The following is a 55,661-nucleotide window of genomic DNA, read 5'->3' on the forward strand; positions in this document are numbered from 1 at the left end:
GCGTTTGAGGCGCGGGGGTTCGGGGGCGGAGCCCCCGACCGCGGCGGGGCGGACTAGTAGGCCAGTAACAGGGTCAGCAAGAGGGAAGACGCGCAGGCCAGTTCGATGGCGCCTACCACGGGGACGCGGAGGGCTCGGCCCGGGAGGGTGGCGGCTCGGGTCAGGTAGGCCGTGAAGGGGAGGGCCAGCCACGGGGAGAGGCAGGCGGCCGCCACCAGGGCCAGGGCGTGGTAGGCCACCGAGCCGACCCGGTAGGCCCGGGAGTTCCGCTCGCGGATCATCGTCTTCACGTACGGGACCGTGCCCGCGAAGTACAGCAGGCAGGCCGCCGCCGGCTCCCAGGACCCCGCCGGGCCGAGGCCGCCCAGGCCGGCCGCCACCATCAGCATCCCGCAGGCCGGGACCACCGCCGCCAGGCCGTTGACCAGGGCCCGCTCCCGCCCGCGCCGGGCGTAGTACGTGTTCACCGCCACGAACGGCGCGGCGAGCAGCGCGGCCGCCACCAGCCAGGGGTGCAGCACCGCCAGCGGGACGCCGGCCGCCGCGAAGGCCGCGCCGAAGACCACCGCCGGCCGCGCGTGCCGGCGCGCCGACCGCAGCCCGCGCGTCCGCAGCCGCAGCCACTGCTGGGCGTGGAAGACCGCGGCGTACCCGAGCAGCCAGGCCGCGAACAGCACCGCGTGCGCCCAGCCGGGCCGGGGCGCCAGGAACGTCCCCGCGAGGAACGGGACCGCGAGCATCGCCCAGGCTCCGTGCTGGTCCGGTATCCATTTGCGCACCTGAGTCACCCGGGGCACCCGACCCTTAATTGGAATTCCATCGCGTAATTTCCGCCCTCTTCGCCGAAGTTGACGTCCTTCCAGCGTGGCAGACCCTCGGCCTGCGAAAGACCGGAAAGAGGTCATGCCCGCACGGGACCTTTGTCACCGCTTTCGCCTTTTCCACAGGCGTAGCGTCGATACGCACCATTCATTCCGGCCTGGAGGGTCGCTTTGCAGGAGCGTCAGGGACATCAGGACGCCGCCGATTCGCTCATCAGGGCGGGCAGCTTCTTCACCCGTGCCGAGGTGTCCGAGGACCTGCGTACCGTCCATCACACGGGCGGGCGCGCGGCGGAGGCCTTCTACCGGGACCGGTGGAGCCACGACAAGGTCGTGTACTCGACCCACGGCGTGAACTGCACCGGCTCGTGCCGGTGGAAGGTGTACGTCAAGGACGGGATCATCACCTGGGAGACCCAGGCCACCGACTACCCGTCCGTCGGCCCGGACCGGCCCGAGTACGAGCCCCGCGGCTGCCCCCGCGGCGCCTCCTTCTCCTGGTACTCCTACTCCCCCACCCGCGTGCGCTACCCGTACGTGCGCGGCGAACTGCTGAGCATGTACCGCGAGGCGAAGGAGCGGCTGGGCGACCCGGTCGAGGCCTGGGCGGACATCCAGGGCGACCCCGAGCGGCGCCGCGCCTACCAGCGGGCCCGCGGCAAGGGCGGTCTGGTGCGGGCGACGTGGGAGGAGGCCACGGAGATCGTGGCCGCCGCGCACGTGCACACGATCAAGGAGCACGGGCCGGACCGCGTCGCCGGCTTCTCCCCGATCCCGGCCATGTCGATGGCCTCGCACGCCTCCGGCGCCCGCTTCCACTCGCTCATCGGCGCGCCGATGCTGTCGTTCTACGACTGGTACGCGGACCTGCCGGTGGCCTCGCCGCAGGTATTCGGCGACCAGACGGACGTGCCGGAGTCGGGCGACTGGTGGGACGCCGCCTACCTGATGATGTGGGGCTCCAACGTCCCCGTCACCCGTACCCCGGACGCGCACTGGATGGCCGAGGCCCGCTACCGCGGGCAGAAGGTCGTCACCGTCTCCCCGGATTTCGCGGACAACACGAAATTCGCCGACGAATGGATGCACCCGCACCCCGGTACGGACGGCGCGCTCGCCCTCGCCATGGGGCACGTGATCCTCAAGGAATTCTTCGTCGACCGCGAGACCCCTTTCTTCGCCGACTACGTCCGCAAGTACACCGACCTTCCTTTCCTGGTCTCCCTGCGGGAAACGGAACAGGGCCTGGTCCCCGGAAAGTTCGTGACGGCCGCCGATCTGGGCCGGGACACGGAGAACGCCGACTGGAAGACCGTGCTCGTCGACGACGCCACCGGTGAGCCCGTCGTCCCGAACGGCACCCTCGGACACCGCTGGGGCAAGAACGAGACCCCCGAGTGGAACCTGGACCTCGGCGACACCGTGCCCCGGCTGTCCCTGATCGGGGAGGGCGAGAGCGCCGAGATCGTCCTCCCGCGCTTCGAGGACGACGAGCGCGGGGGCACGGTCCGCCGCGGGGTTCCGGTCCGCCGCCTCGGGGACAGGCTGGTCACCACCGTCTTCGACCTGATGCTCGCCCAGTACGGGGTCGGCCGCGCGGGCCTGCCCGGCGAGTGGCCCACGGGCTACGAGGACGCCAGCCAGCCCGGTACCCCCGGCTGGCAGGAGTCGCTGACCTCGGTGCCGGCGGCCCAGGCCGCCCGGGTGGCGCGGGAGTTCGCGCAGACCGCCGAGCAGTCGCAGGGCCGCTGCATGATCCTGATGGGCGCGGGCACGAACCACTGGTTCCACTCCGAGACCATCTACCGCTCCTTCCTCGCCCTGCTCACCCTCACCGGCTGCCAGGGCCGCAACGGCGGCGGCTGGGGCCACTACGTCGGCCAGGAGAAGTGCCGCCCGGTGACCGGCTGGGCCACCCTGGCCGCAGCCTCCGACTGGTCGCGCCCGCCGCGCCAGATGATCGGCGCCGCCTGGTTCTACCTGCACACCGACCAGTGGCGCTACGACACCCTGCCCGCCGAGGCGCTGGCCTCCCCGCTGGGCACGGGCAGCTTCGAGGGCATGACCGGCTCCGACTGCCTGGCCGCGAGCGCCCGGATGGGCTGGATGCCGTCCTACCCGACCTTCGACCGCAACCCCCTCGAGCTGGGCGAGGCCGCCGACCCCGTTGCCGAAACGATTCAGCAGCTCAAGGACGGCACCCTCGGCTTCGCCGGCGAGGACCCGGACGCCCCGCGCAACTGGCCGCGCGTGCTCAACGTGTGGCGGGCCAACCTGCTCGGATCCAGCTCCAAGGGCAACGAGTACTTCCTCAAGCACCTCCTCGGCACGCACTCCAACCTCCCCGAGGACGGCCCGCGCTGCACACCCAAGGACGTCACCTACCGCGCGGAGGACGTCGAGGGGAAGCTGGACCTCCTCATGACCATGGACTTCCGGATGACGTCCACGACGCTCCTGTCCGACGTGGTCTTCCCCGCGGCGACCTGGTACGAGAAGCACGACCTGTCCTCCACGGACATGCACCCCTTCCTGCACGCCTTCACCCCGGCCGTGGACCCGCCCTGGCAGGCCCGCTCCGACTACGACGCCTTCCGCGGCCTGGCCGAGCGCTTCGGCGAGCTCGCCCGGACCCACCTGGGCGTCCGCCGGGACCTGGTGGCGACCGCCCTCCAGCACGACACCCCGGGCGGCGAGATGGCCCAGCCCGGCGGGGTCGCGCTGGACTGGTCCAAGGGCGAGTGCGAACCCGTACCGGGCCGGACCATGTACAACCTGACCGTCGTCGAGCGCGACTACGGGGCGGTCGGCGAGAAGTTCGCCGCGCTCGGCCCGCTGGTCGACCGGCTCGGCGTGACCACGAAGGCGATCACCTTCGACGTGGCCGAGGAGGTCGCGTACCTCGGCGAGAAGAACGGCCTGGTCCGCGGCGGGGCCGCCGACGGCCGCCCGCGCCTGGACACCGCGCAGCGGGCCTGCGAGGCGATCCTCTCCCTCTCGGGCACCTCGAACGGGCGCCTGGCCACCCAGGGCTTCGAGACCCTGGAGAAGCAGGTCGGCACGCACATGGCCCACCTGGCCGCCGAGGCCGAGGGCAAGCGGATCACCTTCGCCGACACCCAGGCCCGGCCCGTCCCGGTGATCACCTCGCCCGAGTGGTCCGGGTCGGAGGCCGGCGGGCGCCGGTACACGGCCTTCACCGTCAACACCGAGCACCTCAAGCCCTGGCACACCCTCACCGGCCGCCAGCACTTCTTCATCGACCACGACTGGCTGCACGAGGTCGGCGAATCGCTGCCCGTCTACAAGCCGCCGCTGAACATGCACACCCTGTACGGGGAGCCCGAGCTCGGCACCGTCGACGAGAAGGCGAAGTCGGTGGCCGTGCGCTACCTGACCCCGCACAACAAGTGGGCGATCCACAGCCAGTACCAGGACAACCTCTACATGATGACGCTGGGCCGCGGCGGCCAGACGGTGTGGATGTCCCCGCAGGACGCCGAGGCGATCGGGGTCGCGGACAACGACTGGATCGAGGCGGTCAACCGCAACGGCGTGGTCACCGCCCGCGCGATCGTCTCCCACAAGATGCCGCCCGGCACCGTCTACATGAACCACGCGCAGGAGCGGACGGTCGGCGTCCCCAAGACCGAGAAGACCGGCCGACGCGGCGGCATCCACAACTCGCTGACCCGGGTGATGCTCAAGCCCACCCACCTCATCGGCGGCTACGCCCAGCTGACCTGGGCCTTCAACTACCTCGGCCCGACCGGCAACCAGCGTGACGAGGTGACGGTCATCCGCCGCCGCGACCAGAAGGTGGAGTACTGACAGATGCGCGTCATGGCACAGATCGCGATGGTCATGAACCTCGACAAGTGCATCGGCTGCCACACCTGCTCGGTCACCTGCAAGCAGGCGTGGACCAACCGGCAGGGCACCGAGTACGTCTGGTTCAACAACGTCGAGACCCTCCCCGGCCAGGGCTACCCGCGCCGCTGGGAGGACCAGGAGAAGTGGAAGGGCGGCTGGGAGCGCACCCTGTCCGGGCGGCTGCGCCTGAAGGCGGGCGGCCGGCTGCGCAAGCTCGGCGAGATCTTCGCCAACCCGCACCTGCCGGAGATCGACGACTACTACCAGCCCTGGACCTACGAGTACAAGAACCTCACCGAGGCCCCGGCGGGCGACGACCTGCCCACCGCGCGGCCCGTCTCCCAGGTCACCGGCGAGCCGATCGACACGATCCAGTGGGGCCCGAACTGGGACGACAACCTCGGCGGCGCCCCCGCGCACGCGCCGAAGGACCCGATCGTGGAGAAGATCCGCGACGAGGTGGGCGAGAAGATCCGCTTCGAGTTCGAGCAGAGCTTCATGTTCTACCTCCCCCGGGTCTGCGAGCACTGCCTGAACCCGGCCTGCGTCTCGTCCTGCCCGTCCGGCGCCATGTACAAGCGCGAGGAGGACGGCATCGTCCTCGTCGACCAGGACCGGTGCCGCGGCTGGCGCATGTGCGTGACCGGATGCCCGTACAAGAAGGTGTACTTCAACCACCAGACCGGCAAGGCCGAGAAGTGCACCTTCTGCTTCCCGCGCATCGAGGTCGGCATGCCGACGGTGTGCTCGGAGACCTGCGTGGGCCGCATGCGCTACCTCGGCGTGATGCTGTACGACGCCGACAAGGTCGCCGAGGCCGCGGCCGTGGAGGACGAGCACGACCTCTACCCCGCGCAGGTGGAGTGCTTCCTCGACCCGCACGACCCGGCCGTGGTCGCCGCCGCGAAGAGCGCCGGCCTCACCCACGAGTGGATCGAGGCCGCGCAGAACTCCCCCGTCTACGACCTGATCGCCACCTACCAGGTCGCCCTGCCCCTGCACCCGGAGTACCGGACCATGCCGATGGTCTGGTACGTGCCCCCGCTCTCGCCCGTCGTCGAGGCGGTGGCCGCGACCGGCAGCGACGGCGAGGACGCGGGCAACCTGTTCGGCGCCATCGACGCCCTGCGCATCCCCGTGGAGTACCTCGCGGCGATCCTCACGGCCGGCGACACCTACGCCGTCGAGGCGGTGCTGCGCCGGATGGCCGCGATGCGCGCCTACATGCGCGGGATCAACCTCGGCGGGCAGCGGGACGAGTCGATCGCCACGGCGGTCGGGCTGACCGGCGTCGAGATGGAGGACATGTTCCGGCTGCTCGCGATCGCCAAGATCGAGGACCGGTTCGTGGTCCCCAGCGCCGCCCGCGCCGATGCCGAGGCGCTCGCCGACACGCATCCGCTGGACGCCGAATGCCCCGTCGGGGCGGTGGGCGAGCCGCGCGTGATGCTCAACCTCAGCCCCACCAGGAGGAGTTCGTGAGCACCCGGTCCCCCCAGTCCTCCGATGCCCTGGTGCGCCTGGTCGCGGGCTGCGCGCTGCAGTACCCCGGCGACCACTTCCACGACGAACTCCCGCGGCTCCGTGCGGCCCTCGCCGGGGCGGCCGCCGAACCGGCCGCGCTGCTCGGCTCGTTCCTCGACCACGCCGCGTCCCTGGGCCCGATCGAGCTGTGCGCCGAATACACCTCGACCTTCGACACCCGCAACCGGCGCTGCCTCTACCTCACCTGGTGGGTGGACGGCGACACCCGCCGCCGCGGCCTGTCGCTGGTCCGGCTGAAGCGGATCTACCGGGACTTCGGGCTGGAGTTCGCGGGCGAGGAGCTGCCCGACTTCCTGCCGGTGGCCCTGGAGTTCGCCGCGCTGCGCGAGCAGGCCGGGACCGAGCTGCTCCAGGAGCACCGGGCCGGGCTGGAGCTGCTGCGGCTCGCGCTGGCCGAGTCCCGGTCCCCGTACGCCCGGGTCCTGGAGGCGGTCTGCGCGACCCTGCCGGGCCCGTCCCCCGAGACCAAGGCCGAGGCGAAGGCGCTCGCGAGGAACGGGCCGCCGCAGGAGCTGGTGGGCGCGGGCTCCCCGCTCGAACCCTTCGGCCCTGGCATCGACATGCCCGCCGACCTGCCCGTGGGCGTGCCCGCGGGCCGGCCCACCGACCTCCCCTGGCCCACCACCGCGGAAAGGCAGACGGCCTGATGGACCTCCTCCTGTGGGGCGTGCTCCCGTACGTCTGCGTCGCCGTGCTGATCGCGGGCACGGTCTGGCGGGCCCGGTACGACCGGTTCGGCTGGACCACCCGCTCCTCGCAGCTGCACGAGTCGCGGCTGCTGCGCATCGGCTCGCCGCTGTTCCACTTCGGCATGCTGTTCGTGGTGCTGGGCCACGTCGTGGGTCTGCTGATCCCGATGAGCTGGACCGACGCGGTGGGCCTGAGCGACCACGCCTACCACCTGCTGGCCGTCTCCACCGGAGCGGTCGCGGGTGTCGCGGCGGCCGCCGGCATCGGGATCCTGGTCTACCGGCGCTTCACGGTCCCGGCCGTGCGCAAGGCGACGCTCAAGGGCGACCACCTGATGTACACGGTCCTGCTCGGCGCGATGGTCCTCGGCCTGACGGCCACGATCCTCAACTCCACCGGGCAGACGGACGGCTACAACTACCGCGAGGGCATCTCGGTCTGGTTCCGCAGCCTGTTCGCCCTCAGCCCGGACTACCACCTGATGGCGGGCGCCCCGCTCGCCTTCAAGCTGCACATCGTGTTCGGCTTCACGCTGTTCGCACTGATCCCCTACTCGCGCCTGGTGCACATGTTCTCGGCTCCGCTGGCGTACCTGGTGCGGCCGTACGTGGTCTACCGGCGGCGGGATCCGAAGCAGCTGGCCAACCGCCCGAGCAAGCGCGGCTGGGAGCGGGTGTCGTGAAGCCGCCCAGCGTCGTGCGCCGGCCCCGGCACGCCGTCTCCGAACGGCCGTTCATCGTCATCTGGGAGGCCACCCGGGCCTGCCCGCTGGCCTGTCTGCACTGCCGGGCCGAGGCGCAGACCGCCCGCCACCCGCAGGAGCTCGACGGGGACGGCGCCCGCCGCGTGATGGACCAGATCGCCGCCTTCGGCCGGCCGAGCCCGCTGTTCGTGATCACCGGCGGGGACCCCTTCCAGCGCGCCGACCTCACCGGACTGATCGCGTACGGGACCTCCCTGGGCCTGCGCGTCGCGGTCTCCCCCTCCGGTACTCCGACGCTCACCCGCGAGAACCTCGTCGCGGTGCGCGACGCGGGAGCCGTGGCCCTGTCCCTGTCCCTGGACGGCTCGACCGCCGAACGGCACGACGCCTTCCGCGGGGTGCCCGGGGTCTACGACTGGACCCTGGACGGCTGGCGGGCGGCCCGCGAGCTCGGGCTCAAGGTGCAGATCAACACCACGGTCTCCCGCGACAGCCTGGAGGACCTGGCCGACATCGCGGCGCTGGTGCGGCGCGAGGGCGCGATGCTCTGGTCCGGCTTCGTCCTGGTCCCGACGGGCCGCGGCGAGCAGCTGGACTCCCTGACGCCCGGGGAGATCGAGGACGTCCTGCACTTCCTCTACGACTGCGGCGCCGTGATGGCCACCAAGACCACCGAGGGCCACCACTTCCGGCGGGTCGCGCTCCAGCGCACCGTCCTCGACGCGCGCGGGGAGCGGCCGGAACTGGGGCCGCTGTACGAGCGCCTGTCGGCCCGCGCCGCCGCGCTGGGGCTGGGCGGCGGGGAGCGGCGGGCGGTGCGGCGCCCGCCGATGGACGTGTCCTCGGGGCGCGGTTTCGTCTTCATCTCGCACACCGGCGAGGTGCACCCGAGCGGCTTCCTGCCGGTGTCGGGCGGCAACGTGAAGACGCGGCCGCTGACGGAGATCTACCGGGAGTCGGAGCTGTTCACGCGGCTGCGGGACCCGTCGCTGCTGCGCGGGAAGTGCGGGGCGTGCGAGTACAAGACGGTGTGCGGGGGTTCGCGCTCGCGGGCGTACGGCTTCACGCGGGACGTGCTGGAGGCGGACCCGTACTGCGCGTACGAGCCGGGCAGCTTCCCGTACCAGGACGAGGTGAGGGCTCTGGCCGAAAGCATGAGGCGCTGACACCCGAAAGCCCCATATGTTTCATAGGGGAACATACCGTTCGCGGGAGAAGACAATGCGTTCAGTGATCGTCATCGGTGGCGGCATCAGCGGGCTGGCCGCCGCGTGGCAGCTGCGCGGCCAGGCGGATGTCACCGTGCTGGAGAGCCACACCAAGGTCGGCGGCAAGCTGCGCACCGGCACCATCGCCGGAATCACCGTGGACGAGGGCGCGGAGTCCCTGATGGCGCTGCGGCCGGAGGCTGTGGAGCTGGCCGCGGCCGTCGGGCTGGGCGACGCGCTGTGCGACCCGGCGACGGCGCCGACCACCGTCTGGACCAACGGCGCGCTGCGCCCGCTGCCCGCCGGACACGTCATGGGCGTCCCCACCGACCCCGCGGCACTGACCGGGACCGGGCTGCTCTCCGCCGAGGGCGTGGCGCGGATGTGCGCGGAGGAGACCCTCGCGGCGGCCCCGCTGACCGAGGACTGCTCGGTGACCGACTACCTCGCGGCCCGCTTCGGCCAGGAGGCCGTGGACCGGCTCGTCGAGCCCGTACTGGGCGGGGTCTACGCCGGGCGCGCCGAACGGCTCTCGCTGCGCGCGGCGATGCCGCGGATCGCGGCGCTGGCGGCGCAGGGCGGGCCGCTGCTGCCCGCGCTGCGCCGGATGAAGGCGGCGGGCGCGCCGCGGTCGGCGGCCGTGGCCGTCCAGGGCGTGGCCGGCGGCACGGGCCGCTTCCCGCAGGCCGTCGCGGAGGCCTGCGGGGCGCGGATCCTCACGGGTACGACGGCCCGCTCGCTCCACCGGATCGCGGGCGACCGGTGGCGGGTGCAGGCCATGACGGGCGACGGCCCGCTGACCATGGAGGCCGACGCGGTGATCCTGGCCCTGCCGGCCTTCGCGGCGGCGGAGCTGCTGCGGCCGCACTCGCCGCTGGCGGAGGCCGACCTCTCGGCGATCCCGCACGCGTCGACGGCGGTGATCACGATGGCGTTCTCCCGCTCCCAGGCGCACTTCCTCCCGGAGGGCAACGGCTTCCTGGTCCCGGCGGTGGACGGGCACACCCTGAAGGCGGCGTCCTTCCTGTCGAACAAGTGGGCCTGGCTGGCCGCGACCGCCCCGGACACGTTCGTCCTGCGGGCGTCCGTCGGCCGGATCGGCGAGGACCAGCTGCTGGCCCGCCCGGACCGGCACCTGATCCGCTCCGCGATCACCGAACTCCACCACGCGGTCGGGGCGATGGGCGAGCCGCTGGCGGCGCGGGTGACGCGCTGGGACCGGGGGCTGCCGCAGTACGGCGTGGGCCACCGCGAGCGGGTCGCACGCATCCGCGAGGCCGCCGCGAAGCTGCCCGGCCTGGCGTTGTGCGGAGCCGCGTACGAGGGCGTCGGCGTGGCCGCCTGCGTAGCCACGGGCCGCTCCGCCGCCCAACAACTCCTGTCCACCACCTGACGCTCCCGGCTGCACCGGAGGGACCCGTTTGGGTCAGCGCGGGGGCGGGGGTGGCGGGGGGCGCCGAGGATGGGGGCATGCCGAGAAACGTCTGGCGGGTCACCGCCGCCGCCGCACTGGCCACCACGCTCTTCGCCACCACCGGCTGCTCCGACGACGGCGACGGGAAGAAGGCGCAGGCCGACGGCGCCAAGGAGGCCAAGCCCCTCGAGTGGGGCGAGTGCCCGGCCCCCACCCCCCTGGAGGGCGGCGGCCAGGCCCCGCCCAAGGACTGGCAGTGCGCCACCCTCGACGTCCCCCTCGACTACGCGAAGCCCGAGGGCGAGACCATCCCGATCGCCCTCATCCGCGCCAAGGCCCGCGACCAGAAGAACCGCATCGGCTCGCTCGTCTTCAACTTCGGCGGCCCCGGCGGCTCCGGCATCACCACCCTGCCCGGCGCCGCCAAGGAGTACGAGGCCCTGCGCGCCCGGTACGACCTGGTCAGCTTCGACCCCCGCGGAGTCGGCCGCAGCGCCCCCGTCCGCTGCGAGGACGACAAGCAGCTCGACGCCTACTACGCCCAGGACTCCTCGCCCGCGACCCCGCAGGAGGAGAAGGGCTTCGTCGACAACATCAAGGCCTACCAGAAGGCCTGCGAGAAGAACTCCGCCAAGCTCCTGCCCCACGTCGGCACCGAGAACGCCGCCCGCGACCTGGACCGCATCCGCCAGGCCCTCGGCGACGAGAAGCTGCACTACTTCGGCATCTCGTACGGGACCGAGCTCGGCGGGGTCTACGCCCACCTCTTCCCGAAGAACGTCGGGCGGGCCGTCTTCGACGCCGTCGTGGACCCGACCAAGACCTCCGAGGAGGGCGCGCTCGGCCAGGCGCAGGGCTTCCAGCTCGCCCTCGGCAACTTCGCCCAGGACTGCGTGGACCGCGGCGACGAGTGCAAGCTCCAGGGCAGCACCGCCAAGGAGATCGAGGCCAACATCATCAAGCTCCAGAAGGACCTGGCGGCCAAGCCCATCGCGGGCATCGGCGACCGGCAGCTCACCGAGAGCCAGGCGACCAACGGCATCGCGCAGGCCCTGTACTCGCAGGAGCTGTGGCCGCTGCTGGAGCAGGGCCTCGACGAGGCCGACGGCGGGCAGGGCCAGCTGCTGCTCGCCCTGTCCGACGCGCTCAACGGCCGCGACCAGCAAGGGCACTACAGCAACATCGGCGCCGCGAACACCGCCATCAACTGCGCCGACTCCAAGGACCGGTACACGCTGGCGCAGACCAAGGCCAAGCTGCCGGACTTCCGCGCGGCCTCGCCCGTCTTCGGCGACTTCCTCGGCTGGGCGATGCTGAGCTGCACCGACTGGCCCGTCGCGGGCGCCTCGGAGACACCAGATGTGTCCGCTCCCGGATCCGCTCCGATCCTCGTGATCGGCAACACCGGCGACCCGGCCACCCCGTACGAGGGCGCCCGCCGCATGGTCGAGCGGCTCGGCCCCGGCGTCGGCATCGAGCTCACGTACAAGGGCGAGGGGCACGGCGCGTACAACAGCGGCGACACCTGTGTGCAGGACGCGGTGAACGCGTACCTGCTGGACGGGAAGAAGCCCGCCGCCGGGACCGTCTGCACCGCGAAGCCGAACCCGACCGCGCCCCCGACCACCTCCCCCGTCTGACCTGCCGGCCGACTCCCGCCCCGCCCCGCCCGGGCATGCCGAAGGGGCCGCACTCCCTGCGGAGTGCGGCCCCTTCGGTGACTGCTAGTAGATCGGCTTGTCCGGCTCGATCTGGTGGACCCAGCCGATTACGCCGCCGCCGACGTGGACCGCGTCCGCGAAGCCGGCCGCCTTCAGGACCGCGAGGACTTCCGCACTGCGGACACCCGTCTTGCAGTGCAAGACGATCCGCTTGTCCTGCGGGAGGTCCTGGAGGGCGGTGCCCATCAGGAACTCGCCCTTGGGGATCAGCTTCGCGCCGGGGATCGAGACGATCTCGTACTCGTTGATCTCGCGGACGTCGATGATCTCGATGTTCTCGCCGTCGTCGATCCACTCCTTGAGCTGCTTGGGAGTGATCGTCGAGCCGGCGGCCGCCTCCTGGGCCTCCTCCGACACGACGCCGCAGAAGGCCTCGTAGTCGATGAGCTCCGTGACGGTCGGGTTCTCGCCGCAGACCGCGCAGTCGGGGTCCTTGCGGACCTTGACCTGGCGGTACTGCATCTCCAGGGCGTCGTAGATCATCAGGCGGCCGACCAGCGGCTCGCCGATGCCCGCGAGGAGCTTGATCGCCTCGTTGACCTGGATGGACCCGATGGACGCGCAGAGCACGCCCAGTACGCCGCCCTCGGCGCAGCTCGGGACCATGCCCGGCGGCGGGGGCTCCGGGTACAGGCAGCGGTAGCACGGCCCGTGCTCGGACCAGAAGACCGAGGCCTGGCCGTCGAAGCGGTAGATCGAGCCCCACACGTACGGCTTGTTCAGCAGTACGCAGGCGTCGTTGACGAGGTAGCGCGTGGCGAAGTTGTCCGTGCCGTCGACAATGAGGTCGTACTGGCTGAAGATCTCCATCACGTTCTCGGCTTCGAGCCGCTCTTCGTGGAGGACCACGTTCACGTACGGGTTGATGCCCAGCACGCTGTCGCGGGCCGACTCGGCCTTGGAACGGCCGATGTCCGCCTGGCTGTGGATGATCTGACGCTGCAGGTTCGACTCGTCGACCTCGTCGAACTCCACGATGCCCAGCGTGCCGACGCCGGCCGCGGCCAGGTACATGAGGGCGGGCGAGCCGAGGCCGCCCGCGCCCACGGCCAGCACCTTGGCGTTCTTCAGGCGCTTCTGGCCGTCCATCCCGACATCGGGGATGATCAGGTGGCGGGAGTACCGACGAACCTCGTCAACGGTGAGCTCAGCAGCTGGCTCGACCAGGGGTGGCAGCGACACGGGGACTCCGTAGATGGTGACGTTCTCAACGGTGGTTCTTCCCGTAACACTGCCACGCCCGTCTTCATTCCAAGACACCCGTCCCGATCCGCGAGACGATTTCGTCCCAGTACGCGGGCATGGACGCCCACGGGTCGCGATCGGCAGCGCCGCGCCGGTCGGTGAACCAGATGGTGCCCGCCCCCTGCCAGCGGGCGATCCGCATCGCCTCCTCGAGATGGGTGCGCGGCACCCCGTGCACCAGGTGGCAGAACCGCTCCGGCGGATGGTCGGCGGTCCACTCGGCCACCTGCGACCAGCGGTAGTCGGCCCACGCCCCGGAGAAGGTGACCAGCTGGTCGGCGGCCTCCAGGTAGCCCTCGTACGGGTGCGTGCCGTGCCCGAGCACGATCCGCACCTCCTCGCCGAGGCCGCGCAGGGTGTCCGCGACCCGGCGCACCGAGGCGAGTTCGGCCTTGCCGGCCGGAGCCCCGGCGAGGTAGAAGCCGCCCACCCCGTACCAGTCGAGGAAGCGGTGGGCGTCGGAGACCAGCTCCCCGAAGGACCGCTCGCCGTCCCGCATCGCGAGATGGCCGAGGAGCCGCGGGCCGCCGCCCGCGCCGCGGAGCTTCGCGGCGGCTTCCGTGCAGTGCGGGTCAGGCCGCCCGCCGGGGCCTTCCGTGACATTGAGCACCGCCCAGTGCAGCGGGGTTCCGGGGCGGGTCAGCTCGGCCCATTCGACGGGGGCGAGCAGCGGGTGCGCATAGCCGGGGATGCCCAGGCCGAGGCGGCCGGCCTCGGTCGCGGGCGCCGTCGCAGCACCCGGCGGGGTGGTCAGATGCGGCACGCCGCCTCCATCCAGATGTCCGCGAGGGACTCCTCCAGGTTGATCCGCGGCCGCCAGCCGAGCCGGTCGCGGGCGGTGCGGACATCGGCCTGCTGCCAGGCGCCGCAGCCGTCGGGGTACGGGTACGGCTGCGGGGCCGCGCCGGCGAGCTGCTCGGCGGTCGCCTCGGAGCGGGGGGAGCCGATGGCGGCGAGACCGGCCGGCCGGCCGGGGTGCGCGTGCTGCTGGGGCCCGCCGTGCGGGACGTCCAGCTCGTGCAGCGCGCCCCCGTACCCGGCGACCCGGGCCAGGACGGCGGCCGCGTCGCGCAGCCGGACCGCGCGGCCGGTGCCGATGTTCACGACGCCCTGGGCCGCCGAGAGCGAGGCCGCGTGCACGGCCCGGGCCACGTCCCGTACGTCCACGAAGTCGCGCTGCACGCCGAGCCCGCTGAGCTTGAGCTCCCCGTCCCCGGACTGCATGGCCCGCCGCATGGCCTCGGCGAGGCGGCCGAGCGGGGAGCCGGCGGGGGTGCCGGGGCCGACGGGCGAGAAGACGCGGAGCACGACGGCGTCCAGACCGGAGCCGAGCACCAGCTCGGTGGCGGCCAGTTTGCTGACGCCGTACGGCCCGCCGGGTCTCGGCACGGCGTCCTCGGCCGTGGAGGAGCCGGGCTGGCTGGGCCCGTACTCGGCGGCGCAGCCGAGCTGGACGAGGCGGGCCCCGCAGCCGCTGCGGCGCAGGGATTCGCAGATCGTCGCGACGGCCACCGTGTTGTGCCGGGTGAGCTCGCGGGCTCCGCCGCGGGTGGCGCCGGCGCAGTTGATCACGACGCCCGGGTGGACGGCGTCGAGGAACCGGGTCAGCGCACCGGGGCTGCCGGTGGCGAGGTCGAACCGGACGTCGGCGTCGTCGCCGCGGCCGAGCGCGGTGAGCTGGACGGCGGGGTCGGCGAGCAGCCGGTCGGCGACGTAGCGGCCGAGGTATCCGTTGGCTCCGATCAGCAGCACCCTCATCGCATGGCCCCTTGGTTGGTTGGCTGGCCGGTCATCTTCTGTTTCTCCTTGCGGGTGGGTGGACGGGGCCGCGCATGGGCGGATGCGCGGGACAGTGCGAGGACCGCGTGTACGAGGAGTCCCGCGGCCGCGGCGGAGGCCGCGGCCGGGACGGGTACGAGGGCGAGCGCCAGGGCCGCGGCGACGGGCCCGCGGTGGGCTCCGTGGAGCAGCAGCAGCCTGGTCAGGAACAGCAGCAGGGCGAGCGGGACGGCGGCCGTGAGCCGGGCTCCGGCGAGCGCGGCGGCCCCGGCGGCGGCCGCGGCGAACCCCGCGACGGCGGCGAGGAGCAGCGGCCGGACCCGGTCCGCGAACTCCTCCAGGGCCCGGCTCCCGGCGAGCCGCGCCCTGGCCCGGGCGGCGAAGGCGGCCGCGGCCAGGTGCCCGGGGGCGACGGCCAGGGCGAGGCCGAGCGCGAGGGCGGTGCCGTACCGGTGCGCGGCCCAGCCTGCGACGGCCGCGGCGAGCAGGTGCGCCGCCAGGGGGAACCGCCCGCCGGCGGCCCGGCCGGGCCACACCAGCGCGGCGACGGTCACGGCCACGGCGACGGGCCCGGCCCAGGCCGGCGCGGCGGAGGCCGCCCCGAAGGCGAGGGCCCCGGGCAGCAGCGCGAAGCCGAGTCCCAGCAGCGGGGACGGCCCGGCGGGCGCCCGCGTGCGCTCGGCGGCGGGGGCGTCCCCGCGCGGGGTGCGGGCGTACAGCTCCTCGGCGAGCGAGAAGACGTCCCGGTGCCGGAAGCGCCGGGCGGTGCGGTCGGTGATCCCGTGGGCCTCGAGCCCGGCGGCGATCTCCAGCGGATCCACGGCCCGCCCGCACAACTCCCGATGCCGATGCAACAGCACCTTGACCGGATCCCCTCTCCCCCGCCGCCCCCCACCGGCAATTTCAGCCCCGCCGGCGTTTGAGGCGCGGGGTTCGCCGGCACTTGAGGCACGAGGCCCCGCAAATTCAGCCCCGCCCCCACCTGAGGCACGAGGCCCGGCAATTTCAGCCCCGCCGGCGTTTGAGGCGCGGGGTCCGGGGCGGAGCCCCGGCAACGGCGCGGCACCGGCACGCATACCCTCGCCCCCCTCGCCGGAGGCGACCCCGCGGAGCCCCGGCAACGGCGCGGCACCGGCACGCATACCCTCGCCCCCCTCGCCGGAGGCGACCCCGCGGAGCCCCGGCAACGGCGCCGCACCGGCAGACGAGCCGTCATCCCCGCCCGAGGCGGACACACGGAGCCCCGTCATGCCGACGCCTCGGGCACCGACACCGGCACCGGCTCCGCCCACGTCGGGCTGGTCCAGTGCCCCGGCACCCTCGCTTCGGCGGGCCGCGCGAAGGGGACCTCCCCGTCCGGCCGCGCCGACCCGGCGGCGAGCAGCCTCAGGTAGATCTCCCGGAAGGCGGCCACGTTCTGCTCGACGGTGAACAGCTCCAGCGCCCTGGCCCGCGCGGCCGCGCCGAGCCGCTGCGCCCGTTCGGGATCCCGCAGCAGCGCCAGGCACGCGTCGGCCAGCGCCCGCGGATTGCGCGGCGGGACGACGAGCCCGGTGCCGCCGATGACCTCGCAGACCGCGCCGACGTCGGTGGAGACGGTGGCGCGGCCGCACAGCATCGCCTCGGCCAGCGTGACCGGGAAGCCCTCGATCACGGAGGACAGCACGACGACCCGCCCGGTGCCGTACGCCTCGGCCGGGGTCGGCGCGTCGGGTCCCCCGATCTCCTCGAAGGTGACGGGGTTCTCCCCGGCCGTGACGGCGTCGGCGGCCTCGTCGGGGAAGAGCTGGGCGGCCAGCGAGCGGCAGTCGGCGAGGTAGCCGGGGGCCGCGGCCGTGGCGAAGATCCGCAGCCGGGTCTGCGGAGCGGCCTTGCGGACCTCCGCGAAGGCGTGCAGCAGGGCGATCAGGTCCTTGGCGGGCTCTATCCGCCCGACCCACACGAGGGTGTCGGGGTCCCCGCAGTCCGCGGACTCCCCGACGGTGGCGAATCGGTCCGCCTCCATCCCGGGGTAGACCGTCCGCAGCTTGTCCCGGGCGGCCCCGCACCGCTCCTGCCAGCGTCGGGCGTGCGCGTTCCCGGGGGTCAGCAGGTCGGCCCGGGCGTAGATCTCGGCGGCCAGCCGGATGTGGAAGGCCGCGAGCAGGGCCCGTACGGCCGGGCGGGCCTCCGGGCTCTGCTCGAGGTAGTGGGCCCGCAGCTGGACTCCGTACTCGGTGACCAGCAGCGGGACTCCGAAGAAGCGTTTGGCCAGCAGTCCGGGGAGGGCGGCGACCCCGCCCGCCGCCGCGTGGCAGACGTCGACCGCGCCCAGGCTGCCGAGCGGGGCGTTCTCCTCGTACCAGTCGAGGGACAACGGCCGCAGCATCCGCTCCAGTTCGTCCACGAACTCCAGCAGGTCCGGCACCTGCGCCGCCTGCACGGTCCGCCCGGCGCCCTGTGCGCGGCAGGCGGATTCGAGCAGCCGTACCGCGGACTCGGAGCGCAGCGCCGCGTACAGTCCGCCCTGTTCGCGGGCGAGTCCGGCGAGCCCGTACAGCCCGGCCGCGAAGGCGGGCGCCTCGCCGGCGCAGATCCCGTGGACCAGTTCCCGGAAGCAGTCGGCGAACCGCCGGCGCTCGCGCCGGGAGTACGTCCGCCCGTCGTCGGCCGGGGCCCACAGGGGGGCGGTCCGGACTCCGGTGACGTGTTCGGGCAGCGGGACCCTCGCGCGTTCCTGCTCGGCGCTGCGGCTCAGTGCGTAGAGCTCGAACTCGTGCTGCGGGAGCCCGCGCACGAGCCGGTCGCACCACAGCCTCGCCTCTCCCGTGGCATACGGATAACCACCTTCCGTGAGCAGTCCGATCCGCACGAGTGGCACCCCCGATCTCCCGTTACAGGCGGTCGCCGTCGGTCCGGCGACCCGCCGCGGAAGAACTCAAGCGGATATGCCGAAGGCGCGACGGACGGTTGTCCGTCGCGCCACCGGAAGGGGTGAAGAGTCGTAACTTTCCCGTACGGTTCGCGTTCGAGCGCGCTACGCGGCGCGATACGGGCGCGAAGTGCGGTCAACTGCCGGGAAATACCCACGGGTTGGGCTTGCACTGGATGCCGTCGATGTCGAGCGACTTCGTCTGCTGCTGCATGATCGGGGCGAGTGCGCCGGGCGTGCGGCAGTTCACGTGGCCGTGTCCGAGCCGGTGGCCGACCTCGTGGTTGATGAGCATCTGGCGGTAGGCGAGCATCTGGTCCGGCCCGAAGGTGGCGGCTCCCTGGGCCCAGCGGAACGCGTTGATCATCACGCGCTCGGTGGCGGCGGAGTCGCACGAGACGTTGTCGACCGTGGTGTCCAGGTCGGATTTCGCGCACCACTTCGCGGTGGTCCCGGGGCTGGCGAGGGTGATCACGAAGTCGGTCTCGCCGCCCGGCACCCGCTCGAAGGTCTTCGCGCCGCCGTGGGCCCAGCTGCGGTCGTCGTTGAGGGTGCGGTGGACGGCCTCGGCGAACAGCTGCGGGTCCAGGCCGAGGCCCTGCTCCACGTCGACCCGGTAGCGCACGAGCTTGCCCTTGCCGGGGGCCTTGGCCACGCCCGGCACGGTGTCGAAGGCGCCGGAGCCGGTGAGCTTCTCGTCGATCGGCAGCTGCTGGGCCATCTTCTGCTCGTACGTGAGCTCCGGCGCGGGCGCGGGCGCGGGGGCCTGCGCGGGCGCCTCCGGCGTCGGGCGGCCGTCGGAACGGGAGGCGGCCCCGTCGGCCCGGTCGTCGGTGGCGGCGAGCGTGCCGTGCTGGACGCGCTCGCCGTCCGAGGCCACCTGCCCGGCGACGACCACGGCGAGGACGGTGGTGACGGCCGCGGCGGCCATGCCGGTGTAGGTGCGGACCTTCAGGCCGCGGCTGGAGCCGGGCTGCTCCGGCTCCGGCGCCGGCGCTTCGTCGACGGGCTTGCGCGGCCCGGGCACGCGGCGGTGCGAGCCGGTGGAGGTGAGGGCGTCGCGGTCCGGGTCGGAAGCGGGGGCGGAGCCGGGGCCCGGGCCGGGGACGCGGGCGGGCGCGGGCATCCGGCCGGGGGCCGGAGCGGAGTCCGGCGGGGGCAGGGTGACCTGCGGGAAGCCGACCGCGGGAGTGCCGAAGGCCGGGGTGTCGGTGTCGAGCAGGGCGGTCGTGGTCCGGGGCCGCGGGATCCCGCGCCAGTCGCCGTACACGGAGTCGGCCCGGGCCCCCCAGGCGCCGCCGCCCTCGTGCTGCTGGGGGTGGCCGGTGGGGACGGGCCGCTCCTCGGGCACGTATCCCTGGTGGGTGACGGTGGTCTCGGGCCAGGGCCGGCCGCGTTCCTCGTACACCGGCGGCCGCCCGTGCGACTGCTCGTAGGGCGGGTCGTAGGGCTGGTCGTACGGCCGGGGGGCCGGCGCCGGGGCGGGTGCGGGCGCCGCGGCGGGCAGGGGCGCCTTGCGGCTATGTCGTCCCACGGTTCTCAGCCTCTGCCGTCTTCGGTGTCCTGGAGCAGCTCCCGGAAGGCGGCGGCCACCACCTCGGGGTACTCCATCATCGCCACGTGCCCGGCCTCGGGCAGACACAGCAGCCGCGAGCCCCGAAAGGCAGCGGCCGCCTTGTGCGCCATGCGGTACGAGACCAGCTGGTCCCTGCCACCGTAGACCAGCAGGGTCGGTGCGAGTACCCGCTGGGCCTGCCGCCACAGTCCGTGCTGGCCGCCGAGGGTGTAGGCGTCGACGATGCCGCGGGACGAACGGCTCAGGGACTCCCAGAAGTACGGCAGCGCCATCCGCCGCTCCATCTCCTCGACCGCGTTGCGGAACCCCTCCGGCGTCACCCGTGCGGGGTCCCCGTAGCAGAGCTCCGTCACCCCCCGGGTGCGCTGTTCGGCGGTCAGGCCCTGGGCGATCCGGCCCACCAGCGCGGCCATCCCCGGTACGGCGAGCAGCGCCGTCGGCACGGCCGACCGCTGCACGCGCAGTTCGGGCAGGGCGGGCGAGACCAGCGTGAGGGAGCGCACCAGGTCGGGCCGGACGGCCGCGACGCGCGTGGAGACGGCGCCGCCGAGGGAGTTGCCGAACAGGTGGACCGGCCCGCGTCCGGCGGCGTCGAGGTACCGGATGACGGCGCGGGCGAACGCGGTGACCGAGTAGTCGCGGTCGCCGGGCGGCGGGGACCAGCCGAAGCCGGGCAGGTCGAGGGCCTCGCCGTCGACGGTGTCGGCCAGCCGCCCCATGAGCTCGGACCAGTTCTGGGAGGAACCCCCGAGTCCGTGGACGAACAGGGCGGGCGGCAGGTCCGTGCGGACGGGCGGGCGCACCCGGACCGCCAGCTCCAGCCCGGGCAGCGCGACGGTGCGCAGCTGCTCTCCATCGGCCACCCGGACCGCTCCCGCCGGGGCGGAGGGCTCGGCGGTGGACCGTACACCCGGCAGCTCGGTCGAAGACATGCGGCAATGTTACGAGACGATCACGCCGGACTCCTTGTGTTCGCGGTCACAGAGGCATGGCGATCCGTATAGCGGGGTATCCGCAAGCCTCCTAGGCTCGTAGTGAGCACAAGGAAGCGAGGGGAGCGGTATGACTGTCGACCCTGCGGAGCCGGACACCTTCCGGGAGCCGTTTCCGGAAGCCGCCGACCCCGAAGCGCCCGAGGCGGACCTGGCCGAGCAGCTGACCGAGGTGGAGCCGTCGCAGGAGGACGACCGGGTCACCGGTGTGGATCGCGGCGAGGCCAATGACGGCGACGCCGTGGAGCAGGCCAGGGTGGTGCCCCTGGACGACGACGACTACCGCTGACCAGCACGTCCGACCGGTCCGTACCGCGAGAAAACTCGGCTTGAACCCACCAGATTCGGTTACCGAAAAGTACGATGGCCGCGCGGCGCACAGCGCACTGTGTTCTTAGAGAAAGTGGGAGGCGGCGTGACAGCCATCGAGCAGACCGAGGCAGCGCGTCCGCGGGGCACGCGACTGCCGCGCCGGGCCCGGCGCAACCAGCTGCTGGGCGCGGCTCAGGAGGTCTTCGTCGCGCAGGGCTACCACGCCGCGGCCATGGACGACATCGCCGAGCGGGCCGGCGTGAGCAAGCCGGTGCTGTACCAGCACTTCCCCGGCAAGCTCGACCTCTACCTGGCGCTGCTGGACCAGCACTGCGAGGCCCTGCTGCTCGCCGTGCGCACGGCGCTCGCGTCGACGACCGACAACAAGCTGCGCGTGGCGGCCACGATGGACGCCTACTTCGCGTACGTGGAGGACGAAGGCGGCGCCTTCCGGCTGGTCTTCGAGTCCGACCTGACGAACGAGCCGGCCGTGCGCGAACGCGTCGACCGGGTCTCGCTCCAGTGCGCCGAGGCCATCTCCGACGTCATCGCCGAGGACACCGGCCTGTCCAAGGACGAGTCGATGCTGCTGGCCGTGGGCCTGGGCGGGGTCTCGCAGGTGGTGGCCCGCTACTGGCTGTCGAGCGAGAGCCCGGTCGCGCGGGACACGGCGGTGGGCCTGCTGACCTCGCTCGCCTGGCGCGGCATCGCGGGATTCCCGCTGCACGGCAGCGAGCAGGGCGGCGACCAGGGCGCCGAAGGCTGAGCCGCGGGCGCCCGGGGCCGAGCCGCGGGACGGCCTCCGGGAGGGCCGGGTGCGCCGTCGCCTCCGGCGCTGTTCGCTGCGAGCGTGTCCGCTACGCGCGGTTCCCGTCCCCTCTCCGGGCTAATGTGGACCGCGTACGGCGCGGCTGATCGCGCGAAACGGACCGTCGGAGGGACATAGCCGTGGAGGTCAAGATCGGCGTGCAGCACGCACCCCGGGAGATCGTGCTGGAGAGCGACCTGAGCGCCGAGGAGCTGGAGAGCATCGTCGCCGCCGCGCTGTCCGGCACCGCACCGCTGCTCAGCCTCACCGACACCAAGGGCCGCAAGGTCCTGGTGCCGTCCGACCGCCTGTCGTACGTCGACCTTGGCGAGCCGAGCACGCGCAAGGTCGGCTTCGGAGCGCTCTGACGCGATGGCACCTGACGTGCCGAGAACTGTCTGAAACGGCCCGGTGGTTGGCTCCACCGGGCCGTTTCCGTGTCTTCCGCTTCGGGTAGGACGGCAGTGACGGCGTTTGCCCTGACGTGTGGGAGGGACTTCATGCTGCTGATGGAAGTGCTCGGCTCTGCCCTGCTGGGCCTCGCCCTGTCCGCGACAGCCGCGCGGATGCTCGCCGGACGGCTGCCCGCCCTGCGGGTGGTGCTGGTCAGCGGGGTGCTCGGGGCGCTGTTCGGGGCCTATCTGACGCACTTCGCGCTCGGCCCGGGGCACAACACCCTGACCGCGACCTTCGTCGGGGCCGTGCTGGTGTCGGCGGTGGTGCTGTCCCTGCTCCTCCGGCCGGCCTCCGGGCCCCGCAGGCCCTCGCACAGGACTCCGTTTTCGCTCCCGACCCGGGGCTGACCCCTGACACACGACGGCCCCGGCACGGATGACTCCGTGCCGGGGCCGTCGTACGCGCGGCCCGGTTCCGGGCCGCGGCGGCGCCTAGGCGGCGAGGCCGAGGGCTGCCATCCGCTTGGTGTGCGCCTTGGTGATCCGGGTGAACATCTCGCCGACGGCCGCGAGATCGAAGCCGGCGGCCATGCCGTCGACTCCGCCGACCAGCATGGTGGAGAGCGCGTCGCGCTCGGCGACCACGCGCTGGGCCTGCGAGAGGGCCTCGCCCATCAGCCGGCGGGCCCACAGCGCGAGGCGGCCGCCGCAGCGCGGGTCGGCCTCGATGGCGGCGCGGACCTTCTCGACGGCGAAGTTGCCGTGGCCGGTGTCGTCGAGCACGCCGAGGACCAGGGCCCGGGTGTCGGTGTCGAGGTGGGTGGCGACCTCGCGGTAGAAGTCGCTGGCGATCGAGTCGCCGACGTAGGCCTTGACCAGGCCCTCCAGCCAGTCCGAGGGCGCGGTCTGGCGGTGGAAGTCGTCCACGCCCTTGGCGAAGGGCTCCATGGCGGCGGTGGGCTCGGCGTCGATCGCCGCGAGCCGGTCGCGCAGCCGCTCGAAGTGGTGGAACTCGGCGGACGCCATGGCGGCGAGCTCGGCCTTGTCGTCGAGGGTGGGCGCGAGCTTCGCGTCCTCCGCGAGGCGTTCGAAGGCCGCGAGCTCTCCGTACGCGAGCGCGCCGAGCAGGTCCACGACGGCGGCCCGGTACTGCGGCGAGGCGGAGGCGGCCGCCCAGTCCTGGGCGGCGATGCCCTCGGCTTCGGCGGAGGTGCCGTCGTCGGCGGGCGTGGCGTTTTCTACGGTCGACATGCTCCGCACAATAGCCCGCCGAAAGGCGCCTCAAGTCACCACGCCTGGTCACCGCCGGTCTGCCTAAACGTGCCGCGGTGATGAATTCGCCCGACACAGCTGCGCGATTCCGGGGTACAGTGGTAATGCGCCTGCCGGATACTCGGCGGGCCATCTGAATGAGGATGCCCGGTCGGTGGCCCGATCGGCTCCAAACCGACCGCCCTCAGTGGTGTGGTGTGTGCGCAGACGCGTGCCTCCCCGCACGAGGGGCCCCCTCAGCGGCAAGAGCGCTTGAGCGACGGCAGTGGTCCCGCGCAGCTTCGTACGTAGCAGTACGGCATAGCCAGGCACGGTACGACCCCCTTCGCCGCCTCGGGCCGCGTCTCACAGAAGAGGCAGCACCCTGACTACGTTCCGAGACCTCGGGATTCTCCCCGAGACCGCCGAAGCCCTCGAGGCCGTCGGCATCGTGTCCCCTTTCCCGATCCAGGAGATGACCCTTCCCGTCGCCCTTTCCGGCACGGACGTCATCGGCCAGGCCAAGACCGGAACCGGCAAGACGCTCGGTTTCGGCCTTCCCCTGCTGGAGCGGGTCACCGTCCCCGCGGACGTCGAGGCCGGCCGGGCCCGCCCGGACCAGCTGACCGACGCCCCGCAGGCCCTCGTGGTGGTTCCGACCCGCGAGCTGTGCACCCAGGTCACCAACGACCTCCTGACCGCGGGCAAGGTCCGTAACGTCCGCGTCCTCGCCATATACGGCGGCCGCGCGTACGAGCCCCAGGTCGAGGCGCTCAAGAAGGGCGTCGACATCATCGTCGGCACCCCGGGCCGCCTGCTCGACCTGGCCGGCCAGAAGAAGCTGGACCTGTCGCACATCCGCGCGCTGGTCCTCGACGAGGCCGACGAGATGCTCGACCTGGGCTTCCTGCCCGACGTCGAGAAGATCATCAACCACCTGCCGCCGAAGCGTCAGACCATGCTGTTCTCGGCGACCATGCCGGGCGCGGTCATCGGCCTGGCCCGCCGGTACATGTCCCAGCCGACGCACATCCGCGCCGTGTCCGAGGACGGCGAGGGCGCGACCGTCGCCAACATCGCGCAGCACGTCTTCCGCGCGCACAACATGGACAAGCCTGAGCTCGTCTCCCGCATCCTGCAGGCCGAGGGCCGCGGCCTGGCCATGATCTTCTGCCGTACCAAGCGCACGGCGGCCGACATCGCCGAGCAGCTGGAGAAGCGCGGCTTCGCCTCGGGCGCCGTCCACGGCGACCTGGGCCAGGGTGCGCGCGAGCAGGCCCTGCGCGCGTTCCGCAACGGCAAGGTCGACGTGCTGGTGTGCACCGACGTCGCCGCCCGCGGCATCGACGTCGAGGGCGTGACGCACGTCATCAACTACCAGACGCCGGAGGACGAGAAGACCTTCCTGCACCGCGTGGGCCGCACCGGCCGCGCGGGCAACAAGGGCATCGCCGTCACCCTGGTCGACTGGGACGACATCCCGCGCTGGCAGCTGATCAACAAGGCGCTGGAGCTGGACTTCCACGACCCGGTCGAGACGTACTCCACGTCCCCGCACCTGTTCGAGCAGCTGAACATCCCGGCCGGCACCAAGGGCGTCCTGCCGCGCGCCGAGCGCACGCGGGCCGGCCTGAAGGCCGAGGACCTCGAGGACCTGGGCGAGACCGGCGGCCGCGGTGCCCGTGGCGGCCGCGGTCCGGCCGCCGCCGCCGTGGTCACCGAGGAGCGCCCGGCGCGCACCCGTACGCCGCGTCAGCGCCGCCGTACCCGTGGTGGTGCGGAGCTGGGCTCCGAGGCCGCCGCCGCACCCGCGGCCGAGGCCCCGCAGTCCGCGCAGGCCCCGGCCGCCGACGAGCCGCGCAGGCCGCGCCGCCGCCGTACCCGTGTGGGCGCGGTGCCGGCCCAGGCCGTCGAGGCCGTGGCCGTCGCCGAGGCGGCTCCGGCCGTGGCGGCCGCGCCGGTCGCCGAGGCCGCCGCGATCGTCGAGGCCGCCGCGGTCGTGGTGGCCGAGGAGGCTGCGGCCAGGCCGAAGCGCACCCGCACCCGCAAGGCCGTCGCCGCGGTCGCCGAGGCGGCCGTGGTCGAGACCCCGGCCGAGGAGGCCCCGGTCAAGCCGAAGCGGACCCGCGTCCGCAAGGCCGTCGAGTCGGCTCCCGAGCCGGACTTCCAGATGGCCCCGCCCGTGGAGCCCGTCAAGGCCCGCGCCGTCCGCACCCGCGTCCGCAAGGTCGTGGACGCGGCTCCGGAGCCGGACTTCCAGATGGCGCCGCCCGTCGAGCCGGTCAAGGCCCGCCGGACCCGGACCCGCAAGGTCGCCGAGGCCGCTCCGGAGGCTCCGGCCGCCGCGGTGGCCGAGGAGGCCCCGGCGAAGCCGAAGCGCACCCGCACCCGCAAGGCCGCGGCCGCGCCGGAGGCGTAAGCACCGTCACGATGGCCCGGTTCCCCGTCCTGGGGGGCCGGGCCATCGGCGTACCGGTATCGGCCGTCCCGCGGAACCGCGCCGCCGACCGGCCAGTAACGTGAGCCGTATGAGCAAGCCGCCGCGCCTCTCCCTGCCCCCGCGCGCCCGCGCGTACCTCCTCGACACCGCCCGTGGCGCGTTCGCCGTGCACGAGGCCGGTGCGCCCGTCCGCGGGACCGCCCTGCTGGTCCCCGGGTTCACGGGCAGCAAGGAGGACTTCATCGGGCTGCTGGAGCCGCTGGCCGGCGCCGGGTACCGCGTCGTCGCCGTCGACGGCCGCGGCCAGTACCAGAGCCCGGGTCCGCGCGAGGAGTCCGCGTACACCGTGGAGGAGCTGGGGAGGGACGTCCTCGCGCAGGCCGCCGCGCTGGGCGGGGGCCCGGTCCATCTGGTCGGGCACTCCTTCGGCGGGCTGGTCTCGCGCGCCGCGGTGCTGCGCGACGCGGCCCCCTTCGCCTCGCTCACACTGCTGAGCAGCGGGCCCGCCGCGATCTCCGAGGAGCAGCAGGCGCGTACGAAGCTGCTGGTGGCGGCTCTGGAGGCGTTGCGCGAGGACATGCCGGCGGTGTGGGAGGCGATGCGCGCGCAGGACCCCGAGAACGCAGTCCCGGATGCGCCCGAGCTGACGGAGTTCCTGCGCGAGCGGTGGCTGGCCACCGTCCCCGAGCAGCTGATCGGGACGGGCCGGGTGCTGATCTCGGAGCCGGACCGGGTCGCGGAGCTGGCGGCCGTGGCGCTGCCCAAGCTGGTGCTGTCCGGGGTCGTGGACTATGCGTGGCCGGTGCCGCTGATGGACGACATGGCGGTGCGCCTGAGTGCTTCGCGCGTGATCGTCGAGGGCGCCGAGCACTCGCCGAATGCGGAGAATCCGCAGGTCACGGCGGGTGCGCTGGCTGCCTTCTGGGACTCCTGCACCCCCGAGTAGTTAGCCAGTGAAAAAATTTCCTTAGCGTAGGGAATGTTTGCCGTCTACACTTCGTTATACCTACGCAAGGAGAAACACCGACGAAGGGAGAAGCCCCATGCGCTTCGAGATTCTGCGCCTGGACGACGTCGACGGATCCGCCGTGGACAGCACCGTCGTGGACGCGGCCTCCGTCAACCGGATCGTGCAGCAGGCCGCGGCCGTCGGCCAGCGCATCCTGATCCGACCGGCTGAGACGGCGTCCTGCTGACGCCCACCACCACCGCACGGACGTAGACGCCCCCGCACCGGACCGGTGCGGGGGCGTTCGCATGTCCACGACGGGACGGGACGGGCGGGACGGGGGCCGGGACGGGCCCGTCGCGCGTCAGGCGCCGCGTACGACCTGGAGCACGCCGTTGATGATCTGCTGGACGGCGATCGCGGAGAGCATCATGCCGGCGAGCCGCGTCACCAGGACCACGCCGCCGTCCCTGATGACCCGGATGATCACCAGCGAGTAGCGCATGGTCAGCCACAGCACGACGTGCATGGCGATGATCGCGCACCACACCGACAGCTGGCCGCCGAAGCCGTCGGCCTTCTGCACGGCCAGGATCACGGACACGATCGCACCGGGACCGGCCAGCAGCGGCATGCCCAGCGGGACGAGCGCGACGTTGACGTCCTTGGTCTGCTTGGGCTCGTCGGTCTTGCCGGTGAGCAGGTCGAGCGCGATGAGCAGGAGCAGCAGACCACCGGCGATCATCAGCGCCGGCACGGACACGTGCAGGTAGTCCAGGATCTGCTGGCCGCAGATCCCGAAGACGGCGATGACGCCGAAGGCCACGCAGACGGCCTGCCAGGCCATCTTGCGCTGCACCTTGGCGGGGCGCCCGGAGGTGAGGGCGAGGAAGATCGGCGTGATCCCCGGGGGGTCCATAATCACAAAAAGCGTGAGAAAAAGGGATCCGAAGACGGCGAAGTCGAACACAGTGATGCCTTGCAGGAGAGAGGGGTGTCGCGAAGAGAACGCGCAGAGAAAAGGGGTGGGACGGGTGGAGCTGAGCCCAGGACTCGCTAACCCACGCGTCCGCCGGCGCCGGGCACCGGGAAGGCCCCCGTCGCACGGCGCGTGATCTCGCCGTAGATCTCGGGGTCGGTGGTGTACTCCCCGAGCCGGCAGGTCTTGCGGCTGCCGTGGTAGTCGCTGGAGCCGGTGGTCAGCAGTCCGAGGTCCGCCGCCAGGCCGCGCAGCCGCGCGCGGGTGCCGGTGTCGTGGTCCATGTGGTCCACCTCGATGCCGTCCAGGCCCGCGGCCGCCAGCTCCGCTATCGCGGCCTCGGGCACGCACTCGCCGCGCTTGACGGCGGCGGGGTGGGCGAAGACGGTGACCCCGCCGGCCGCCTTGACCAGGCGGATGGCGTCGAAGGGGTCCAGCTCGTGCTTCTCGGCGTACGCGCGGCCGCCGTCGGCGAGCCAGTCGGGCGTGAAGGCGTCCGAGACGGTGGGTACGACGCCCAGCTCGACCAGCGCGGTCGCGATGTGCGGCCGCCCCACCGAGCCCTCCCCGGCGATCCGGGCCACCTGCTCCCAGGTGACGTCCACGCCGAGCGCCCGGAGCTTGCCGACCATGGCCTGGGCGCGCGGGGTGCGGTCGTCCCGTACGAGCTCGCGCTCACGGGCGAGCTCGGGCTCCTGCGGGTCGAAGAGGTACGCGAGCATGTGCAGCCCGACCCCGTCGAGCCGGCAGGACAGCTCGGCCCCGGTCACCAGCGTCAGCCCGGCGGGCAGCGCGGCGACGGCCTCGGCGTACCCGCCCACGGTGTCGTGGTCGGTCAGCGCGACCACGTCCAGCCCGGCCGCGGCGGCATTGCGCACCAGCTCGGCGGGGGTGTCCGTACCGTCGGAAGCCGTGGAGTGGGCGTGCAGGTCGATGCGCACAGCCGGGCTCCAGGGGTGGTGGTACGGAAGGGGGGCACTCCAGGATAGCCGGGCCGAAGGACCCCGCGGGCAACGGGCCCCCGGGCCCTGGCCTGGCACTGCGCCCCCGCGCCCTGGCCTGCACTGCGCCCCCGCGCCCTGGCCGGGCAGTGCGCCCGTGTGCCTAGCCCGGCCCGAGGATGCGGGGGCTCAGTGCCCCGCACGGCAGCAGTTCGAGCTCGGCTCCCGCGTCGCGGAGGTCGGTGAGGACGAGTTCGTCGTACATCAGCAGCCCGGACTGCTCCGGCCAGACGATCGCCCACAGCCACAGGCCGCGCGCCTCGCCCGCGAAGACGGCCCGGTCGTCGGGGGCTCCCTTGAGGTGCCACAGCGGGGTCGGGCGGCCGGCCGCGACCACCTTGGCGTGCGGCGGCGCCGAGACGTCGAGGTGCGAGCCGGGGTCCGGGCCGTCGATGCCCGCGAAGCGCGCGCCGAGGCCCACTCCCAGCTCCTCGGCGACCAGCAGCAGCTCGCCCATGCCGCCCAGCGGGCCGGGACCCGAGCAGGCCACCGCCGTCGCCCGGCCCCCGCTGCGGTCGTCACCGGCGGAGGCGACCCCGGTGAACAGCCATCCCACCGGCAGCGGCCACGGCATCCACACCGGCACGCGCGTCCGGTGCACGACCACGCTGAGGCCTTCGACGCTGGGCGGGATGACGGGTTGCAGAGGGTAGACAGCGCCGTGCACCGCGCACTGCCAGGAGTCGGAGAAGAGACCGGGCGCTCTGACCCGGCCACCGCACTTCGGGCAACTTGGTTCGCCCCTCATAAGAAGCCACGCTCCTCCCCGCCCGGCGCGCCGTCAAGACGCGATCACCCGTCCGGGCTCAGTCCAGTGCGACTGCGGTACGCAGAGGATCCCGCAGATCCGTGCCGCGCGCGAGCCAGCGTTCCTGAAGAGCGGATGCCCCGTGCACCCTCTTCCACGCGGCCTCGTTCGCCGTCATCGGCAGCAGCGGGAGGAAGCGGACCGGGTCCATGGGCTCGTCCAGCTCCAGGTCCTCCACCAGACCGCCCGGCTCCGCCACCAGGACGGAGCTGAACGGCGCGCCCTCCCAGAGGGGTTCACCCACCTCCAGGGAGGCCCCGGGGGCCACGATCAGCCCTTCGACCTGCGGTGACGCGGCCAGTACCGCGAGCGGCCTGAGCAGTTTGTCCGTGGCCGCCAGCCCGGCGCGCACGGTCAGCACCAGCTCGGCGCGCGGCCCGCGCACGGGGTCGGCGACCACGGCGGTCGGATCGGTCATCGGGTGCGCGGACATCCCGAGGGTCGCGTACCGCACGAGGTCGCCCTCGGTGAAACGGAGTACCTCGATACGGTCGGTGCCCAGGAAGGTGACGGCGGCGCGTGCGTCGGGTACGCCGAACGCGGTGTGCAGCCGAGCCTCCACGAGGGCCAGAATTTCTGCCATGGAGCGAGCATAGAACTCGTATCAGCCGGGTAAAGGACGCGTCTTGACCATCCGTCGGCTGATAGTGTTGACAGCTGGTCGGGGCCGCGCTGAAGAAGCGCTGGTGGCACGCTCCGGCGACAGGACGTCCCTCACGGGGGACCGGCCGGAGGAGGTGGGGCTGCGATGGATCGAAGTCGACCGTGCAGTACCAATCGCTCTTCCACTTCTGTGACGGGCGTCTCCCGCCCCCTTTGATCTCCTGATCAGTAGAAGAGCGACGGCAGAACTTTGTCCTCCCGTCCTGTTCCCTCCCCCCTGCCCGGGCCTGCGCGTCCTCCGGCGGCGGTGAGGGTCTCCCACCCGCACGGTCCGCAGCCGTGCGCGCGAAGGAGCCTGCCATGTCGATGCTGCCCTACCTGCGTGCGGCCGTCCGTCCGTCGCTGCGCAAGTCCACCCCCGCACAGCCCCGGTACGACACCACCCGCGACCCGTCGGCGAGCAGCGCGGTCGTCGACTGCGCCGTGTACCGCGACGGCCGGCGCGTGCTGGGCCCCGTCTGCCTGACGCCCCGTGAGGCGATCCGCAGGGTCCGCGAGGACGGCGGCTTCGTCTGGATCGGCCTGCACGAGCCGACCGAGGAGGAGTTCGCGGGGATCGCGGCCACCTTCGGCCTGCACCCGCTGGCGGTCGAGGACGCGGTGCACGCGCACCAGCGGCCGAAGCTGGAACGCTACGACGACACCCTCTTCACCGTCTTCAAGACGATCCACTACGTCGAGCACGCCGAACTGACCGCCACCAGCGAGGTGGTGGAGACCGGCGAGGTGATGTGCTTCACCGGCCCCGACTTCGTTATTACCGTCCGGCACGGCGGGCAGGGCTCCCTCAAGGGCCTGCGCCACCGCCTCCAGGACGATCCCGACCTGCTCTCCAAGGGCCCCTCCTCGGTCCTGCACTCCATCGCCGACCACGTCGTCGACGGGTACATCGCGGTCGCGGCGGCCGTGCAGGACGACATCGACGAGGTGGAGAGCGAGGTCTTCGCCGCCCCCGCGAAGGGCGCCGCGCGCGGCGGCGACGCGGGCCGCATCTACCAGCTCAAGCGCGAGGTGATGGAGTTCAAGCGGGCCGTCTCGCCGCTGCTGCGTCCGATGGAGCTGCTCAGCGAGCGGCCGATGCGGCTGGTGGACCCCGACATCCAGAAGTACTTCCGCGACGTCGCCGACCACCTGGCGCGGGTGCACGAGCAGGTGGTGGGCTTCGACGAGCTGCTGAACTCGATCCTCCAGGCCAACCTCGCGCAGGCGACGGTCGCCCAGAACGAGGACATGCGCAAGATCACCTCCTGGGCGGCGATCATCGCCGTGCCCACGATGATCTGCGGGGTCTACGGGATGAACTTCGAGCACATGCCCGAGCTCCAGTGGAAGTACGGCTACCCGATGGTGATGGCCTCGATCGTCGGCATCTGCTTCACGATCCACCGGACGCTGCGCCGCCACGGCTGGCTCTGAGGCCCGTACGGCCCTCCCCTACTCTGGTGCGCATGACTCTCAGCGCGCTCGACCTGGCCCTCGTCGAGGAGGCCACCAAGAAGTCCGGCCTGATCTGGGTCCGCGGGACCGGGGCCGACCGCGCCCTGTGGCACGCCTGGGTGGAGGGTGCGGCCCACGTACTGGGCGACGGGCCCGGCGAACAGCCGTTCCCCGGGCTCGCCGACGGTGCGACCGCCGAGGTGACCGTGCGGAGCAAGGACAAGGGCGGCCGTCTGGTGGCCTGGACGGCGAGGGTACGTGAGCTCCCGCCGCGCGGCGAGGAGTGGGCGGCCGCGGTCGCCGAGCTCAAGGGCAAGCGGCTGAACGCGCCCGACTCCGAGGAGATGACGGAGCGGTGGGCGCGGGAGTGCCGCCTGCTGCGGCTGGAGCCGGAGTCGGTCCGTACGGAGCTGCCGGCCGGATCGCTGGCCGCGGCCCCGCTGGACTCCCCCGCGATCACCCGCAAGCCGATCCCGGCGCACCTGCCGAAGCTCCTGCTGAAGCGGAAGAAGACCTCTTCCCGCTAGGACCCCGCCGGGACCCGCTACGGCTTGGCCGGGTTCGAGCCCTGGCCGGAGCCCTTGGTCCCGCCTTCCTTCGTGGTCGGCAGCTGGGACCCGTAGTCCACGGTCTGGTCCTGCGCCGGCGGGTCGAGCGGGAAGGCCTTGCCCCACTCCGCGAGCTCCACCCGGCCGGCGCCCCCCGCGCGCTCCATGAGCAGCGGGTACGGGGTCCCCTCCAGGGAGACCGAGAGCTTGCCGCCCTTGCCCTCGTCCGCCGTGACCTGGACCGCGCGGGTGGATCCGACCTTCGTGTACGAGCCCTTGGCGAGCTTGCCCTCGAGGCCCAGCAGCCCGTCCAGCAGGACGTCCATGTCGGTGAAGCCGCGGAACTGCTTGTAGGAGGGGTCGCCCTCGGGCACCTTCACGTACTTGTCGCCGAGCTTCCCGGCCGAGTCGGACTGCCCCCAGAACGCCGCGCTCGCCTTCAAGTACAGCTGCTCCCCCACCCGCAGCAGCTGGAAGGTGTCGTCCTGGGACTTCACCTCGCCGGAGCCGCCGTCGGACTTGAGCCGCATGTCGAGCGTGAAGGACTTGCCTCCGCTCACCAGCGTGCCGGACAGGTGCACCGAGTCGGCCTCGCCGGCCGCCGCCTTCGCCTTCGCCTCGATCTTGTCGGCGGAGAGCTTGCCGATCCCGTTCGTCCCCTCGTCGGGATTCTCCCCGCAGCCCGTACCGGTGACGGCGAGGCCCGCGCACAGCGCACCGATGAAGGCGGCCCGGCGCAGCCGCACGGCAGGGAAGTAGGCGGTCACGTACGCGTGCCTCTCGTCGGTCGCGGGCCGGGGTACTCCCCAGCCTCCGGCCGGGGGCACCCCCACCCAGCGGTGGCTGGGGGAGCAGCAGGCAGCGTACCCGTCCGCGGACCGCGCGCCGCCAACCCCCCGGAGGGACCCCGTGCGGACCGCCCCACCAGGACGGTTGCGCGGGGCACGGGCTAGCCTGAGGGGCGGCAGGACTGTTGGTTCACGCTCTAGGAGGCGCTCGGATGGTTGCAGGCGCCCCGCGGATCTTCGTCTCGCATCTGTCGGGTGTGCCCGTCTTCGACCCCAACGGCGACCAGGTCGGCCGCGTCCGCGACCTCGTCGCGATGCTGCGCGTCGGAGGCCGCCCGCCGCGGCTGCTGGGCCTGGTGGTCGAGGTGGTCAGCCGGCGCCGGATCTTCCTGCCGATGACCCGGGTCACGGGTGTGGAGTCGGGTCAGGTCATCACCACCGGCGTGGTCAACATGCGGCGCTTCGAGCAGCGCCCCACCGAGCGGCTGGTCCTCGGCGAGCTGCTGGACCGGCGGGTGAAGCTGAACGCGACCGGCGAGGAGGTCACCGTCCTGGACGTGGCCATCCAGCAGCTGCCGGCCCGCCGGGACTGGGAGATCGACAAGATCTTCGTACGGAAGGGCAAGGCCGGTGCGCTGCGCCGGCGCGGCGAGGCCCTGACGGTGGAGTGGTCGGCGGTGACCGGCTTCTCGCTCGAGGAGGAGGGGCAGGGCGCCGAGAACCTGGTCGCCACCTTCGAGCAGATGCGCCCGGCCGACGTGGCGAACGTCCTGCACCACCTGTCGCCGAAGCGGCGCGCCGAGGTGGCGAGCGCCCTCGACGACGACCGGCTCGCGGACGTCATGGAGGAGCTGCCCGAGGACGAGCAGGTGGAGATCCTCGGCAAGCTGAAGGAGGAGCGCGCCGCCGACGTCCTGGAGGCGATGGACCCGGACGACGCGGCCGACCTGCTCTCCGAGCTGCCCGAGGACGACAAGGAGCGGCTGCTGACGCTGATGCAGCCGGACGACGCGGCCGACGTGCGGCGCCTGATGTCCTACGAGGAGCGGACGGCGGGCGGTCTGATGACCACCGAGCCGATCGTGCTGCGGCCCGACGCGACGGTCGCGGACGCGCTGGCCCGCGTACGGCAGGCGGACCTGTCGCCGGCGCTGGCGGCGCAGGTGTACGTGTGCCGGCCGCCGGACGAGACGCCGACGGGCAAGTACCTGGGCACGGTGCACTTCCAGCGGCTGCTGCGGGATCCGCCGTTCACCCTGGTCAGTTCGATCGTGGACACCGACCTGCCGCCGCTGCGGCCGGACGCCTCGCTGCCGGTGGTGACCAGCTACCTGGCCGCCTACAACATGGTGGCCGTCCCGGTCGTCGACGAGAGCGGCTCGCTGCTGGGCGCGGTGACGGTGGACGACGTACTGGACCACTTGCTGCCGGACGACTGGCGCGAGACGGACTTCCACTCGGAGGAGGCCGTGCGTGGCCGGTGAGCGGGGGCGCGGCGAGCAGTCGCGCGAGCGGCGGCGCGAGCAGATCCGGGAGCGCCGCGAGGCGGCCCGGCAGTCCGCGCGCGAGCACGGGCTGGCCGACGCGGCCGAACGGGTGGAGCGTTCCTCGTTCGAGCGCGGCGAGCGGGCGAAGGCCGGCCAGTTCGGCCCGTCGACCGGTTCGAGCGCGCTGACGCGCTCGCGGGTCCGGCTGGACCTGCCGCGCCCGGCGCGCCGGCGCCTGCTGCCCGAGTACGACCCGGAGGCCTTCGGGCGGCTGTCGGAGCGGGTGGCGCGGTTCCTCGGCACGGGCCGGTTCATCGTCTGGATGACGGTCGTCATCATCGTCTGGGTGCTGTGGAACATCTTCGCGCCGGACGACCTGCGGTTCGACGAGTACCCGTTCATCTTCCTGACGCTGATGCTGTCGCTCCAGGCCTCGTACGCCGCCCCGCTGATCCTGCTGGCGCAGAACCGGCAGGACGACCGCGACCGGGTCAACCTGGAGCAGGACCGCAAGCAGAACGAGCGGTCCATCGCCGACACGGAGTACCTGACGCGGGAGATCGCGGCGCTGCGGATGGGCCTGGGCGAGGTGGCGACACGCGACTGGATCAGGTCCGAGTTCCAGGACCTGATCAAGGAGATGGACGAGCGGCGGCTATTCCCGCCGGAACGTGACGAAGGCGACCGCTGACGGGCTTACCTGCGCCGTGCTACCGCGCCGTACCATCGGGTCATGGCTACCGACACAAGCTCCGCCGCCGTGCCTGAGCAGGACGCGATCCTGGACGCGCTGGCGACGGTGAACGACCCTGAGATCCACCGGCCGATCACCGAGCTCGGCATGGTGAAATCGGTGGAGATCGGCGACGGCGGCGCGGTCGCCGTCACGGTCTACCTGACCGTGTCGGGCTGCCCCATGCGCGAGACCATCACCAAGAACGTCACCGAGGCCGTCGAGCGGGTCGCGGGCGTCACCTCGGTCGCCGTGTCCCTGGACGTGATGAGCGACGAGCAGCGCAAGGACCTGGCGGCCACGCTGCGCGGCGGGACCGCCGAGCGCGAGGTGCCCTTCGCGAAGCCGGGCTCGCTGACCCGCGTGTACGCGGTCGCGTCCGGCAAGGGCGGCGTCGGCAAGTCCTCGGTCACCGTCAACCTGGCCGCGGCGATGGCCGCGGACGGCCTGAAGGTCGGCGTGGTCGACGCGGACATCTACGGCCACAGCGTGCCGCGGATGCTCGGCGTGGAGGGCCGTCCGACCCAGGTCGAGAACATGATCATGCCGCCGTCGGCGCACGGCGTGAAGGTCATCTCCATCGGCATGTTCACCCCGGGCAACGCGCCGGTGGTGTGGCGCGGCCCGATGCTGCACCGGGCGCTCCAGCAGTTCCTGGCGGACGTGTTCTGGGGCGACCTGGACGTGCTGCTGCTGGACCTGCCGCCGGGCACCGGTGACATCGCGATCTCGGTGGCCCAGCTGGTGCCGAACGCGGAGATCCTGGTGGTCACCACCCCGCAGCAGGCCGCCGCCGAGGTGGCGGAGCGGGCCGGCTCGATCGCCGTGCAGACCCACCAGAAGATCGTCGGCGTCGTCGAGAACATGTCGGGCCTGCCGTGCCCGCACTGCGACGAGATGGTGGACGTGTTCGGCTCGGGCGGCGGCCAGAAGGTCGCCGACGGCCTGACCAAGACGGTCGGCGCGACCGTCCCGGTCCTCGGCTCCATCCCGATCGACGTCCGCCTGCGCGAGGGCGGCGACGAGGGCAAGCCGGTCGTCCTGTCCGACCCTGACTCCCCGGCGGGCGCGGCGCTGCGCGCGATCGCGGGCAAGCTGGGCGGCCGCGCGCGCGGCCTGTCGGGCATGTCCCTGGGCATCACGCCCAGGAACAAGTTCTGACACGACGGTCTCGGACCACGCACAAGGGCACCGCCGGCCGGCGGTGCCCTTCCGCGTAGCCGCCTACTCGTACGTGGCGAGGTCCGCGATCGCCGAGAAGCCGAGCCCGTACGCGCTCATCCCGCGCCCGTAGGCGCCCAGGTGGACCCCGCTCCCGGTGGACCCGGCCAGCACCCACCCGAACTCGGACTCGCGGTAGTGGAACGGCGTCGGCTCCCCGTCCACCGGCAGCGACAGCGTCGACCAGTCCTCGCCGCCGAGATCGTCCGCGAGCTCCCAGGCGGCCTCGGTCTGCTGGTCGAGCCAGTCGCTGCGCAGGGAGTGGTCCATCTGCCCGGGCCAGCTGTAGGCCAGCAGCCCGGAGCCGGCCAGCCAGGCCGCGGAGGAGACCGAGGTGGCCTCCAGGGTGCCGGTGCCGTCCCCGCTGCGGCGCACCGGGTTGCTGGCGACGGTGACGACCACCGCGAAGCGCTCCTTCTCGCCGGTGGCGATCTCGCCGCGCGCGGACGGCTCGTCGCCGTGACCGGTGGACCCGTGCTCGACGGTGCCGTCGGCGGCCGTGCCCACCTGCATGAGCCAGCGGGGCCCGGTGAAGGCCTCGTCCAGCCCGTACCAGGGGAAGTCCGCCGCGAGGAAGCCCTCGGCGGTCCGGCGGGCCGCCGGGACGGGTGCGGCGGCCTCCGGCGGCTGTGCGGTGGTCTGCGGTTCCTGAGCGGGTGCGGCGGCGGTCTGCGCCCCTACCCTGCTGCTGCTCGTCGTCTCCATCTGACCGGCCTCTCGTTCCGTGGGGCCCGGAACGGCCAGCCCCCCTCGGGCGTCCTGGGTCCGGACAACAGATGGAGGATAGCCATCCGACCCCGGATCGCCGGGCAGGCTGCGCTCAGGTGGCGTCGGCGTCGAAGCGGGCGCTCCCCCGGCTACCGCCGGGAGGTGCCCCCAGCTCCGCGGCCGGGGCGGCGGGCTTCTTCAGCAGGTCCGGGCCGGTGGCGCCGGGCGCGGCGGACGGGCCGGCGGCGGGCGCCGCGGCGTCCGTCTCCTTGCTGTTCACGGCGTCGGTGACGTCGTTCAGCTCCTTGCGGAGGTCGAAGCTGCTGCGGATCTCCTTGAGGTCCTCGTTCTCGCCCAGCTGCTTGCGGATGAAGGCCTTCGGGTTCAGGTCCTCGAACTCGAAGTCCTTGAACTCCGGACCGAGTTCGGACCGGATGTCCTGCTTGGCGCTGTCGGAGAACGCGCGGATCTTCCGGACGACGCCGGTGACGTCCTGGATGACCTTGGGCAGCTTGTCCGGGCCGAAGACGAGGATGGCGAGCACCACGATCGTGACGAGTTCGAGTGCGCCTATGTCGTTGAACACCTTGCCGCTCCTCGGCTCTCTGTCACTTCGGGCCCGGACACACGGTACCCGGCGTTCCCACCGGGCCCCTACCTGCGTACCGGTTCAATACCGGTTTCTCCCGTACGTCATCTGCCGGTCACGAGCCGTTCGCCGACCCGAGGACCAGTTCCAGTGTCCTCTCCCTGCCGTCGCGCAGGACGGTGAGGGTCAGCGGATCGCCCGGCCGGTGGGCCCTGATCTTGATGATCAGCTCGTCGCCGCCGCGCACGCGCTGGCCGTTCACCTTGGCGATCACATCGCCGGCCTTGATCCCGGCGCGGGCGGCCGGGCCGTCGGCGACCACGGCAGGCTTGCCGTCCTCGCCCTTGTCCCCGACCCGGGCCCCGTCGCCCGCGTACTCCATGTCGAGGGTGACGCCGATGACGGGGTGCGTGGCGCGGCCGGTGCGGATGAGCTCCTCGGCGACGCGCTTGCCCTGGTTGATCGGGATGGCGAAGCCGAGTCCGATGGAGCCGCCCTGGCGGGCGGGGTCGTCCTTGTCGGCGCCGCGGATCGCGCTGTTGATGCCGACCACGTGGGCCTTGGCGTCCAGGAGGGGGCCGCCGGAGTTCCCCGGGTTGATCGGGGCGTCGGTCTGGAGGGCGTCGACGTAGCTGATGTCGCTGCCGTCGCCCTTGTCGCCGCCCGCGGTGACGGGCCGGCCGGTGGCGCTGATGATGCCCGCGGTGACGGTGTTGGACAGGTCGAACGGGGCGCCGATGGCCACGACCGGGTCGCCGACCCGTACGTTCTCGGAGTTGCCGAGGCTCAGGGGCTGCAGGCCCCGGACCCCGCTGACCTTGACCACGGCCAGGTCGTAGCCGGAGTCGCGGCCCACCAGCTCGGCGCTGACGCTCTCGCCGCTGCTGAAGGTGACCGCTATCTCCTTGGCGTCGGCGACCACGTGGTTGTTGGTCAGGATGTGGCCCTGCTGGTCCAGGACGAAGCCGGTGCCCGTACCGCTGCCGGAGGTGCCCCGTACGTGCAGGGTGACCACGCCGGGCAGGGCGGTGGCGGCGATGCCCGCGACGCTGTCCGGGGCGCGGCCCTTGTCGGCGACGGCGCCGGCCTGGGGCAGCTCGAGGCGGGTGCTGCTCTGGCGCTCCGCGAGGACGCCGAGGTATCCGCCGATCCCGCCCGCGAGCAGGGCCGTCCCGGCGGCGAGGGCCGCCACCTGCCACAGCCGGAAGCCGCGCCCCTGCCGGCCCCGGTCCACGACCTGCAGCGGCTGCTCGCCCCAGGGGTCGTAGCGCACCTCGGGGACCGGCGCCGGGGCCTGGGCCGGGCCGGCCGCTTCGGGCAGCGGGGCGGGGACCCCTTCGCCGCCTTCGGGGCGCGGGGCCGGAACCCCCTCGCGGCCGGCGTCGGCCGCCGTGCCCTCGGGCCGGCTCCACCACTGTGGAGCCGGGTCGGTCTGCTGCCTGTCGGCCATCGGCGCTCCCCGCGTACTTGTGCGCATGTGCCGCAGATTCAACCAGGTCCCGGGTCAGCGCAGCAGGGAGACCGGGCGGGCCGTACCCGGCGGGGAGGGGTGGAGCGGCGGGAGCGGGGTCGCCGCGGTCGACAGGAGCGTCGGGACGGCGGCCGGGGTCGGCATCCGGTCGCGGACGAAGGCGTCGGCCACCGTCGCGTCGTTCACCGATGCGCCCGGGCCGGGCCGGGACGCGGGCGCGGGGGAATCGCCCCGCAGGGAGGGGTCCACGGTCTCCAGCGGCATCGCACCGCCCAGCGCGAGCGCGGCGAGGGACACCGCTCCGGCGGCGGCGAACGCGAACCGGCGGCGCGGACGGCCCACCTCGTGGATCCGGAAGCCTTCCTGCTGCGGCCGGGCGGCCGGGGGCAGGGCGTAGGCGAAGGAGGCCAGCGGGTCGCCGGCGGGGGGACCCCCGGGGCCCGGCGGTCCGTCGAAGCCGCCGCCCGGCAGCCCCTGCAGACGTGCGAGCAGCCCGGCGGACAGCGGCGGCGGCGCGCTCTCCACGAACATGGTCTTCAGCCGGCGCTGGGCATCGGCCTCGGCCTTGCACTTGGCACAGGTGGCCAGGTGGGCCAGGACCCGCTCGCGCGCGTCGTGGTTCAGCTCGCCGTCGACGAGGGCGGCGAGCCGGTCGCCCAGGTGCTGCTCGGCAGGGGACGGACTGACTCCGCTCACTCGGCTCCGCCCTCTCCCCCGGTCCCCGGCGCGCCCACGGCCACCCCGGCGAGCGCGCGCTGCTCGGCGCGGGCTTCGGGGGACCGGTGCTTGAGCGCCTTGCGCAGGTGCGAGCGGCCCCGGTGGATGCGGCTGCGCACGGTGCCGAGCTTCACGCCGAGCGTGGCGGCGATCTCCTCATACGACAGGCCCTCGATGTCGCACAGCACCACGGCGGCGCGGAACTCGGGCGCGAGGGTGTCCAGCGCCTGCTGGACGTCCGCGTCAAAGTGGGTGTCGTGCAGGACCTGCTGGGGGGACGGCTCGCGGCTGGGCAGCCGCTCGGCGGCGTCGTCGGCGAGCGCGTCGAAGCGGATGCGCTGCTTGCGGCGGACCATGTCCAGGAACAGGTTGGTCGTGATGCGGTGCAGCCAGCCCTCGAAGGTGCCGGGCGTGTACGTCGACAGCGAGCGGAAGACGCGGACGAAGACCTCTTGGGTCAGGTCCTCGGCATCGTGCTGGTTGCCCGTCAGACGGTAGGCAAGACGGTAGACCCGCGCACTGTGCGTGCTGACGATCTCCTCCCACGAAGGAGGGGTCCACGCCTGGGAGCCCGCATCGGCGGCGAAGGTCGCGGTGGTTGCGGTGGCTGCGGTGTGGAAGCGGTCAGCGGTGTCGGTCACGGATTTCGGCTCGCCAGCCGACCAGAAGAGGCGTCTCAACACGCCTCCACGATCCACAGGCGCAGCCGCACCTCCCCTGTCGGCTCTGGTGGTGTCCAGCGGAGTCCCTACCATAGCCACCCCCTCCGTCAGCTCCGGATAAGCGTTTTTGCATTAACTTTGCACGGCTCGCGGGCTCCGGAAGGGTCCGGACCGGCGATCTGCCCGGCCCCGTCCCTTCTGATCCCGCCCACACCCCACTCAACGCCCGGTCCCATCTGCGGGTTCCCGACGTCAACGGATACAGTCACCGTTGCGCCAACTATGGGGACAGGAGAGGGTCATTACCGGCAACCGGCAGACGAGCTGGGCGTTCGCCGACGCGTTTGTCGCCGAGGACGACGCTCTGCGATGGGCCCGCGACCGGTCCAGGGAAGCGGGCCTGCGCTCGGTCTCCCCCGGTACCGGGGCCGCGCTGCGCCTGCTCGCCGCCACCGCGGACGCCAAGGCGGTCGCCGAGATCGGCACCGGAACGGGCGTATCCGGCATCCACCTGCTCCACGGGATGCGCCCCGACGGCGTGCTGACCACGGTGGATCCCGAAGCCGACCGGCAGGCCTTCGCCCGCCAGGCCTTCCGCGCCGCCGGCTTCGCGGGCAACCGCGCGCGCTTCATCCCCGGCCGGGCGCTCGACGTACTCCCCCGCCTCGCCGACGGCGGGTACGACCTCGTCTTCTGCGACGGCGACCCGGCCGAGTCCCTCGACTACCTCGCTGAATCGTTGCGCCTGCTGCGGCCCGGCGGACTGGTGTGCTTCGAGGGGGTCTTCTCCGACGGCCGTACGGTCGACTCCTCGGCCCAGCCGGTGGAGGTGCTCCGCGTCCGCGAACTGCTGCGCAGCGTCCGGGAGAGCCCCGCCCTGGAGGCCGCGCTGCTCCCCGTGGGCGACGGACTGCTGTGCGCCGTACGGCGCTAGCGCCCGCCGCCCGATCCCGGCCGGGTCAGCGCAGCCGGGCGAATCAGCGCAGCAGGGCGAAGGTGAGTGCCGCCGTCCCGCCCAGGGCGGTCCCGGCGATCAGCTGAGCGGCCGTGTGCGCCCGCAGCGCCAGCCGGGACCAGCCGATGGCGGCCGCGATCAGCGCCGCCGGGAGGACCGGCGGGCCGAAGACGAGCAGCAGGATCATCACGGTGCCGCCGGCCACCGACATGTGGATGGATATCTGCCAGCCGACGGTGACCAGCAGGGCGGACACCAGCCCGGCGAGCATCGCCACGACCAGCGCGAACACGTCCGCCGGGGCGCCCAGGGCGTGCAGCAGGACGATCCCGGCGGCGACGGAGAGCAGGCTCAGGGCCATCGGGACGACCCGCTGCCGCCGCACCCGGATGTGCTGGTCGGTCAGCGCCCCGCGCCGCACGCCGAGCGCGATGATCCCGATCGGGACCACCCCGCAGAACAGGGCGGCGAGCAGTCCCCAGCCGAGGCCGGACCAGGAACCGGTGGCGTGCCAACCGATCAGCAGGAGCAGGGCGACCACGAGGTTCGCCGGGGCGAGGACGTCGGAGAGGATCCGGGCGGCCTTCAGGCGGGGGGTGCAGTCCGCGAAGGCGGGCGGCGCGGGCGGGGAGAACGTCACGTCACTGCTCCGGCAATCGGGATCACGGTCATGGGCCTGGTCCTGCTCCGTCTTCCGGCCCTGCTCCTGCTCCTGGCCCTGGCCCTGGCCCCGGCCCCGGCCCCGGCCCGGCCCCGGACACAACGCTGCCCCGGCCGCTCACGAGCGGTCGGGGCAGCGCAGAGAACGCAGAATGCAGATGGTGCCGAAAGGTCAGCCGACGACCTTCTTCAGGGCGTCACCCAGGGCGTCCGCCTCGTCCGGGGTCAGCTCGACGACGAGCCGACCGCCGCCCTCGAGCGGTACGCGCATGACGATGCCCCGCCCCTCCTTGGTGACCTCGAGCGGGCCGTCGCCCGTCCGCGGCTTCATGGCCGCCATGCTCGTTCCCCTTCCTGAAACCAGCTCATCGTCAGCCGACGGCCCCATTCAGGCGCCTAGTACCCGGCATCGAACACATTGCTTCCCAGCCATTATCCCGCATGTCAGGACCCGATGACCAACATCGGCCGGGAACGCTTGGGCAACGCGCTCGGCCAAAACCACTCATTTCGGGGACCCGCCTGCGATACTTCGCCCCCGCTCCCGGTGAACGGCGTCGGCTTTCTTTGACGCACATCACATGTGCGCCTGCCGTCCGGTCCGCCATGCTGGCCCTTGCACCGGCCGGTACCGGCCGGTAGCCATCCCGCGACGAAGGGGGACCCCCTGCCATGGCCGACAGCGTGCTCTACGAAGTGACCGACGGACTCGCGACCATCACGATCAACCGCCCGGACGCGATGAACGCCATGAACACGGAGGCCAAGGTCGCCCTGCGCGACGCGGCCCTCGCGGCGGCCGCGGACACCGCGGTGCGGGCCGTGCTGCTGACCGCGGCCGGCAATCGGGCGTTCTGCGTGGGCCAGGACCTCAAGGAGCACATCGGAAACCTGGCGGCGGACCGCGAGGGCGGCTCCTCGCTCACGATGAGCACGGTCGCCGAGCACTACAACCCGATCGTCCGCGCGCTGACGCAGATGCCGAAGCCGGTGGTGGCCGGGGTCAACGGCGTGGCCGCCGGGGCGGGCTTCGGGTTCGCGCTCGCGGCCGACTTCCGGGTCGTCGCCGACACCGCGTCCTTCAACACCTCGTTCGCCGGGGTGGCGCTGACCGCCGACTCCGGGGTCTCGTGGACCCTGCCCCGCCTGATCGGCGCCTCCCGCGCGTCCGACCTGCTGCTCTTCCCGCGCTCGGTCAAGGCGCAGGAGGCGTACGAGCTGGGCATCGCCAACCGCCTGGTCCCCGCGGACTCCCTGCACGCCGAGGCGGAGGCCGTGGCCCGCGCGCTGGCGGCCGGACCGACGGTCGCCTACGCGGCCCTGAAGGAGTCGCTGGCGTACGGGGCCTCCCACTCGCTCGACGAGGCGCTCGGGCACGAGGACGTCCTCCAGACCCGCGCAGGGGCCTCCGAGGACCACTCCATCGCCGTCCAGGCCTTCCTCGCGAAGCAGCCGCCGCGGTACCTCGGCCGCTGATCCGAAAGAGACGGCCTACGCCTCGCGGGAGACGCAGCCCGCGAGGTGGTCGTTGACCAGGCCGCACGCCTGCATCAGGGCGTAGGCCGTGGTGGGTCCGACGAAGCGGATACCCGCCTTCTTCAGGGCCTTGGCCAGGGCCGTGGACTCCGGGGTGACCGCCGGCACGTCGGCGGTGCTCCTCGGGGCCCGGCCCCGCCGCTTCGGGGCGTGGGACCAGATCAGCTCGTCCAGTTCCCCGGGCTGCCAGCCGGCCAGCACCTTCGCGTTGGCGAGGGTGGCCTCGATCTTGGCCCGGTTGCGGATGATCCCCTCGTCCGCGAGCAGCCGCTCGGCGTCGGCCGGCCCGAACTCCGCGACCGCCGCGATCTCGAACTTCGCGAAGGCCTTACGGAACCCCTCGCGCCGCCGCAGGATGGTGATCCAGGACAGCCCGGACTGGAAGGCCTCCAGGCACAGCCGCTCGTACAGGGCGTCGTCCCCGTGGACCGGCTTGCCCCATTCGGTGTCGTGGTAGACGACGTAGTCCTCGGTGGACAGCCCCCAGGGACAGCGCAGACCGCCGTCCGGTCCGGCCACCAGCCCGGTACCGCTCACCGCTCGTCCTTGGAGAGGTCCACCCGGTCCTGCGGGGCGGGGGCGTCCGGGGCGGCGTGTGCGGCCGGTGCGGCCGCCGCCGTCAGCTGCGCGATCCGCGCGTCCCGCTCGGCCAGCTCGGCCGCCAGCCGCTCCAGTACGTCGTCCACCTCGGCCATGCGGTAGCCGCGCGGCGCGACCGGCAGCCGCAGGGCGTCGATGTCCGCCCGTACGACGGGCCGGGTCTCCGGCAGCCCGTCGGCCACCCGGTCCGGCTCCGCTTCCGGCAGGACGGCTTCCGAACCGCCGCCGATCACCGCCAGGGTGACCGCTGCCACGACCACGACCAGCGCGATCATCAAGAAGAAGAACACGATCAACTCCCCTGAGAGACTCCGGCCACCAGGTTAAGGTCGCAGGCGAGGCGCATGGGCCGCCGAAGGAGGAAAGAGCAGGATGCTGCGACTGGGCAGGCGCGAGTTCGACACCCACGAGCCGGTGATCATGGCCATCGTGAACCGGACTCCGGACTCCTTCTACGACCAGGGCGCGACGTTCCGCGACGAGCCGGCGCTCGACCGGGTCGAGCAGGCGGTCGCCGAGGGCGCCGCGATCATCGACATCGGCGGGGTCAAGGCCGGCCCGGGCGAGCACGTGGACGCGGCCGAGGAGGCGCGGCGCACGGTGGGCTTCGTGGCCGAGGTCCGGCGCCGCCACCCGGACGTGGTGATCAGCGTGGACACCTGGCGGCACGAGGTCGGCGAGGCCGTGTGCGAGGCCGGGGCCGATCTGCTGAACGACGCCTGGGGCGGGGTGGACCCCAAGCTGGCCGAGGTCGCGGCGCGGCACGGGGCCGGGCTGGTCTGCACCCACGCGGGCGGGGTCGAGCCGCGCACCCGGCCGCACCGGACCTCGTACGAGGACGTCATGGACGACATCCTGCGGGTCACGGTCGGCCTGGCCGAACGGGCGGAGGCCCTCGGGGTCCGCCGGGACGCGATCATGATCGACCCGGGGCACGACTTCGGGAAGAACACCCGGCACTCGCTGGAGGCCACGCGCCGGCTGGACGAGATGACGGCGACGGGCTGGCCGGTGCTGGTCTCCCTGTCCAACAAGGACTTCGTCGGCGAGACCCTCGACAAGCCGGTCAAGGAGCGCCTGCTGGGCACCCTGGCCACGACGGCCGTCTCGGCCTGGCTGGGCGCACAGGTCTACCGCGTCCACGAGGTCGCGGAGACCCGGCAGATCCTGGAGATGGTCCGCTCCATCCAGGGGCACCGGCCCCCGGCGGTGGCCCGCCGCGGCCTGGCCTGAGCCATCGCCGGCCGCAGGCCGGCGCAGCGGCCCGGAGCGCGCGGAGCGCCTGAACCGCCGCGGGGCCGGCCCGTGGGCCCGGCCCCGCGGCGTGCGGGTCCTACTTCCCGACTTCCTTCGTCACCAGCGCGATCGCCTCGTCCACGTCGTCCGTGACGTGAAACAGGTACAGGTCCTTCTCCGAGGCCTTGCCCTGGGCGATCACCGTGCCGCGCAGCCAGTCGACCAGCCCGCTCCAGTACTCCGTGCCGAACAGCACGATCGGGAAGCGGGTGATCTTCTGGGTCTGGACCAGGGTCAGCGCCTCGAACAGCTCGTCCAGCGTGCCGAGCCCGCCCGGCAGCACCACGAAGCCCTGGCTGTACTTCACGAACATCGTCTTGCGGACGAAGAAGTACCGGAAGTTCAGGCCGAGGTCGACGTGCTGGTTGAGCCCCTGCTCGAAGGGCAGCTCGATGCCCAGGCCGACCGAGACGCCGCCCGCCTCGCGGGCGCCCTTGTTGGCCGCCTCCATCGCACCGGGGCCGCCGCCGGTGATCACCGCGAACCCGGCGTCGACCAGCGCCCGCCCGATCCGCTCGCCCGCCTCGTACTCCGGCGTCCCCGCCGGGGTGCGGGCCGATCCGAACACGCTGATCGCGGGCGGCAGCTCGGCGAGCGTGCCGAAGCCCTCGATGAACTCCGACTGGATGCGCAGGACCCGCCAGGGATCGGTGTGCACCCACTCGGAAGGCCCGGCGGAGTCCAGCAGCCGCTGGTCCGTCGTACTGCCCGCCTTGATCTGGCTCCGCCTCCTCAGCACCGGGCCGAGCTGCTGCTCCTCGGGCCGACGACGAGCGGACCCTTCAGGGTTGCCCATGATGTGCTCCCTCCTGCTGATCGTTGGATCAGGGTAGGCGCACAAAGGTGACGGCAAGCGGAATTCAGGAGGTCAGCCAGGCGCGGAGTCGTTCCTCGCAGTGCAGGATCGCCTTCGTCTCGACGCGTTCGTCGACCTTGTGGGCCAGCAGCGCGTCGCCCGGGCCGTAGTTGACCGCGGGGACGCCGAGCGCGCTGAAGCGGGAGACGTCCGTCCAGCCGAACTTCGGCATGGCGCGGCCGCCGACCGCCTCCATGAAGGCCGCCGCGGCCGGGTGCGAGAGGCCGGGCAGGGCGCCGCCCGAGGAGTCGTCGACCACGAACTCGGCGATGTCGCAGTCCGCGAAGACCTCCCGTACGTGGGCGATCGCCTCGGCCTCGCTGCGGTCGGGGGCGTAGCGGAAGTTGACCGTCACCGTGCACGCGTCGGGGATGACGTTGTTGGCGACGCCGCCCTCGACGCGGACCGCGTTGAGGCCCTCGTGGTACTCCAGGCCGTCGATCACCGGCTTGCGCGGCTCGTACGCGGCCAGCCGCGCCAGGATCGGCGCCGCGGAGTGGATCGCGTTGGAGCCCATCCAGCTGCGCGCGGAGTGGGCGCGCTCGCCGGCGGTGCGCAGCAGCACCCGCAGGGTGCCCTGGCAGCCGCCCTCGACCTCGGCGTTCGAGGGCTCGAGCAGCACCGCGAAGTCGCCGGTCAGCCAGTCGGGGTGGGCTTCGGCGACCTTGCCCAGGCCGTTGAGGTCGGCGGCGACCTCCTCCTGGTCGTAGAAGACGAAGGTGAGGTCCCGGTTCGGCTCGGGGACGGTCGCCGCGATGCGCAGCTGCACGGCGACGCCGGACTTCATGTCCGTCGTGCCGCAGCCCCACAGGACGTCGTTCTCGTCGAGGCGGGAGGGGACGTTGTCGGCGATCGGCACGGTGTCGAGGTGGCCGGCGAGGACGACGCGCTCGGCGCGGCCGAGGTGCGTACGGGCGACGACGTTGTTGCCGAAGCGGTCCACGGTGAGGTGCGGGAGGGCCCGCAGCGCGCGTTCCACGAGATCGGCGAGTACCTTCTCGTCGCCGCTCACGGAGGGGATGTCGACGAGCCGGGCGGTCAGCTCGGCGGCGTCCAGGGTGAGGTCCAGCTCGGATTCGGGCATGAAACGACCCTAACGCCCCCACCCGGGGGGCCACCTCGTCGTCCGGCCGGTGGACACGTCATATGCCTCAAGTACGGTGGGCCGCGTGTCCGAATCCCGTGCTCCACGCCCCCGTCGCCGCAGGCCGCTCCGTGCGGCCGTAGGTCTGCTCGTCCTGTTCGCGGTGATCGGCTATTTCGCCGTGCAGCGGTACTCCAACGGCGGTGCCGGTGCCCCGTACTGCACGGCCACCGCGACCGCCGGCGGCGGGCAGAAGTACGAGATGACGCCCGAGCAGGCGGCGAACGCGGCGACGATAGCGGCCGTCGGCATCTCCAAGGGGCTGCCGGACCGGGCGGTGACCATCGCGCTGGCGACCGCCATGCAGGAGTCGGCCCTGCGCAACCTCGACCACGGCGACCGGGACTCGCTGGGCCTGTTCCAGCAGCGGCCCTCGATGGGCTGGGGCACTCCGGAGCAGATCACGGACCCGGTGTACTCGGCCGGGATCTTCTACGACCACCTCGTCGACGTTCCGGGGTACTCGCGGCTGCCGCTGACGGTGGCGGCGCAGAAGGTGCAGCGCAGCGGGTACCCGCAGGCCTACGCGAAGCACGAGACGGACGCGACGGTCCTGACGGCGGCCTTCGGCGAGGGCGGGGTGCTGTTCTGCTCGGGCCCGGCCCCGCTGAAGGGCGATCCGGAGAAGGTGAAGGCGGAGCTCGTACGGGCCTTCGGCAAGGAGGCGCTGGCCGGAAGCGGGGGCGCCGCGGGCGGGGCCGAGGCCGCCCGGACGGATCCGGGCGGGGCCGCGGAGCCGGAGATCAGGCTGCTGCTGAAGCGGGACGGCGGCGCGGCCGAGGAGCGCCGCGGCCGGGCGATGGCCCACTGGGCGGTGGCCCGGTCGCACGAGCTGGGCATCGCCCGGGTCTCGTACCGGGGCAGCGGGTGGGTCGGCGGGCAGGCCCGGGGCGTGTGGCAGAACAAGGGCGGCTCCTCCGGCAAATCCGGGGACGGCGATCCGCGTGGCGCCCTCGGCGACGAGGTCCGGATCTTCATCGCGCGCTGAGCCGCGGTCCGTCGGACCGGGGGCCGACGGGTCGCGGTCCGGCGGGTCGCGGTCCGGCGGGTCGCGAGCCGGCGGGTCGCGGTCCGTCGGACCGGGGGCCGGCGGGCCGCGAGCCGGCCGGACGCGAGCCGGCCGGACGCGCCCCGGAGGCACCCGGCCGTGCGTACGAGGTGTCACTCGTGCGGGGCCGGCCGGGACGGCGGCCGCGGCGCCGCGGAGCGACAGAAGGCCTGGTGGGCGCGCATCCAATGCGCTTGTCGCGGAAGCCGATTAAACGATGCGTTACCGATCTTTTACCCTTCGGCCCCGCAACTCCACCCGCCCCACGAGCGGTTGTACACGGCGTACTCAGCCGCTACCGCTTAGGAGCATCATGTCCCTCCCCCTGACCCGTCGGATCGCCCGCGCCGCGCTGCTCCTCGCAGCCGGGGCAGCACCCGTGGTCGGTGCGGCCGGCGCGGCCAGCGCCGCGGACGCCCCCGACGCCGCGGCCGCGACGACGGCGGCGGCCACGGACACGGCGAGCACCGCCGTCGAGGCCGTTCCGGCGGCCGCCCCCGCCGCCGGTCTGACCGAGACCGCGGGCGGCCTGCTCGGCGGCCTGCCCACCACGCAGCAGCTGCCGCCGGCCGGCGAGCTGGCGTCGGCCGGCGAACTGCCGGGCGGCCTCCCGGGCGGCCTCCCGGGTGGTCTCCCGGGCGGCCTCCCGGGTGAGCTGCCGGGCGGCCTGACGGGCGGGGGCCTGCCGGGCGGTCTCACGGGCGGCCTGCCCCAGCTGCCGCTGGGCTGACACACCGCGGGAACACCGAAGGGGCCGGGAGCGCGAACTCCCGGCCCCTTCGGGCTGTCCGGCCGCCGGAGCGGTCAGCCCAGGCGCTTGACCGCGGCCTCGACGCGCTCGTCGGTGGCGGTGAAGGCCACGCGCACGAACCGCGCGCCCGCCTCCCCGTAGAAGTCGCCGGGCGCGACCAGGATGCCCAGGTCGGCGAGGTGGGCCACGGTGTCCCAGCAGGGCTCGTCCCGGGTGACCCACAGGTAGAGGCTCGCCTCGCTGTGCTCGACCCTGAACCCGTGCGCCTCCAGCGCCGTGCGCAGCGCCGCGCGGCGGGCCGCGTAGCGGGCGCGCTGCTCCTCGACGTGCCGGTCGTCGCCGAGCGCCGCGACCGTGGCCGCCTGCACCGGGGCGGGGGTCATCATGCCGCCGTGCTTGCGGATCTCCAGCAGCTCGCCGAGCACGTCCGCGTCACCGGCGATGAAGGCGGCCCGGTAGCCGGCCAGGTTGGAGCGCTTGGAGAGCGAGTGGACGGCGACGAGGCCCTCGTACGACCCGCCGCAGACGTCGTCGTGCAGGACGGAGACCGGCTCGGCCTCCCAGCCCAGCTCCAGGTAGCACTCGTCGCTGAAGACCAGGATCCCGTGCTCGCGCGCCCACGCCACGATCCGGATGAGCTCGTCCTTCGCGAGGACCTTGCCGGTGGGGTTGGACGGGGAGTTGAGCCACAGCAGCTTCACGCCGGCCGGGTCGAGCTCGGTAGGGTCGTCGTAGACGACGGCCTCGGCGCCGCACAGCCGCGCGCCGACCTCGTACGTCGGGTACGCGAGCCGCGGGTAGGCGACCTTGTCGCCCGCGCCGAGACCCAGCTGGGTCGGCAGCCAGGCCACCAGCTCCTTGGAGCCGACGACCGGCAGGACGTTGCGGTGCTCGGCGGCGCTCGCGCCGAGGCGGCCGCGCAGCCAGCCGGTGATCGCGTCGCGCAGGGCCTCGGTGCCCCACACCGTCGGATAGCCCGGGGAGTCCGCGGCGCCGACCAGGGCGCGCTGGACCAGCTCGGGCACCGGGTCCACGGGCGTGCCGACCGACAGGTCGACGATGCCGTCCGCGTGGGCCGCCGCCGTCTTCTTGTACGGCTCCAGCTTGTCCCAGGGGAAGGCGGGAAGACGGTCGGATACTGCGGCCACGGTGCTCTCTGCTCTCTCTCGGTGCTGGACGCGAAGGTCGGGAAACACCTCGGTCCCGCGCGGCGGGCTGGCCGTACGGGACCGAGTGGCGCTCGTGCCGTGAACCCTCAGTGAGAAGGGTTGATGTCGGCGGGGAGCGCCGCGATGAAGGGGTGGTCCCGCTCGATCAGGCCCAGCTTCGAGGCACCACCGGGCGAACCGAGCTCGTCGAAGAACTCGACGTTCGCCTTGTAGTAGTCCTTCCACTCTTCCGGAGTGTCGTCCTCGTAGAAGATGGCCTCGACCGGGCAGACCGGCTCACACGCACCACAGTCGACGCACTCGTCCGGGTGGATGTACAAGGACCGCTGGCCCTCGTAGATGCAGTCGACGGGGCACTCTTCGATGCATGCCTTGTCCTTGACGTCGACACAAGGCTCCGCGATGACGTAGGTCACGCTCTCGTTCCTCCTCGGTAGGGCTTTCCATATCGCGCGGGAGCGCGGCGTCGTCGATGCCCGCACCTAGTATCTCCGTTCCCGGGCACGATCCGAACAGGAGGGGCGGACAGAGCTGTGGAAATCACTGCCGGTGGGCTGCTGGAGGTCCGTATCACCCCGGCTGACGTGGGTAAACGAGTCTCTGTACGACGGGTGGAGTACGGGTCGAGCGGGGCCCCCGCGTACGCGGACGCCGTAGGGGTTCTCACATCCTGGAACGAGGGTGTGCTGCTGATCACACAAAAGAACGGAAAGTCCGTCCGCATCGCGGAATCCTCGCTGGTGGCGGGCAAGATCGTGCCCCCCGCGCCGGCCCGCCGGAGGGGTCCTGCGGCCTCCTTCGAGGAGCTGTCGAGGGTCACCGCGCGGTCCTGGCAGCCGCTGGAGAGCGAGCCCCTCGGCGAGTGGACGCTGCGGGCGGCCGCCGGCTTCACCCGGCGGGCCAATTCGGTGCTGCCCCTCGGCGATCCGGGGATACCGCTGGACGATGCACTCGCGCGAGTGACGTCCTGGTACGCGGAGCGGGGACTTCCGGCGTACGTGCAGGCCGCGACGGGGGCCGTCGGCACCCAGGAGCTGCTGATCGGGGAGCTGGAGCGGCGCGGCTGGGCGGCCGAGGTGTCGGCGCAGGTACGGATCGGGGCGCTGGCCCCGGTCGGCGACGTGGACGCGCCCGCCGCCGAGGACGTACGTCTGACCCGTACGCCGGACGAGGCGTGGCTCGGGCGCTACGGCAAGGTCCGCGACCCGGAGGTGGCCCGGCGGCTGCTGGTCGAGGGCCCGTCGGTGTGGTTCGCGGCGCTGCCGGAGGGCCGGGCGATCGGGCGGTGCGTGGTGGACGGGCGGTGGGCCGGTTTCGCGGCGGTGACGGTCGATCCCGCGCACCGGCGCGAGGGCCTGGCGACCGCGGTGATGGCGGCGCTGGCGCGGCGGGCCCTGGAGGAGGGCGCCTCGGCGGCCTGGCTCCAGGTGGAGACGGACAATCCGGGGGCGCTGGCCCTGTACGACGGGATGGGCTTCGCCACGCACCACACGTACCACCACTACCGGGCGGCGCCGTGACCCCGGCGGAGCGGCGCGCGCAGTTCGCCGCGGAGGCGCGGGCGGAGCGGCCGGACCTGGCGCTGCTGTGCCTGCTGCTGGCGGCGGAGGCGGACCCGGAGCTGGACGACCGGGCCATGGACTGGGCGCAGATCGAGCTGGACCGGCTCGCCGGGATGCTGCCGTACGGGCTGCGGGGCGGGCGGGCCTGGGCCTCGGCGGTGACGGAGCTGCTGGGCGGCAGGCTCGGCTTCCACGGCACCCCGGCGGACTACGAGCGGCTGTCGTCCTCGCTGCTGCACGAGGTGCTGCGGCGCCGACGGGGCCTGCCGATCCTGCTGTCCGTGGTCTGGCTGGAGGTCGCCCGGCGGGCGGGGGCCCCGGTGTACGGGCTGGGGCTGCCGGGGCACTTCGTGGTGGGCTTCGGGGATCCGGCGGAGGGCGTGGTGGTCGACCCGTTCGCGGGCGGCGCGTCCCTGGGGGCCGGCCCCGCGGAGGCGGCGGAGGGGCCGCGGGCGGCCGCGCGCACGCTGGACATCGTGCTGCGGATCCTGAACAACATCCGGGCGTGGGCGTCGACCCGGCCGGAGCAGTCGGGGGTGGCGCTGTGGGCGCTGGACCTGTCGCTGCTGCTGCCGTCGCATCCGGCGTCGCTGCGGTACGAGCGGGCGCGGCTGCTGGTGGAACGCGGAGCGTTCCGGGACGGGGCGGCGGAGCTGGACGCGTACGCGGACGTGGTCGACGCGGTGGACGCCGGGGCGGCGTCCCGCATCCGCAGCGAAGCCGCCGCCGCCCGAGCCCTGCTGAACTAACCGGGGCCCGGCCCCGCCCCCAAGACCTGGGGCTCCGCCCCTCAATCGCCAATCGCCGGCGCGGCGCAAAGACCTGGGGCTCCGCCCCAGACCCCGCGCCTCAAACGCCGGCGGGGCTGGATTTGCCTCCCGCCGCCCGCGAGTGCGGCTCAAATCGCCCAACCCCCACCGGGCACAACCCAGCCTCGCCTGGGGGCCCCTCCCAGCGGTAGCTGGGGGAGTTTGAGGCGCGGGGGTCCGGGGGCTGGCCCCCGGCAGCGGTGCGGCGGGGGGGGCACGGACAGTACCGCCCAGCCGGCACAACCCAGCCCCGCCGGGCACAACCCAGCCCCGCCGGCGATTGAGGCGCGCGGGGCCGGACCCGGCAAGGATGGGGCGGGGGGTCCGGATCAGCCGGGCCCCGCCAGGGTGGGGCGGGGGCTAACCCGCGTTGGTGTCGACGACGACGGTCCGTTCGGCCGTGGTCTTGCCGCGCAGGGCCTTGCCGAGGGCTCCGGCGACGTCCTGCGGGGTGACGGCGGTCTTGGCGCCGGTGCCGCGGGTGATCGTGACGCCGTCGAAGGTGTTCCCGTAGGTCTCCTTGAGGGCCTCCAGGTCGAACTTCTCGACGAGGTGGCCGTCGACGGGCTGCATGCTGAGGATCTTGGGCAGGGACTTGCCGCCGAAGGCGATGGACTTGGCGCCGATCTTCACCGTGGCGTTGGCGGACATCGCCGGTTCGGCGAACTCCTTCATGGCCCGGTTGAGTTCGGCGTCGTCGATGACGGGCGCCTTGGTGGTGACGGGCAGTTCGGCCACGGCCGCGTTGCCGGTGGCGACCATGTCGCGGAAGGCCTTGGTGACCTGGTCGACGGAGGCGTCCACGTCGACGGTGGAGCCGGGGGTGCCGGGGACGGCCACCGCCTTGCCGGTGTCGAACTTGATGGTGCCCTCGGTGGCCGTGCCGGCGGTGCCCGCGAGCTCCTGGAGCGCGACCTGGAGCTTCTCCTCGTCGACCGGCATCACGGGGTCGGCCTTGCGCTCGTTGCCGAGGAGGGAGCCGATGACGGTGACCGGGTTGTAGTCGCTGCCGGCGGCGTTGCGGACGGTGGTCTGGCTGTCGAGGGTCAGGCCTGCCTTCTCGGGCTTCAGCTCGACCTGCTTGCCGCCGACGCTCAGCTGGAGCGGGGCGGCGGCGCGGGTGCCGAAGGCCGTCTGGAGCTTGGCCACGGCCTCGTCGCGGCTGCCGCTGATGTCGACGCCGAGGACGGTGGTGCCCTTGGGGACGTCGGAGTGGTTGAGCAGCAGCCCGGCTCCGTAGGCCACGCCGAGCAGCGCCACGATGCCGCCGCCGAGCAGGACCACCTTGGAGCGGCCCTTCTTGGCGGGCTTCGCGGTCTTGGCAGAGGCCTTCGGCTGCGCGGGCGCGGGCTGCGGGGCGGCGGGCGCGGGGGCCGGTACGGGGATGGGTACGGGCGTCGGCACCGGGCTCGGGGCCGGCGCTTGGTCCATCGCGGGTCCGGGCCAGCGCGGAGCGCCCTCGCCCGCGGGGCCGCCGACGGGGCCGCTGCCGAAGCCGGGGCCCGCGGTCGGACCGGCGGGGAACTCGTCGCCCTGGCTGCCGTAGGCGGGGAACGCCTCGGTGACCGGGCCGGTGTCGTCCTGGCCGCCGCCGTACGCCGGGAAGCCCTGGGTCGAGCCGACGCCGGCGCCGCCCGGGGGCCGGCCGTAGTCCTCGACCGGCGGAGGCGGGGTGCGCGGCGGGGCGAAGCCGGCGCCGGGTGCGGGCGCGGCCTGGGTGTGCGCGGGCGGCGGGTAGGCGGCGCCGGGCCCTGCCGGGGGCGGCGGGGTGATGCCGGGCGCGGGTACGGGGCCGGGTGCCGGGGCGGGCCGCGGAGCGGAGCCCGGGTGCGGTGCCTGCATCGGGGCCGGGCCCTGGTGCGGGGCGGGGGCCTGGTGCGGTGCCGGGGCCTGGTGCGGTGCCGGGGCCGGGGCGCGTCCTGCGGCGGGGCCGGGCGGCGGGGTGGGGGCCGGGCCGGGCGCCGGTGCCGGTGCGGGGCCGGGCGCGGGCGCCGGATTGGGCGACTTGCGCGGCGCGAACCAGTTGTTGGCGGGCTCCTCGGCGGCCGGGGCCTGGCCCTGGGGGGCGCGCGCGGGCTCCCGCTCGGCCTCGATCCGGGTCGGCACGGCCTGCGGCCGCTGCGGGAGCGGCGGCTCGGCCGCCCGTCCCGGCGCCGGGCCGGAGGCCTGGGCGCCCTGCGGCGCGTCCTCGGCCGCGTCGGCGGCGGGACCCATCGCCTTGCGGACGACGACGGGCGGGATCGGCCGCGAACCCGGGATGTTGATCCGGATCCGGGTGGTCAGGGTGGTCTCGGTCTTGGGCCCGTCCGAGTCGGGCGTGGACGGCTTCGAGGTCACAGGGTTCTCCTCCGGGGCATTCGCCGCGCCAGGCCCAGGCACAGCCGTGGACGGATACTGGCCGGTTCCATACGGCGGTGTACCCGAGGGGTAGGCGGCTCCACCGCGCCCTGTGGGCCCGGAGGACGAACTGTCGGTTTCACGACTCAAGGCAGGTTCTCCCGGTTGGCTCCGCCGCCCGTCATACCGTGCGCGGGCAGCTCGGCGGCCCGTCCACCATACTGGCCGCCGCCCTCGCGCAACTGACCACCAGGAATCAGGGGTTCCTCATACCGTCCGCCAAACCCCGCTGAAGCCGCCCGAGAGCCGTCGCGCGCCCCCCTGAGCGGCCACCTCTAAAGAGTCCGACACCACGTCACTTGGCAGGCCGGGCGGCCGAAACCGGCCCGTCCAGCGGAGCGCGCATCGTGGCGCACATCACAGCGAAGACCGTTCCACCCAAAAGGTAGACGTACATGCTGATTCCGGACGAACTGAGCAGGAAGTCCCCCTC

Annotated in this window: 55 protein-coding genes (1 of these 55 running past the window's edge); 26 read left to right on the top strand and 29 right to left on the bottom strand. The window is 73.1% G+C overall.

From position 1 onward, the window contains the following. Positions 1-53 precede the first annotated feature (53 nt). Positions 54-779: a YwiC-like family protein gene (locus ACFWP3_RS19680; protein WP_384222559.1), complete on the bottom strand. Its 726-nt coding sequence runs from the start codon at positions 777-779 to the stop codon at positions 54-56. A 213-nt stretch (positions 780-992) separates the two neighbouring features. Here ACFWP3_RS19680 and ACFWP3_RS19685 point away from each other — a divergent pair, with 213 nt between their 5' ends. The 7 genes from ACFWP3_RS19685 to ACFWP3_RS19715 all read left to right on the top strand — a co-directional run bounded on the left by ACFWP3_RS19685 (position 993) and on the right by ACFWP3_RS19715 (position 11,894). Further along, the gene (locus ACFWP3_RS19685; protein WP_384222561.1) at positions 993-4,652 is read left to right on the top strand and encodes a nitrate reductase subunit alpha; all 3,660 of its coding nucleotides are present in this window, start codon (positions 993-995) and stop codon (positions 4,650-4,652) included. 3 nt (positions 4,653-4,655) lie between these two features. After that, positions 4,656-6,176 carry a nitrate reductase subunit beta gene (gene narH / locus ACFWP3_RS19690; protein ID WP_384222563.1) on the top strand — a complete coding sequence of 507 codons (1,521 nt, stop codon included), beginning with the start codon at positions 4,656-4,658 and terminating at the stop codon, positions 6,174-6,176. Next, the gene (gene narJ / locus ACFWP3_RS19695; RefSeq protein WP_384222565.1) at positions 6,173-6,886 is read left to right on the top strand and encodes a nitrate reductase molybdenum cofactor assembly chaperone; all 714 of its coding nucleotides are present in this window, start codon (positions 6,173-6,175) and stop codon (positions 6,884-6,886) included. Before narH ends, narJ begins: the two co-directional genes overlap by 4 nt. Further along, positions 6,886-7,611, top strand: a complete 726-nt coding sequence (narI, locus tag ACFWP3_RS19700) for a respiratory nitrate reductase subunit gamma (protein ID WP_384222567.1) — start codon at positions 6,886-6,888, stop codon at positions 7,609-7,611. Before narJ ends, narI begins: the two co-directional genes overlap by 1 nt. Then, the gene (locus ACFWP3_RS19705) at positions 7,608-8,798 is read left to right on the top strand and encodes a TIGR04053 family radical SAM/SPASM domain-containing protein (RefSeq protein WP_384222569.1); all 1,191 of its coding nucleotides are present in this window, start codon (positions 7,608-7,610) and stop codon (positions 8,796-8,798) included. The genes narI and ACFWP3_RS19705 overlap by 4 nt, the downstream gene beginning before the upstream one ends. Before the next feature lie 55 nt (positions 8,799-8,853). Next, positions 8,854-10,233, top strand: coding sequence for a protoporphyrinogen oxidase (gene hemG / locus ACFWP3_RS19710; protein WP_384222571.1), 1,380 nt, complete (start codon positions 8,854-8,856; stop codon positions 10,231-10,233). Between the two features lie 77 nt (positions 10,234-10,310). Beyond that, positions 10,311-11,894, top strand: coding sequence for an alpha/beta hydrolase (locus ACFWP3_RS19715; protein WP_384222574.1), 1,584 nt, complete (start codon positions 10,311-10,313; stop codon positions 11,892-11,894). Between the two features lie 84 nt (positions 11,895-11,978). Here the strand turns inward: ACFWP3_RS19715 and moeZ are convergent, their stop codons facing one another. The 7 genes from moeZ to ACFWP3_RS19750 all read right to left on the bottom strand — a co-directional run bounded on the left by moeZ (position 11,979) and on the right by ACFWP3_RS19750 (position 20,418). After that, positions 11,979-13,157 carry an adenylyltransferase/sulfurtransferase MoeZ gene (moeZ, locus tag ACFWP3_RS19720; protein ID WP_384222576.1) on the bottom strand — a complete coding sequence of 393 codons (1,179 nt, stop codon included), beginning with the start codon at positions 13,155-13,157 and terminating at the stop codon, positions 11,979-11,981. Between the two features lie 64 nt (positions 13,158-13,221). After that, positions 13,222-13,983 carry a spherulation-specific family 4 protein gene (locus tag ACFWP3_RS19725; RefSeq protein WP_384222578.1) on the bottom strand — a complete coding sequence of 254 codons (762 nt, stop codon included), beginning with the start codon at positions 13,981-13,983 and terminating at the stop codon, positions 13,222-13,224. Further along, positions 13,971-14,978 (bottom strand): NAD-dependent epimerase/dehydratase, encoded by a 1,008-nt coding sequence (locus ACFWP3_RS19730; protein ID WP_384222580.1) that lies wholly within the window; start codon positions 14,976-14,978, stop codon positions 13,971-13,973. The genes ACFWP3_RS19725 and ACFWP3_RS19730 overlap by 13 nt, the downstream gene beginning before the upstream one ends. Beyond that, the gene (locus ACFWP3_RS19735; protein WP_384222582.1) at positions 14,975-15,859 is read right to left on the bottom strand and encodes a hypothetical protein; all 885 of its coding nucleotides are present in this window, start codon (positions 15,857-15,859) and stop codon (positions 14,975-14,977) included. Before ACFWP3_RS19735 ends, ACFWP3_RS19730 begins: the two co-directional genes overlap by 4 nt. 386 nt (positions 15,860-16,245) lie before the next feature. Beyond that, positions 16,246-17,850 carry a DUF3492 domain-containing protein gene (locus ACFWP3_RS19740; protein WP_384222584.1) on the bottom strand — a complete coding sequence of 535 codons (1,605 nt, stop codon included), beginning with the start codon at positions 17,848-17,850 and terminating at the stop codon, positions 16,246-16,248. Positions 17,851-18,046: 196 nt separating this feature from the next. Then, entirely contained in the window at positions 18,047-19,444 is a 1,398-nt protein-coding gene (locus ACFWP3_RS19745) for a DUF3152 domain-containing protein (RefSeq protein WP_384222587.1), read from the bottom strand. Positions 19,445-19,449: 5 nt separating this feature from the next. Continuing rightward, a complete protein-coding gene (locus ACFWP3_RS19750) occupies positions 19,450-20,418 on the bottom strand; it encodes an alpha/beta fold hydrolase (RefSeq protein ID WP_384222590.1) in 969 nt (322 codons plus the stop codon). Between the two features lie 130 nt (positions 20,419-20,548). On the opposite strand from ACFWP3_RS19750, the gene ACFWP3_RS19755 reads away from it, so the two are divergent. The 4 genes from ACFWP3_RS19755 (at position 20,549) to ACFWP3_RS19770 (ending at position 22,401) form a co-directional block, all read left to right on the top strand. Beyond that, entirely contained in the window at positions 20,549-20,767 is a 219-nt protein-coding gene (locus ACFWP3_RS19755; RefSeq protein WP_384222592.1) for a hypothetical protein, read from the top strand. A gap of 126 nt (positions 20,768-20,893) precedes the next feature. Further along, positions 20,894-21,556: a TetR/AcrR family transcriptional regulator gene (locus tag ACFWP3_RS19760; RefSeq protein ID WP_384222593.1), complete on the top strand. Its 663-nt coding sequence runs from the start codon at positions 20,894-20,896 to the stop codon at positions 21,554-21,556. 182 nt (positions 21,557-21,738) lie between these two features. Next, the gene (locus tag ACFWP3_RS19765) at positions 21,739-21,966 is read left to right on the top strand and encodes a DUF3107 domain-containing protein (RefSeq protein WP_069921827.1); all 228 of its coding nucleotides are present in this window, start codon (positions 21,739-21,741) and stop codon (positions 21,964-21,966) included. Between the two features lie 132 nt (positions 21,967-22,098). Further along, positions 22,099-22,401, top strand: a complete 303-nt coding sequence (locus ACFWP3_RS19770) for a hypothetical protein (RefSeq protein ID WP_384222596.1) — start codon at positions 22,099-22,101, stop codon at positions 22,399-22,401. A gap of 84 nt (positions 22,402-22,485) precedes the next feature. Here the strand turns inward: ACFWP3_RS19770 and ACFWP3_RS19775 are convergent, their stop codons facing one another. Further along, the gene (locus tag ACFWP3_RS19775; protein WP_384222598.1) at positions 22,486-23,244 is read right to left on the bottom strand and encodes a ferritin-like fold-containing protein; all 759 of its coding nucleotides are present in this window, start codon (positions 23,242-23,244) and stop codon (positions 22,486-22,488) included. 475 nt (positions 23,245-23,719) lie between these two features. On the opposite strand from ACFWP3_RS19775, the gene ACFWP3_RS19780 reads away from it, so the two are divergent. The 3 genes from ACFWP3_RS19780 to ACFWP3_RS19790 all read left to right on the top strand — a co-directional run bounded on the left by ACFWP3_RS19780 (position 23,720) and on the right by ACFWP3_RS19790 (position 26,880). Next, a complete protein-coding gene (locus ACFWP3_RS19780) occupies positions 23,720-25,663 on the top strand; it encodes a DEAD/DEAH box helicase (RefSeq protein ID WP_384222600.1) in 1,944 nt (647 codons plus the stop codon). A 109-nt stretch (positions 25,664-25,772) separates the two neighbouring features. Further along, positions 25,773-26,630 carry an alpha/beta fold hydrolase gene (locus ACFWP3_RS19785; RefSeq protein ID WP_384222603.1) on the top strand — a complete coding sequence of 286 codons (858 nt, stop codon included), beginning with the start codon at positions 25,773-25,775 and terminating at the stop codon, positions 26,628-26,630. A 97-nt stretch (positions 26,631-26,727) separates the two neighbouring features. Then, positions 26,728-26,880, top strand: a complete 153-nt coding sequence (locus tag ACFWP3_RS19790; protein ID WP_215149874.1) for a hypothetical protein — start codon at positions 26,728-26,730, stop codon at positions 26,878-26,880. Between the two features lie 117 nt (positions 26,881-26,997). Here the strand turns inward: ACFWP3_RS19790 and ACFWP3_RS19795 are convergent, their stop codons facing one another. The 4 genes from ACFWP3_RS19795 to ACFWP3_RS19810 form a co-directional block, all read right to left on the bottom strand. Further along, positions 26,998-27,603, bottom strand: coding sequence for a MarC family protein (locus ACFWP3_RS19795; RefSeq protein WP_384222606.1), 606 nt, complete (start codon positions 27,601-27,603; stop codon positions 26,998-27,000). Between the two features lie 86 nt (positions 27,604-27,689). Then, positions 27,690-28,553 carry a PHP domain-containing protein gene (locus tag ACFWP3_RS19800; protein WP_384222608.1) on the bottom strand — a complete coding sequence of 288 codons (864 nt, stop codon included), beginning with the start codon at positions 28,551-28,553 and terminating at the stop codon, positions 27,690-27,692. A 163-nt stretch (positions 28,554-28,716) separates the two neighbouring features. Further along, positions 28,717-29,361 (bottom strand): DUF6758 family protein, encoded by a 645-nt coding sequence (locus tag ACFWP3_RS19805; RefSeq protein ID WP_384222610.1) that lies wholly within the window; start codon positions 29,359-29,361, stop codon positions 28,717-28,719. A gap of 58 nt (positions 29,362-29,419) precedes the next feature. Continuing rightward, a complete protein-coding gene (locus ACFWP3_RS19810; protein WP_384222613.1) occupies positions 29,420-30,004 on the bottom strand; it encodes a suppressor of fused domain protein in 585 nt (194 codons plus the stop codon). A gap of 380 nt (positions 30,005-30,384) precedes the next feature. On the opposite strand from ACFWP3_RS19810, the gene ACFWP3_RS19815 reads away from it, so the two are divergent. Next, complete coding sequence (locus ACFWP3_RS19815) at positions 30,385-31,500, top strand: magnesium and cobalt transport protein CorA (protein ID WP_384222616.1); 1,116 nt, start codon at positions 30,385-30,387, stop codon at positions 31,498-31,500. Between the two features lie 32 nt (positions 31,501-31,532). Continuing rightward, on the top strand, positions 31,533-32,048 hold the full coding sequence (locus ACFWP3_RS19820) for a hypothetical protein (protein WP_384222619.1): 516 nt from the start codon (positions 31,533-31,535) through the stop codon (positions 32,046-32,048). A gap of 17 nt (positions 32,049-32,065) precedes the next feature. Here ACFWP3_RS19820 and ACFWP3_RS19825 read toward each other — a convergent pair whose 3' ends face one another. Next, positions 32,066-32,836 (bottom strand): hypothetical protein, encoded by a 771-nt coding sequence (locus ACFWP3_RS19825; RefSeq protein ID WP_384222622.1) that lies wholly within the window; start codon positions 32,834-32,836, stop codon positions 32,066-32,068. A 233-nt stretch (positions 32,837-33,069) separates the two neighbouring features. Here ACFWP3_RS19825 and ACFWP3_RS19830 point away from each other — a divergent pair, with 233 nt between their 5' ends. The 3 genes from ACFWP3_RS19830 (at position 33,070) to ACFWP3_RS19840 (ending at position 36,238) form a co-directional block, all read left to right on the top strand. Beyond that, positions 33,070-34,341: a magnesium transporter MgtE N-terminal domain-containing protein gene (locus tag ACFWP3_RS19830; protein WP_384222625.1), complete on the top strand. Its 1,272-nt coding sequence runs from the start codon at positions 33,070-33,072 to the stop codon at positions 34,339-34,341. Between the two features lie 187 nt (positions 34,342-34,528). Next, positions 34,529-35,035, top strand: coding sequence for a DUF1003 domain-containing protein (locus ACFWP3_RS19835; RefSeq protein WP_384222707.1), 507 nt, complete (start codon positions 34,529-34,531; stop codon positions 35,033-35,035). 42 nt (positions 35,036-35,077) lie between these two features. Then, positions 35,078-36,238 carry an Mrp/NBP35 family ATP-binding protein gene (locus ACFWP3_RS19840; RefSeq protein ID WP_384222628.1) on the top strand — a complete coding sequence of 387 codons (1,161 nt, stop codon included), beginning with the start codon at positions 35,078-35,080 and terminating at the stop codon, positions 36,236-36,238. A 63-nt stretch (positions 36,239-36,301) separates the two neighbouring features. Here the strand turns inward: ACFWP3_RS19840 and ACFWP3_RS19845 are convergent, their stop codons facing one another. The 5 genes from ACFWP3_RS19845 to sigE form a co-directional block, all read right to left on the bottom strand. Further along, entirely contained in the window at positions 36,302-37,003 is a 702-nt protein-coding gene (locus tag ACFWP3_RS19845; protein ID WP_384222631.1) for a hypothetical protein, read from the bottom strand. Positions 37,004-37,118: 115 nt separating this feature from the next. Beyond that, positions 37,119-37,592, bottom strand: coding sequence for a sec-independent translocase (locus ACFWP3_RS19850; RefSeq protein WP_384222634.1), 474 nt, complete (start codon positions 37,590-37,592; stop codon positions 37,119-37,121). A gap of 118 nt (positions 37,593-37,710) precedes the next feature. Further along, positions 37,711-39,045, bottom strand: a complete 1,335-nt coding sequence (locus ACFWP3_RS19855; protein WP_384222637.1) for a S1C family serine protease — start codon at positions 39,043-39,045, stop codon at positions 37,711-37,713. Positions 39,046-39,099: 54 nt separating this feature from the next. Next, entirely contained in the window at positions 39,100-39,762 is a 663-nt protein-coding gene (locus ACFWP3_RS19860) for an anti-sigma factor family protein (protein WP_384222639.1), read from the bottom strand. Beyond that, entirely contained in the window at positions 39,759-40,538 is a 780-nt protein-coding gene (gene sigE / locus ACFWP3_RS19865) for an RNA polymerase sigma factor SigE (protein WP_384222641.1), read from the bottom strand. Before sigE ends, ACFWP3_RS19860 begins: the two co-directional genes overlap by 4 nt. 178 nt (positions 40,539-40,716) lie before the next feature. Between sigE and ACFWP3_RS19870 the strand changes: the two genes are divergently transcribed. Then, positions 40,717-41,379: an O-methyltransferase gene (locus tag ACFWP3_RS19870; protein ID WP_069921811.1), complete on the top strand. Its 663-nt coding sequence runs from the start codon at positions 40,717-40,719 to the stop codon at positions 41,377-41,379. A gap of 43 nt (positions 41,380-41,422) precedes the next feature. Here ACFWP3_RS19870 and ACFWP3_RS19875 read toward each other — a convergent pair whose 3' ends face one another. After that, complete coding sequence (locus ACFWP3_RS19875; protein WP_384222644.1) at positions 41,423-42,040, bottom strand: hypothetical protein; 618 nt, start codon at positions 42,038-42,040, stop codon at positions 41,423-41,425. Between the two features lie 192 nt (positions 42,041-42,232). Next, on the bottom strand, positions 42,233-42,400 hold the full coding sequence (locus tag ACFWP3_RS19880) for a DUF3117 domain-containing protein (protein ID WP_003966491.1): 168 nt from the start codon (positions 42,398-42,400) through the stop codon (positions 42,233-42,235). A gap of 332 nt (positions 42,401-42,732) precedes the next feature. On the opposite strand from ACFWP3_RS19880, the gene ACFWP3_RS19885 reads away from it, so the two are divergent. Further along, positions 42,733-43,536, top strand: a complete 804-nt coding sequence (locus ACFWP3_RS19885; RefSeq protein ID WP_384222646.1) for an enoyl-CoA hydratase/isomerase family protein — start codon at positions 42,733-42,735, stop codon at positions 43,534-43,536. 15 nt (positions 43,537-43,551) lie between these two features. Here ACFWP3_RS19885 and ACFWP3_RS19890 read toward each other — a convergent pair whose 3' ends face one another. Both ACFWP3_RS19890 and ACFWP3_RS19895 read right to left on the bottom strand, forming a co-directional pair. Further along, positions 43,552-44,133, bottom strand: coding sequence for a DNA-3-methyladenine glycosylase I (locus ACFWP3_RS19890; protein WP_384222648.1), 582 nt, complete (start codon positions 44,131-44,133; stop codon positions 43,552-43,554). Then, positions 44,130-44,492 (bottom strand): DivIVA domain-containing protein, encoded by a 363-nt coding sequence (locus tag ACFWP3_RS19895; protein ID WP_384222650.1) that lies wholly within the window; start codon positions 44,490-44,492, stop codon positions 44,130-44,132. Before ACFWP3_RS19895 ends, ACFWP3_RS19890 begins: the two co-directional genes overlap by 4 nt. Before the next feature lie 76 nt (positions 44,493-44,568). Here ACFWP3_RS19895 and folP point away from each other — a divergent pair, with 76 nt between their 5' ends. Continuing rightward, on the top strand, positions 44,569-45,429 hold the full coding sequence (gene folP, locus ACFWP3_RS19900) for a dihydropteroate synthase (RefSeq protein ID WP_384222652.1): 861 nt from the start codon (positions 44,569-44,571) through the stop codon (positions 45,427-45,429). 100 nt (positions 45,430-45,529) lie between these two features. On the opposite strand, the gene ACFWP3_RS19905 is transcribed toward folP, so the two are convergent. Both ACFWP3_RS19905 and dapE read right to left on the bottom strand, forming a co-directional pair. Next, a complete protein-coding gene (locus ACFWP3_RS19905; protein ID WP_384222654.1) occupies positions 45,530-46,288 on the bottom strand; it encodes a TIGR00730 family Rossman fold protein in 759 nt (252 codons plus the stop codon). A 64-nt stretch (positions 46,289-46,352) separates the two neighbouring features. Then, a complete protein-coding gene (dapE, locus tag ACFWP3_RS19910; RefSeq protein WP_384222657.1) occupies positions 46,353-47,432 on the bottom strand; it encodes a succinyl-diaminopimelate desuccinylase in 1,080 nt (359 codons plus the stop codon). A gap of 76 nt (positions 47,433-47,508) precedes the next feature. Between dapE and ACFWP3_RS19915 the strand changes: the two genes are divergently transcribed. Both ACFWP3_RS19915 and ACFWP3_RS19920 read left to right on the top strand, forming a co-directional pair. Continuing rightward, entirely contained in the window at positions 47,509-48,480 is a 972-nt protein-coding gene (locus tag ACFWP3_RS19915; protein ID WP_384222659.1) for a hypothetical protein, read from the top strand. Between the two features lie 373 nt (positions 48,481-48,853). After that, entirely contained in the window at positions 48,854-49,270 is a 417-nt protein-coding gene (locus ACFWP3_RS19920) for an ATP-binding protein (protein WP_384222661.1), read from the top strand. Positions 49,271-49,344: 74 nt separating this feature from the next. Here ACFWP3_RS19920 and dapC read toward each other — a convergent pair whose 3' ends face one another. Both dapC and fdxA read right to left on the bottom strand, forming a co-directional pair. After that, positions 49,345-50,439 (bottom strand): succinyldiaminopimelate transaminase, encoded by a 1,095-nt coding sequence (dapC, locus tag ACFWP3_RS19925; protein WP_384222663.1) that lies wholly within the window; start codon positions 50,437-50,439, stop codon positions 49,345-49,347. 107 nt (positions 50,440-50,546) lie between these two features. Beyond that, positions 50,547-50,876, bottom strand: coding sequence for a ferredoxin (gene fdxA, locus ACFWP3_RS19930; RefSeq protein ID WP_030868357.1), 330 nt, complete (start codon positions 50,874-50,876; stop codon positions 50,547-50,549). Between the two features lie 117 nt (positions 50,877-50,993). Here fdxA and ACFWP3_RS19935 point away from each other — a divergent pair, with 117 nt between their 5' ends. Continuing rightward, positions 50,994-51,980, top strand: a complete 987-nt coding sequence (locus ACFWP3_RS19935; RefSeq protein ID WP_384222665.1) for a GNAT family N-acetyltransferase — start codon at positions 50,994-50,996, stop codon at positions 51,978-51,980. Then, positions 51,977-52,771 carry a transglutaminase-like domain-containing protein gene (locus ACFWP3_RS19940; protein ID WP_384222668.1) on the top strand — a complete coding sequence of 265 codons (795 nt, stop codon included), beginning with the start codon at positions 51,977-51,979 and terminating at the stop codon, positions 52,769-52,771. The genes ACFWP3_RS19935 and ACFWP3_RS19940 overlap by 4 nt, the downstream gene beginning before the upstream one ends. Positions 52,772-53,191: 420 nt before the next feature. Here ACFWP3_RS19940 and ACFWP3_RS19945 read toward each other — a convergent pair whose 3' ends face one another. After that, positions 53,192-55,168, bottom strand: coding sequence for a peptidoglycan binding domain-containing protein (locus ACFWP3_RS19945; protein WP_384222670.1), 1,977 nt, complete (start codon positions 55,166-55,168; stop codon positions 53,192-53,194). Between the two features lie 355 nt (positions 55,169-55,523). Continuing rightward, a protein-coding gene (locus ACFWP3_RS19950; protein ID WP_384222673.1) for a DUF6113 family protein crosses the window boundary here: on the bottom strand, positions 55,524-55,661 show its 3' portion. Its footprint extends 246 nt past the window's final position; 138 of the gene's 384 nt are visible here — the last part of the coding sequence; its start codon lies beyond the right edge, outside the window — the gene reads right to left on this strand; it ends in the stop codon at positions 55,524-55,526.

Origin of the sequence: Streptomyces sp. NPDC058525 (assembly GCF_042719495.1) — a bacterium.
In the GTDB taxonomy this organism is placed as follows: Bacteria; Actinomycetota; Actinomycetes; order Streptomycetales; family Streptomycetaceae; genus Streptomyces.

Bases quoted from the DNA above. Each gene is read 5' to 3' on its own strand.
- ACFWP3_RS19790 (WP_215149874.1), top strand. From the start codon at position 26,728: ATGCGCTTCGAGATTCTGCGCCTGGACGACGTCGACGGATCCGCCGTG.
- hemG (WP_384222571.1), top strand. From the start codon at position 8,854: ATGCGTTCAGTGATCGTCATCGGTGGCGGCATCAGCGGGCTGGCCGCC.
- narI (WP_384222567.1), top strand. From the start codon at position 6,886: ATGGACCTCCTCCTGTGGGGCGTGCTCCCGTACGTCTGCGTCGCCGTG.
- ACFWP3_RS19840 (WP_384222628.1), top strand. From the start codon at position 35,078: ATGGCTACCGACACAAGCTCCGCCGCCGTGCCTGAGCAGGACGCGATC.
- ACFWP3_RS19880 (WP_003966491.1), bottom strand. From the start codon at position 42,400: ATGGCGGCCATGAAGCCGCGGACGGGCGACGGCCCGCTCGAGGTCACC.
- ACFWP3_RS19805 (WP_384222610.1), bottom strand. From the start codon at position 29,361: ATGAGGGGCGAACCAAGTTGCCCGAAGTGCGGTGGCCGGGTCAGAGCG.
- ACFWP3_RS19815 (WP_384222616.1), top strand. From the start codon at position 30,385: ATGTCGATGCTGCCCTACCTGCGTGCGGCCGTCCGTCCGTCGCTGCGC.
- ACFWP3_RS19920 (WP_384222661.1), top strand. From the start codon at position 48,854: ATGTCCCTCCCCCTGACCCGTCGGATCGCCCGCGCCGCGCTGCTCCTC.
- ACFWP3_RS19770 (WP_384222596.1), top strand. From the start codon at position 22,099: ATGCTGCTGATGGAAGTGCTCGGCTCTGCCCTGCTGGGCCTCGCCCTG.
- ACFWP3_RS19845 (WP_384222631.1), bottom strand. From the start codon at position 37,003: ATGGAGACGACGAGCAGCAGCAGGGTAGGGGCGCAGACCGCCGCCGCA.
- ACFWP3_RS19775 (WP_384222598.1), bottom strand. From the start codon at position 23,244: ATGTCGACCGTAGAAAACGCCACGCCCGCCGACGACGGCACCTCCGCC.
- folP (WP_384222652.1), top strand. From the start codon at position 44,569: ATGCTGCGACTGGGCAGGCGCGAGTTCGACACCCACGAGCCGGTGATC.
- ACFWP3_RS19905 (WP_384222654.1), bottom strand. From the start codon at position 46,288: ATGGGCAACCCTGAAGGGTCCGCTCGTCGTCGGCCCGAGGAGCAGCAG.
- ACFWP3_RS19885 (WP_384222646.1), top strand. From the start codon at position 42,733: ATGGCCGACAGCGTGCTCTACGAAGTGACCGACGGACTCGCGACCATC.
- ACFWP3_RS19820 (WP_384222619.1), top strand. From the start codon at position 31,533: ATGACTCTCAGCGCGCTCGACCTGGCCCTCGTCGAGGAGGCCACCAAG.
- ACFWP3_RS19855 (WP_384222637.1), bottom strand. From the start codon at position 39,045: ATGGCCGACAGGCAGCAGACCGACCCGGCTCCACAGTGGTGGAGCCGG.
- ACFWP3_RS19715 (WP_384222574.1), top strand. From the start codon at position 10,311: ATGCCGAGAAACGTCTGGCGGGTCACCGCCGCCGCCGCACTGGCCACC.
- dapE (WP_384222657.1), bottom strand. From the start codon at position 47,432: ATGCCCGAATCCGAGCTGGACCTCACCCTGGACGCCGCCGAGCTGACC.
- ACFWP3_RS19830 (WP_384222625.1), top strand. From the start codon at position 33,070: ATGGTTGCAGGCGCCCCGCGGATCTTCGTCTCGCATCTGTCGGGTGTG.
- ACFWP3_RS19780 (WP_384222600.1), top strand. From the start codon at position 23,720: ATGACCCTTCCCGTCGCCCTTTCCGGCACGGACGTCATCGGCCAGGCC.
- ACFWP3_RS19730 (WP_384222580.1), bottom strand. From the start codon at position 14,978: ATGAGGGTGCTGCTGATCGGAGCCAACGGATACCTCGGCCGCTACGTC.
- ACFWP3_RS19785 (WP_384222603.1), top strand. From the start codon at position 25,773: ATGAGCAAGCCGCCGCGCCTCTCCCTGCCCCCGCGCGCCCGCGCGTAC.
- ACFWP3_RS19750 (WP_384222590.1), bottom strand. From the start codon at position 20,418: ATGTCTTCGACCGAGCTGCCGGGTGTACGGTCCACCGCCGAGCCCTCC.
- ACFWP3_RS19810 (WP_384222613.1), bottom strand. From the start codon at position 30,004: ATGGCAGAAATTCTGGCCCTCGTGGAGGCTCGGCTGCACACCGCGTTC.
- sigE (WP_384222641.1), bottom strand. From the start codon at position 40,538: ATGGTAGGGACTCCGCTGGACACCACCAGAGCCGACAGGGGAGGTGCG.
- narH (WP_384222563.1), top strand. From the start codon at position 4,656: ATGCGCGTCATGGCACAGATCGCGATGGTCATGAACCTCGACAAGTGC.
- ACFWP3_RS19755 (WP_384222592.1), top strand. From the start codon at position 20,549: ATGACTGTCGACCCTGCGGAGCCGGACACCTTCCGGGAGCCGTTTCCG.